Genomic DNA, 57,473 nt, shown 5'->3' with positions numbered 1-57,473 from the left:
GGAAGGCGTATTGCCGTGGCGCGTCTGAAATTCTGCCTGCTGCAAAAATCCGCAGCAGGCAGGATTTTACAGGGTTTTCAGTGGCTCACTGCGCTGCCAGAAAGCAACTGCAGACCCCAGACACAACAGATAACCCATCAGTTCGGTGCCTTCTTCGACAATATTTTTCACTGTCCGTACGTATTCGCCTTGCATCACCACTTTCCAGATCATATTCATCCCAAAGACCCGTGAGAACACCAGGATCAGTACCAGACCGCAAACCATATAGTGACAGGCCGGATGAACCAGAAAAGCTGACAATCCGCGCAGGCTGGTTTTCGGCGTGATGCAGGCCCAGGCGATACAATAGACCGCGAACAGGCTGGCGAAATACACCCATGAGCCGTAGTGGATCAGGTCAAACAGGGCATCGAGTTCGCGGATAAGCATGCAGAAGAAGAACCCGCCAATCAGGATCATACCTCCCCGCAATGCCGGATGTTTTTTGGCCTGTAAGAAAAACAACGCGCTGATGGCCAGCAGTGAAAGTTCCTGAAGGAACTCAGTGGCGGAAATTTCCTGGATACCGTCTTTAAATATGGCCACATCCAGCCAGATGACCAGCGCGGTACAAATGGCTCCCAGGGCTAATAAGATAAAATTGAGTAAGTGTTTAAAAAATGTGTGTTTCATTATTGTCCTGATTTCAATACGTTGGCGTGCATACTTCACGTGTTCTGAACATTTTTCTGCGTTGCGTGAGGTGCTGCAAGGATACGGAAGGTGATAACAGGGATATTGTGAATGCGTGCGGGAATGATAATTATTATGAATGTTATGTGCTATTTATTGGGATTTCTCGCATGATTTGAAACCCCACGTCATTTACTAATGACGAACGCGAGCAGATGGTGATAGGTTGCACGGAAACTGCCAGAGAGAGGCCATTTAGCAATCCATGAGTAATCAAACTACAACCGCCAAGCAGCTGGAAGTTCAGCGCATTGTCGATGTTCTGTCTAAAGCCATCGCGCAACAACGCCTGCGTCCGGGCACCCGGCTGGTGGAATCACAGCTTGTTGACGCGCTGGGTGCTAACCGTAACCACGTTCAGGTGGCGTTACAGCGTCTGGCGATGCAGAGAATTGTGACCATCGAACCTAACCGTGGCGCAATGGTGGCGCAGCCCACCGCCAAAGAAGCGCGTGAAGTGTTTATCGCCCGTCGTGCTATCGAACGGGCGATCGTTGAATGTATCGGGCCGGATGTGATCCGGCGTCACCGTCACCGTATTAGTGCCCATCTGCGCGGAGAGCGTGAAGCTGTGCAATCCGAGGACCGGCGCGCCATTGTGCGTGAGCTGAGTGAATTTCATCTCATTCTCGGGGAAATTTCGGGCAATGATGTTCTGAGTGAAATTCTGTCGAATCTGATGGTGCGCAGTTCCCTGATTGTGTCGTTGTACCAGCGTAACGAAGTGCCGTCGTGCCAGTGTGATGAACATCAGGCGATTATCGATGCACTTGAAGCGGGGGATAATACGCAGGCCGCTGAAATTATGCAGGAACATCTGGACGATCTGGAAGGGGTGTTGGATCTTGATGACGAGGCCGCCGGAGAGGTGAATCTGCGTCAGGCGTTGTCTGATTTATAAAGCCTGAAAAATCCTGCCCGCCGGTTTTCGACCCGCGGGCAGGATACGCATTACGATGATTTCAAATCGCGCAGCTGCGCACGGTCATTGTAGAAACGTTTGTAAGCGAGATAACCGGCAATAATCGTCGATAAGCTCGCGGTCGCCAGCAGCATAAAGGTCACCATAATCTGATATTTGATGGCTTTCACCGGATCGATACCCGCAAAAATCAGCCCGGACATCATGCCCGGCAGGCTGACAATCCCGACGGTTTTCGCTGCATCTACGGTCGGGATCATGGCGGCACGAATGCTGTCACGGATAATCCGGTCGGAAGCCATTTTTACCGGTGCGCCGAGGCTCAGCATCTCGAGGATCTTTTGCTGATTATCGAGAAAACGCTGGTTAAGGTTGCTGTAACACAGGCCTACTGCCACCATCGCATTCCCGGCAATCATCCCCGAAATCGGAATCACCTGCATGGGCAGAAATTCGATCGAACCGCTGAGGATCAGAATCATTAATGTCAGCGAGGTACCCACCGTAATGGCGATAAAAGAAATGATAAATCCGTTATCGATATTACGGCTGCGCTTTTTGGCATTCAGCGCCGCATTTACGCAGATAAACAGCACCATCAGCACGGTTAACAGGCTGTTATTGATATCAAAAATGTATTTGAGAACGTAGCCGACAATCACCAGTTGTACGATAGCGCGGGCAACGCTCCAGATGATGTCTTTTTCCAGTCCGAGCTTTTCTTTCTTGCTGACGAGCAGGGCGACGACGACCAGGATCAGCGCGAGAGCCAGAGACTGGTTGGTAATATTATGCTGATTCATGCGACGCGCTTCCTGATGAATGACGGGTCAGGGTAATGACGTTTTTGGCGTGGCGGATTTCGTTCAGGTCATGGCTCACCCATAACACGGCGATCTGCTCTTTCTCAACCAACCCGGCAATGATGTCGTTGATGTTGATTTTATTCTCTTCATCCAGCGCGCTGGTGATTTCATCAAGTAATAAAATATCCGGCATAAATTGCAGATTGCGCAGCAATGCGATGCGCTGTTTTTCCCCGCCGGAAAGCTCCTGCGTACGTTTGGTCAGCATGTCTTCGGATAAATTTACCTGTTTCAGCCAGTCGCGAAGCTGCCCGTCATCAGGTTTTTTATTGCGGATCTGATAAGGCAGGGCGAGGTTATCGTAAACCGTTTCGCCAAATAACGACGGTGTCTGGAAGCAATACGATACGCGCTGGCGGTACGCTTCAGGTTTGATCTGCGTAATATTTTCGCCTTTGAAATAAAGATTTCCACCGGTCGGATTTTGCAATGACGCAATAATCTTCAGCAACGTACTCTTTCCGCTCCCTGAAGGGCCGGTCAGTAAGGTAAATTCCCCCGGATTCAGGGCGAGGGAAACAGGTTCCAGCAGCGGGATATGGTTGAGTGTAAAAGAAACGTCTTGCAGACGAAGGAGGTCAGTGGGAGTGGTCACGCCTGAGAATCCTTTGGTAGCGGAGGTTTTACGCCTTCCCCACTCATGAGGGGAAGGTTGGGATGGGGTGTGGGTTAATGCTGGCAGAAAGTTCGGTTGTAAAACCGTCTTCCAACCTCCCCCCTGGCTGGGGGAGATGTAAAGAAGATTACTGAGCCGGGACGGGGGCAGGTGCCGGAGCCACTGGCGTTTCCTGATCAGGGGTTGCTGCCGGCGCTGCCGGCCCACCCAGAATACCGAAAAGACCGGCGAATTCCTGCAATGTCATTTTCTGGCCATTCAGGTCAACCTGATTGTCAGCGTAATGGAAGCTGCTGGTAATAGTATCGTCTTTCACCGTGGTCAGTTTAAACATCTGACCCATCGCTGCCAGACCCTGAACCTGCTGCTGTGCCAGTTTAGCGGCGTCGTCTGCGCTGTAACCTTCCAGCTGAGCCACCTGCGTGGTGACCTGAGTAGCCATCGGCAGAGGAATAGTCAGTTTGGCATCAACCTTATTTACCAACTGAGACAGCATTTGATCCTGAGTCTGTGCCGGCGTTGCGGCCGGATCTTTGAGATCCAGTTGCAGGGTGAAGTTACTTTCGCCTTTGCTATTTTTCCAGCTCAGCGGTGCAATGCTGATGCTCGGATTGCCTTTGAGCAGCAGTGGCAGGTTAGCCAGCAGTAAATCGGTAGCCTGTTGCTGATAAACAGCCGGATCAATCTGACCCTGTTGCAGCAGAAGTGCGCGGGATTGCTGGTTATAGTTGTCTGCGAACTGTTTCATCGCCGCGCCATCGAGTTTATCCAGCTTCAGTGTCAGTTTGGCTGAACCGAAATCTGCACCCTGAATTTTCAGTGCGTCGAGGGTGTAATCCTGCTGACCGGCGATGTTATTGCCATTTTCAGAGAATTTGCTCACCAGTTTGAAGTTATCCAGCGAAGCGGCATCTTTGCCGTCAACGTTCACCAGGATTTGCTTCATAGTCAGGTTTTGATCACCCACGCCGACCTGAAACTTACCTTGTTTGGTGTCGCTGTCCATGCTGAAACCGGCCAGGGTCACTTTTTCAAGCTGACCCCACTGATTTTTAGAGGTCAGAGCGATGCTGTCGGTGCTGGCGTCCAGCTTCATGGCCGTCAGATCTTTGTCGACATCGACATTGATTTTACCGCCAGAGAAGGCCAGCTGGCTTTCATCTTTCTGATACGTCACAGGAATGATGTCAGCCGCCGAGGAACTTGCGCCGCTGTAGGAAACGCGGGTGTCAATCGTGACCAGAGATTTGCCTTTGGTGACATCAAACAGACCTTTCACCGTTGGCGTGTTTTGCAGCTCTGAATGAACAGAAGCCATGCTTGGGATCAGATTGAATTTTTTCAGCTGAGCGGCAGGGAAAGGGCCGTGATCGATAGTTTCGATAAAGGCAATTTCGTCACCCGTTTTCAGTACGCTGGTGCCCGCCGTTGCGGCAGCAGGCTCCGGTTGCAGAACAATGCGCATTTTGCTGCTGAACAGCCCGCGCTGATAATCCTGATAGCTGACTTTCAGCCCGGCTTTCGGATAAGCACTTTGCAACTGGCTGTTAGCCGCCGCAACCTGTTCATCCATATGTTGTTCGATCAGCTTGCCCGTATACCACGAGACGCCTGTCCAGGCCGCGCCAAGGACTACAATGACGCTTACAGCGACTAACGACTTCTTCATATCTCTGTTTATCCTTATGAAATGTCCCGAAAATAAAAAACGCCTTCCGGCGTTATTAGTCTACAGAGTGTAGCTGAATCAGCAAAAAAATCACCAAAATGGGGCGTTTAGCCCCATTTTGTTTAATCAACTGTTCATTTCGCGAGTGTATTGAACACGCGTGCTATGCGGCCGTTGCCGCTGGCAGTCACCGGTGACTCAGTGGCTGACAGGAAACACGACTCACCCGGATTGAGAACCAGGGTTTGATTGTTCTTCACCAGAACGCTCTGACCCTCAATACAGAAGACAATCGCCGCGCTGTCCTGCTCCAGCGTTTGCGGTTCAGCAGAGAGGCTGTGAATTGAAAAAGCAAAATCTTCGACCGGGATCGGGAAGTTGAGTTCCGCACCTTTGACAACCGGCGTGGTCAGCAATTCAGAAGCGGGTCTGGCGTTGAATTTCAAATTCGCCAGCAGCTCAGGAATATCAATGTATTTCGGCGTCAGACCTGCGCGCAGCACGTTATCGGAGTTCGCCATCACTTCCAGCGAGACGCCTTTCAGGTAGGCATGCGGCGTTTCGGCATACAGGAACATGCCTTCGCCGGGTTGCAGGGTGATTACGTTGAGCAGCAGCGGGGAGAACAGGCCGCTGTCATCAGGATAAAATTCAGAAATACTGCGGATGGTGTCCCACGGCTCACCCTGTTGTTCATCCAGAACGGATTTCAGCACGTCCAGCGCCCGGGATTTATCTTCACCTTCCAGACTCAGCAGGCCCGCAAACAGCGTGCGCAGGTGATCAACATCCGGATACGTCAGGAAGCTGGCAATTAACGGATGCGCACCGGCCACGGGTTGCAGCAATGAAACAATTTCGCGCAATTCGCGGAAACCGTTCATGGCCTGGAAAGGGGTCAGGGCATAAACCAGTTCAGGTTTGTGGTTCGGATCTTTGTAGTTACGCTCGGCGGCATCCAGTGGAATACCGGCAGCATTTTCTTTGGCATAACCGATTTCAGCCGCACTTTTGCTCGGGTGCACCTGAATCGACAGCGGCTGATCGGCGCACAGCACTTTAAACAAGAAAGGTAATTCGCCAAAGCGCTTAGCCACTTTTTCGCCCAGTTGCGCAGACAGTCCGGCACTTATTTGGTCGCGCAGAGAGAGGTTCTCCCCACGGGAGTTCTCAATCTGAGAGCTACATTTCGGATGAGCCCCCATCCACAGTTCAGCCATCGGACGGCCTTCTGCATCTTTAATTCCATAGAGTTTGGTCAGCGCGTCTTTGCTGCCCCAGGCGTAATTTTGTACACCGTTATGCATCTTTTGCATTGCTTCATCCTGAATAGAAAATATTGCCGACTAGTAAACAATGACGAAGGGGGCTTTACAACTGCGAAGGCCCAAAAAGTGCGGCTGGCATGCATTTTCAGATTGGGGATCGAATCCAATTATACGCCCGGCTTATATGTCACTATAATCAACAGGCCGCCAACGGATGCGTGGGAGCGCGTGCGGCAAACAGTAACCTGCAAAAAAACTGATTTATCATCGTAATAAGCATCTAAGGAGACAGTAATGGCATCTACACGCGTTGAGAAAGACTCAATGGGGCCAATTGATGTTCCGGCAGATAAGCTTTGGGGCGCACAGACGCAACGTTCCCTCGAGCATTTTCGTATTTCCTCTGAAAAAATGCCAACGGCGCTGATTCACGCGCTGGCACTGACAAAGCGTGCGGCAGCCAGCGTCAATATGGACCTCGGGTTACTGCCTGCTGAGCGGGCAAACGCCATTATTGCCGCTGCCGATGAAGTGCTTGCCGACAAGCATTCTGCCGAATTTCCGCTGTCCATCTGGCAGACCGGTTCCGGTACCCAGACCAACATGAATATGAATGAAGTGCTGGCTAACCGGGCAAGTGAAATTCTCGGTGGCGTGCGCGGCGAAGAACGTAAAGTTCACCCGAACGATGATGTGAACAAGAGCCAAAGCTCCAACGATGTTTTCCCGACGGCCATGCACGTTGCGGCAGTGATTGAACTGCGCGAAACCCTGATCCCGCAGTTGAAAGTGTTGCACAAAACGCTGTCCGATAAAGCCACGGCATATCGTGACATTGTGAAAATAGGGCGTACGCATTTGCAGGATGCCACACCGCTGACACTGGGACAGGAAATTTCCGGCTGGGTAGCCATGTTGGGACACAGCCTGACGCACATTGAAAACAGCATCCCGCATATTGCCGAACTGGCGCTGGGCGGAACTGCAGTCGGTACCGGGTTGAATACGCACCCGGAATACGCCGTGCGTGTGGCGAAAGCACTGGCAGAACTGACCGGACAACCGTTTGTGACATCCCCGAATAAATTTGAAGCGCTGGCGACCTGTGACGCACTGGTTCATGGCCATGGCGCGCTGAAAGGGCTGGCCGCTTCACTGATGAAAATCGCCAACGACGTGCGCTGGTTATCTTCCGGCCCGCGTTGCGGCATCGGTGAAATCTCGATTCCGGAAAACGAACCGGGTAGCTCGATCATGCCGGGCAAAGTCAATCCGACGCAGTGCGAAGCGATGACTATGTTGTGCGCACAGGTGCTGGGAAATGACGTTGCAGTCAACATCGGCGGTGCATCCGGTAACTTTGAGCTGAACGTGTTCCGTCCGCTGGTCATCCATAACTTCCTGCAATCCGTTCGTTTGCTGGCTGATGGTATAAGCGGCTTTAACGAGCATTGTGCGGTCGGTATTGAACCTAACCGTGACCGTATTACCCAGTTGTTGAATGAATCGCTGATGCTGGTGACTGCGCTGAATACCCATATTGGCTATGACAAGGCGGCGGAAATCGCCAAGAAAGCGCATAAAGAAGGCCTGACCCTGAAAGCGTCGGCGCTGAAACTCGGTTATCTGAGCGAAGAACAGTTTGACGAGTGGGTGCGGCCTGAAGCCATGGTCGGTAGCATGAAAGCGTAAACAGCCTGCTATTTACATGTGAAATGAGGTCCGGGCAACCGGACCTTTTCACGTTCTGAGCGGCTTACAGCGGATGGTCCGTATAAAGATGCAGACGTTTGATCAGCAGGCTCAGTGGCTGCGACTGCGGTTTATATTTATGCTTCACGGATGACACATCGTAATCATGCAGTTCCCCTAACTTAGGAAGTTGCATCATGGGCGAACGCAAACATAACGCAATCAGCGGCAGCGGGCAGGGGTGTTGCACCTGTTTCTGGTTGTTGCGATACCACACGCGGGCTATGGGCTGAACTTTCACCGGGCGTTTGAATTTGAGCGCCGCGTGTTCCGGCAAACGCTTCACGTCTATCATCTCGCGGTTAATATTTTCCATCCATTGCTCACGGGTATAAGGCGAGACAGCGCGTCCGGCATGCAGACTCTTTTCCAGTTGTGCCAGAACTTCATCGCGGGTCACGTTCTTAATAATATGTTTGTTCGCCCAACCAAAGCGCACGGAGTCCGGGTCATTGAGATACGTCACCGAACGGTAAGCGTTCAGCGTTATCAGGCCGCGAAGGTGGGTATGTACAAACTCAAAACGCTGTTCACGGGCGAGACCGGACTCGACGGTCACGATATGTTCCAGTTCAGCTTTCAGCTTATTCACTTCTTCAATCAACAGCAGGGCAGACTGATGCTCCGCTGCGTCCACGGCATAACACAACACACCGGGTAAACGGACGGCGGATTTACTGCTGACATTCTCGTTATTATGATGAATAAACAACCGCTGAAAATGCTGTAATGCCAGTTGCTGTGCGGTTTCGCCGGTGTGAGGCGTGACAGTGATTTTGTCCGCCGGATTATGCTCTTCGCCTTTCACTACTTCAGGCAAGGTAAATATCCGCGCCTGCAATAATTCCAGTTGCCCCAGGAAATTCCCCAAATCTTGCAATGCCATTTCCAGTTCGTTAAAACAGCCGTTCATCCGGGCAATTAAATCATAATCCGCCATAAACCCTCCGGTTAGTTACAACATACAGTTTAGGGCAAAATGGGAAAATGTACATACCTGAATAATAGGGAAATCATAAACTTCCCCTATAAACAATTTAACCAGACAGAAACTCAATGCTTAGGATATTTCAATGAGCAACCGTCCGGAAAGTTTTAGATAATCACACTAAGGTGGTGGCAATATGTTTTATTCGCTGGGTTGAAATTGGCGCTTCAATTTGAATTTCATCAACGCTGTTAAAGTCGCGAATGAGAGCACTGTGCGCCAGGGCACGAGCCTCACTAACTGGCATGCTCGCCACTAATTCAGCCGGTAAGGAAGCTAACATCGCCTCTATTAATGCATTTTGATCACGTTTGTAGTTTTCAACAAATGAAAAGCTACGCTTTCCTAATATATTGATCTCATAGAGGTATTGAAAATTTTGTTTCCCCATGAAAGTTCTCGTTTTCAGGAAAGCCTTTGCCCCTTTTTTCGTCCTGGAGGCAAAGACAGTGTTATCTCCAAATACCCGAAACTCTGTGTTATCCCGGCTGATTGTTCCAAAAAATCCCTGAGCTTCTATTATTTCCGGCCCGCGCGAATCGTATCTATAAGCACAAGAATTACCTTTGGAAATAAAGGATTGCGGAAAGGTTTGGTTCTTCTCAACTTCTTTACCGTGAGGGGGTGTTGCGGGGCTAAATATACGACCTAAACGACTAAACATGGTTCCATCCTGTTTATAAAGAAGCGTAATATAATTCCTATGCCCAAAAAGGATGATGACGTAAATCAATCTCTGCCACCGAAAAGACCGGGGGATAGAATTTCATTTATGCAAAATCATGGCTAATAAATTAGTTACAACATTCGGCGATACCCATAACCAATAAATGTGCACACATAAACATCTGTGAAATCATTAAATTCAGTGTGATACTCGCTCAGCAGGGTGAAGAAGAAGTTTACCCCTTCCATGCACGGGTCAGGTTAGAATAAAGAACTTTCTGCTTTCAGGAGTTCGCGATGACAGATCTGATCCGTTGCCCGTGGGGCACGAGTGACCCGATGATGATTGACTATCATGATGATGAATGGGGCAAGCCGGTACGTGACAGCCGTGCACTGTGGGAAAAGCTGATGCTTGATGGCTTTCAGGCCGGATTATCCTGGCGGATCGTGCTGAAAAAAAGGGATGCCTTGCGCCTGGCCTTCTGCGATTTTATACCCGAGAAAGTCGCAGAATTTACCGAAGAAGACATCGAAAGGCTGGTGAATAACGCCGATATTATCCGCTCCCGCAGCAAAATCACGGCGGTTGTCAGCAACGCCCGGGCCTATCTGTCCATGCAGCAAGCGGGTGAAGATTTTGGTGAGTGGATTTGGGCGCAAATCGGCGGGAAGGCGATTCAGCATACCGGGCCGGTTCCGACTAAAGATGCGCTGTCTGATCAGATTTCAAAAGATCTCAAAAAGCGTGGATTCAAGTTTGTCGGCCCGACAATAGTCTATGCCTGGCTGGAAGCTACCGGCCTGATTAATACCCATCATCCGGATTGTTTCCGGCGTGCTCAGGTAGCAAAAGAAGCCTGATTTCTCGAAGGTTTTTTCAACGGGAATACTGCTTTTGATATTGTGACGGTGTCACGGATAATTGTCTGACGAACGCACGTCGCAAGATATCAACGCTGGAAAATCCGCACTGTGCCGCAACCTGCTTCACCGCCATTTCCCCCGTTTCCAGCAGTTGCCGCGCGTGAAATATCCGTTGCTGTTCCAGCCATTCTGCCGGTGATTGCCGCAGCGCCTGATTAAACAAACGCGTCAGATGGCGGACACTGATCCCCATATGAACAGCCAGGCTTTGCACATTATGCGGTTGGTCGAGCGAATTCATCACCCACCGCTGTACGTCCTGTAATGCCGACCGGCCACTCAGCGACGCCTGACCATGGCGGCTGAACTGCAACTGCCCGCCGGGACGTTTGAAGAACATCACCAGTTGCGAAGCGACATCCAGCGCGGTTTCCCGTCCAAGATCTTCTTCCACCATATTCAGGGCTAAATCCAGCCCGGAGGTGACACCTGCTGCCGTTCTCAGCTCACCCTCGGCAATAAAAATAGCGTCAGCTTCGACATTCACCCGCGGATACTCTTCGCTTAGCTTTGCGGCGACGGACCAGTGTGTGGTCACGCGCCGGTCGTCAAGCAACCCGGCGGCGGCAAGTAATAACGCACCGCTGCACACGGAACCAAAACGCTTCGCATGGTGGCTCCAGGTACGGATCCCGTCTTTTAATTTTTCATCCCGCAGGAATGTTTCCAGCACGGGCGCACCTGCGACCAGAAAAGTATCGACGGCGGCAGGAAGTGGGGTTGCAAGAGTGAGATCCGCAAACAGACGCACACCGGAAGAGGTGCGCACAACGGGATCGTCGCCAATCGCCATCACGCTCAGGGTATAAACGTCGCGGCCGCGTTGCCGGTTGGCTTCAGCGAAAACATCCAGCGGACCGGAGACATCGAGAAGTTGCACGCCCGGCACGGCGAGAATAATGATGTGTTTTGGCATTTGAATATTTCCTGTCGCAAATGAACAATTATGTCTCATAACGTCATATTACGATGATTGATGACATTTATCTTGCCGCTTATGCTGACTCTATTCAACCCAACAGGACAAATACTATGACTCTGAACATTAAGGGTATCCGCATTCCCGACAGCAAAATGGCCCGTGAAGCAACAGAACGGGTCCGTGATATGGAATCCGATTTACTGTTTCATCATTCCAGCCGTGTATATTACTGGGCCGCGCTGGCCGGGCAACAACGTCAGCTAAAGGTTGATCATGAGCTGCTTTATATTGGCTGTATGTTCCACGATGTGGGGCTGACACACGAAAATTGCAGTTGCGATAAACGCTTTGAAGTTGACGGCGCCAATGCCGCACGCGAGTTTATGCAACAGCACGGCATCAGCACGCAGGACATCGATAAGGTCTGGACCGCCATTGCGTTGCATACCACACCGGGCATCCCTGAATTTATGGATCCGGTGATCGCACTGGTGACTTCAGGTGTGGAAATGGACGTACTCGGTATCAATTATCAGGGCTACGATGACAGCGTTCGTAATGCAGTTGTCGAAGCGCATCCGCGGACACCGGCGTTCAAGGAAGATATTATTCAGGCATTTTATGACGGAATTAAACACAAGCCGCAGACCACATTCGGCAATGTCAAAGCCGACGTCATTGCTGATAAAGAACCCGATTTTATCAAAGGAAATTTCTGTTCAGTGATCCGCAATTCCCGCTGGAATGGCTGATGAGAAGAAAAGGGCGCGTGGAGAAGGGATCCCGGCGCGCCACACGCAATTATAGAAGACGAAATTCAATCATAAACAGTGATTTCAGCCCCGGATAAATCTCGCTGATGACCTGTTTCAGTTCTTCCAGTGTCATGTTTTCCTGCACGGCGTGCTGATCGTTGAGATCGTCGAACTGTACACCAGTGACAGCGATAATTTCAATGTTGCAGAAAAACACGTCATCTTCATAACGGCTGACGCGAACCTGATCGCCTGCTGTAAAATCCGCGTCGCTGGCTTCACGCAGGGTGATCGTTTTACGGCCAGCAAGGATATCAGCCTCAAAACGACTGTAAAAAGTGATATTTTTCATGAGGTTTCCTGCGTTAAATAGAGAGAACGTCCGGTTGATGGTATAGCGTGCGCATATATCAGGCAGATATTAAAGAAGGACAGGGTGGCTAACCATCTCACCGTCATTGTATCTGTGAATCATAAATGACAAGAAGTTGTTCACGGGAGGAACAATTGCCGTGCCAAACCACAAAGGATTTTCCGGGCAGATGGAGCCGCAAATATAAGCCGGTATTCCGGCCAGTTGCCCGGCCATTGACCGGTGAACATGACCTGCTGAGATAGCGATAGGTTTTCGCGGATGCTCACTTAAAAACTCAGCCAGTTTTACCACATCGCGACACATTATCTGATCTAAAGGCGGAATGCCGCTGCGGATAACCGGATGATGCATGAAAAGAATGGAATTCGCGGAACCGTCGCTGATCAGATTATCGGCCAGCCACGGCAGATGTTCGCCAATGGCTCCTGCGGGATTTCCCTGGATGGTGGTATCAAGGCCGATAAGGCGGAGTTCACCGATGTCCGCGACAAAATGCAGCGCGTCATTTTCGCCGGAATTGCACCAGTAATGGCAATGCAAAATTGATTTCATTGCTGCACGGTCGTCTGAATTACCGGGCAATATGAATGACGGGTAAGATCTTTTATTCAGCTGAGCGGCGATAGCGGCATAACCATCACGCCAGTTGTCGTCAATCAAATCACCGGTCAGCACAAGGGCGTCAGGCGTAATGAGATCAATCCACGTCAGTGCGCGTTCAAAGCGTGCGAGGTTATCATTATTTTCTGCGGCATGAATGTCAGACACCTGAGCGATAATCACCAAAACCTCCGGGAGGATTTCCCGTTATCAGAATAAGAACAATGTAGAGGATATAGAACGGATAATCAAAGTGCGCATAATGTATATTATGTTAAATACAATATCAACTTACGCACCAGGCGCCATCATTTTCCTCATTCTGCCTCACCTGCTTCGTTCAACGTTTTTTCACCGTAATGAATGGCCAGCCAGATGGTCGTTCCATTCTGTTCAGTCCATTCGACGCGGTGTCTGCACAGCGACGGGATATTCACAAAGTCGCCTGCTTTCAGAATGCGCACGTCGGTTTCAGTATCAAACCTCAAACCAGCCGAACCTTGCAAGATCAGTATCCATTCGTCATGCGTCTGGCAATACCAGAATCCCGTCGGGCTGGCTTGTCCTGTGGAAATAATCCGCTCAATACGAATACCGGGTCGTGTCAGCAACTCTTCAAAGGTCTCGCCTTCACCATTGCGTGCAGCTTCAGGAATATCTGTGAATATGTTATCTGGCATTCACCACCTCCGTCCGGACTTTCAGGGTTTCAAATTGATCGCGCTACGTGAATTCTGAGAATTGAACAGCATAGTTGTACTGCAGATTTCACGTAGCACGTCCATTTTTCAGTGCTCTAAACACTATAAACCGGCATAGGCTTTTTCGACTTTGGCCATATATCTGGGTGCCTGCGGCGCCGGATGATACTGACGAACATGCCAGTTAAAGGCTTCCGGCGTCAGTTGATTAATCATCTGGATTGCCGTCTGCCGGTTACTGGAAAACGTTCTAAGTAACGCTCCCGCACCGTTGGCATACGCGACTTCTGTGGCATAACGGCGCGTCAGCGGATCGTTAATCCAGTTAAGTTGCTGACGTTGCAATGCACTGATGTATGCCGTTCCCAGATCAATGTTGGTTTCCGGATCCAGCAAATCATCGTCGTCCGGGCAACCGCGTTTACCTTTATAACGATACGCGTCGCAACCGCTGGTCGATGCTTTCAGCTGCATCAGACCAATAGCATTAGATGGACTGACTGCTTTGGGATTAAATCCGGATTCGACCTGAATGATTGCCTTCACCAGTTTACGGTCAACTTTGTATTCATCGGCAGCATCTTCAATCTCATCATCAAAGGCATGCGTGTCGTATTTCTTATAATGAGGTTTGCCCGAGCAGCCAGCCAAAATCATCAGCATAACCAACATGCTGAATTGTGAAGTTTTTTTGAATAATGAAATCATAATCTTCCAGGATCTAAATGAACGTTTCTCCGGTTGATAAGATACCGTTATCGTCACTCAGGGTCATGTATTTATGAGGGATTTTCTGACATTCAACGGTATCAAAAGTGCGAAATCCGGTCCCTGCGCCCTGCTTTCACGTTAATTTACTGGCTGAGTGATTCAATAACAGCATTCGCAGATTTGACTTATTTAATACACATTGTATTTTTAATGCCATGAACACATTCCTGATTATCGTCCCCGACGGGGGCATGTTATTCGAAGCAGCAGGCATTGCTGATATCCTCATGCAGGCGAATCGTCTGTTGCCTCTCCACGCCACGTCTGATTCCAAAATTGCGCCTTATCAGGTGACTGTGGCGACCACACAACCGCACCGTGTGATTCACGGTGTCTCAGGGCTTAACCTTCTCGCGGATCACCGGTTATGCGATCTTGACCCCACATTGACCCGCGACACTATCTTAGTCACCGGTAAAGGCTTATCTGAAGAAGAAGGCTCAAACGTTGTCCGCTGGTTACAACAGGCTGCGTCGCATGCCCGCCGCGTGGTATCTGTTTGTGGCGGCGCGGTGTTGCTCGCCCAGGCGGGATTACTCAACGGCCGACACGCCACCACACACTGGCGTCTGATCGACACCCTGCAGGCCCAATACCCGCAGGTGACCGTGGAACGCGGCCCGATGTATGTTCAGGACGGTCCGGTCTGGACGTCAGGTGGCGTCAGCTCCGGCTTTGACCTCACTCTTGCATTGGTCGAAGAAGATCATGGTTTCAGCATCGCTAAAAATGTTGCTCAGGATTTAGTAATGTTTCTCCGGCGTCCGGGTGGACAGTCGCAATTTAGCCGCTATCTTTTGAATCAGGCCAGCAATGGCTCTATCCGCGAACTTCAGGCCTGGTTACCTGAGAATCTCAACAGCGATTTATCTGTCGAAAACCTTGCTGAACGTGTCGCGATGAGTCCGCGAAACTTCACGCGCGTTTTCACACGCGAAACCGGCATAACCCCGGCAAAATATGTTGAGGAAGTCAGGCTGAGTGCCGCGCGACAGCTTCTGGAACAAACAACACAAAACATAGATCGTATCGCCCTCACGACCGGCTTCGGCGGCGGGCTGAACCTGCGCCGCGTTTTTGAACGAAATTTACAACTGACACCGACAGAATACAGAGAACGCTTTTGCTCCAGATATTTGGCGTAAATTGATCTTTTATTGTCATTTACGCCAACCCTCCTGCGTACTAGATTAACTGTAAAGCAGATAACTAAGGAGTTCATCATGGTCAAAGTAGGTATCAATGGTTTTGGCAGGATTGGACGGAATGTTTTGCGCGCCGCACTCGGGCGGGATGACTTCCAGGTGGTGGCAATTAATGATCTAACGGACAGTAAGACTCTCACTCATCTTCTGAAATATGACTCACTCTCAGGCACGTTAAAAGCTGACGTCGAAGCGGGTGAAGGCGAATTACGGGTTGATGGAAAACCGGTACGCGTTTTCTCAGAAAGGGATCCCGCTGCAATTCCGTGGAGCTCTGTGGGCGTTGATATCGTTATTGAAGCTACCGGCTTCTTTACTGAAAAAGCTAAAGCGGAAGTTCACATCACCCGGGGCGGAGCAAAACGCGTCATTATTTCCGCACCGGCCAAAAATGATGACATCACTATTGTGATGGGCGTTAATGACAGCGATTACGACCCGGCAAAACACAAAGTGGTCAGCAACGGCAGTTGTACCACCAACGGTCTGGCCCCTGCCGCTCAGGTTTTGCATCAGACCTTCGGCATTGAACACGGCCTGATGAACACCACTCACGCCTACACCAACAGCCAGGCGTTGCATGATCAACCTGAAAAAGATTTACGGGGTGCGCGTGCGGCCGCGGTTTCCATTGTTCCGTATTCCAGCGGCGCAGCGAAAGCGATCGGGAAAGTTATCCCGGAACTGGACGGACGCATGACCGGTTATTCACTACGAGTTCCGGTGCCGGTGGTTTCCATCGTCGATTTAACCGTTAACCTTAAACGCGAAGCGACTGTTGAAGAAATTAACGCCGCGTTTCGTAAGGCGGCTGAATCCGGTCCGCTTAAAGGCATTCTGGGTTACAGCGAGGAGCCGCTGGTGTCGAGCGATTATCGCGGTGATCCGCGTTCATCCATTATTGACGGGCTTTCAACATTGGTGATTGGCGGCAAGCTGGTGAAAATTCTCGCCTGGTATGATAACGAATGGGGCTTTTCAAACCGCCTGGTCGATCTGGCCCTGTTAATGGAAAAACGCGGTTTATAACCTCCTCTTTTCCTGCCAGAATAATGACAGACACCGCTTTATGCGGTGTCTTTTTATATGTCAAAGACGATCACCATTTTTAATAAAACACACTGTATGTTGTAACTAATTAATTATTTCTTGCTCCAGGAATGAACGTCATTTCTCCTGCGGCCCGATGGTCATAAACGGGTTATAGGCGATTTCCCACAGATGTCCGTCCGGATCGGCGAAATAACCCGAATATCCACCCCAGAACACTTTCTGTCCCGGTTTAATCATTTTACCTCCCGCACTGACTGCCTGAGCCAGAATGGCATCCACTTTAGCTTCACTGGCCACCGTTTGCGCCAGCGCCATACCGCGAAAACCATTCCCTGCCGGGCTGACTTGCGCATCTTTTGCCAGTTCGTCCCACGGAAACAGAGAAAGCCAGGCACCTGCCAGTTCAAAAAAACTGACACCTTCAGAATCGATAACCACTTTTGGAAAGCCCAGTCCGTGCTGATAAAATTCGGTAGAAGCGGCCAGGTCTTTAACACCCAGCGTGATCATGTTGATGACAGGTTGCATTGTATTTTCTCCGTCAGAGGGATAAAGCAAACAGGTAAAATGGCTTTCCGGATAGCATAAATAGTTTCCGGAAACTTTACTTAGATAACCCTTCCACTTGTCTCAAAATGTTAATGGCACCCGTCCTTTTCTGATAAATGTTGCTTATTGTGCTAATCTGACGTCTCAGAACCTGCTAATCCCCGACGTTGAGGATCTCCTGTGACCATATTACGCCGCCGCCCGGAAGCCACCTCTCCTGCCGTCCGTTTCCTGCCTGAAACCATTCATATCGGCCGTCAGTTGCGGACTTATTGTGATGCCCGTTTCAAAACTATTGGCCTGACACTGGCTCGCGGGCAAGTGTTATTACATCTGGAAGCCGCCAGCGGACGCCTGCCTCAGGGTGAACTGACCGCGTTGCTGGAAGTGGAACACCCTACCGCCATTCGCCTGTTTGACAGCCTCGCCGAGCTGGGCCTGCTGGAACGCTGCCCCGGAGAAACCGATCGTCGATCGAAAGATATCAGACTGACAGAAACCGGAACTGAGCTGGCAAATCAGGTACGCATCATGACGGATGACATTCTGATCCGCGTCATGGAAGGTATTCCGCAAAATGATGTGGATATCGCCCGGGGTGTTCTCGCCAGTATTACTGCCAATATCGCCGCGCTTTAATTGGCGATTTTTCACGTTTTATAGCTTTTCCCGCCTGCAATAGTCACTTCCGTTACTGATTTGTTACTCGTTATTATTCGTGGCAACGTTACCCTGCTCAGCCCCCAGGTGTCAGGCTATATCACCGACGTTAAATAACGCGACGGGTAACTTCACCAAAATCTCACAACGTATCGCGGTGCGCATTGAACTGGAACCGGGACAGCAGCAAAGTAACCGTCTGCGTCCGGGCATGTCCACCATGGTCAGCGTAGATACTGCACAGGCCCCGGTCAGCCAGCAGTATTAGCCCCGGGAAAATCGGAATAATAGCGCTGTGCCACGTCAGGATGTGAGCGCAGCCGCCCTTTCAGATAATTGAAACCCACATCGCGGAATAACGGATTCAGCGGATCGCTTGCCTCTCCCCGCGCTTCCTGCGCCAGTTCTGCGGGCAACGGGAATAATGGCACAACAGCATCAAGCTGAGCGCCAAGGAAAAATGCCAGCGACAAGCGTTCGCCGCCTTCCGGTGGCGAGACAACCCGATGTACCGTAGCGCGCAGATAGCCGTTGGTGGCAAGTTCCAGTAACTCGCCGATATTTACCACCAGCGTATCAGGGACCGGAAACGCGTCGATCCACTGGTTTTCTTCCACTTCCACCTGTAAACCGCGCTGTTCATCCTGCAAGAGAAAACTGAGGAATCCTGAATCCTTGTGCGCACCGACCCCCTGATTTCCGGCGCCCACCGTGCGCCCCGGATAACGGATCAGTTTGATATGTTCATTAGGCTTTTCGCCATACAGCGGATCAAACGCGTCTTCCGGCAGTTTCAGCGCCAGGGCAAAAGCCCGCAGCAGACGCAGCGACATGGCCGTCATCTCCCGTTGCCAGCGCAGTAACAGCGGGCGCAATTCCGGCAATGCTTCCGGCCATTGATTCGGCCCCTGCAATCTTGCCCATGCAGGCGTACTCTCTGTCACCGGCAGTTTTGGCCGCTCGGCACCGAGATCAAACTGTTCGCGCCAGTCCGGCTGCCCCCGGGTAATCTCCGAGGCGGCCCGGTTATAGCCGCGAAAGTGTGGCGAGTTGATCATCGCCACAGCCAGTTTGTCTTCCTCTGGTAGGGCAAAGAATTGTCGGGCAACCCGCTGAACATCCTTCAGTAACTGCGCATCAACGCCATGATTTTTCAGGTAGAAAAAACCAATCTCACGCGCCGCATAACGCAGTTGCGCAAGGAACGCTTCCCGCTGTCCGGGCGTTGCAGAAAACTGACTGAAATCGATCAGAGGGATAGAGGGGGATGTCTGGCTCATCGCGTAGTCCGCCGTGATGTTATTAATAATTATCAACGCTATCACGGTTGCCGGATGACAGACCAATAGCCAGATGGTCTGGTTTATACTTCAGGGTTATGAATGAGAGGCAGAAAACAGCCAGCCCTTCCATGGACAGGCCGCTGATTTATTCACAAATTTTTAATGACTTAAGACTTATTGCCAAGATAGTGATATACCACCGCCAGATCCTTCCCACCATAACCGCCATCGACCGCACCCTGCCAGGTCTGACTGATACGTTTCATCACCGGCAGTTCAAGATTGCTGCCCGCTTCCAGCGCCAGATTGATATCTTTCAGGGCCCAGGTCAGCTGCATCTGCGGGGTGTAATCACCGCTTTTGAACATCTCCATTTTGCCCCTGATATACGGCGCAGCAAGCGGACCGCCTTCCAGCACATTCCACAGATCGTCGGGGGTGAAACCCAGCGCTTCGGCAAGTTGCGTAGTTTCTGCGATACCTTCCATCATGGCAATCAGCCAGGCATTGACCACCAGTTTCATTTTGGATGCACGCCCGGCTTCGCCCAGCCATTTTGTCGCTTTGGAAATGGCGGCAAATACCGGCTCAATAGCCGCGCCCGCTTCGCGATCCCCGCTGGCCAGCACCACAATTTGCGCCTGTTCGGCCGGTGCTTTCGTCCCGGAAACCGGTGCATCAAAGAACACCACATCAGGACGCAGTGTTTTAATCAGCGCCATCAACGATTCCGTCGCGTCTACGCCGAGCGTTCCCATTTGAGCGATAATGCCGCCCTGTTTCAGGCCGGCAAGCAAACCGTTGTCACCCTGATAAACGTCAAGGGACGTTTTGCCATCGGACAGCATTGTAATCACCACATCCGCCCCTTCAGCGGTTTCACGCGGTGTCCGGCCGCGTGTCGCACCGGCTTTCACCAAATCATCACCCCGTGAAGCCGTCCGGTTCCAGATGCGGGTATTGAACCCTTTTTTGATCAGGTTAGCGGCGAACGCGTGCCCCATTGCGCCCAGCCCCAGTACGGCGACCGTGGGTTGTTGCTGACTCATGCCTGACTCCTTACGTAAACAATGTATGTTGTGAAAAGGCTAACACCCCGGCGCGCTGTCCGGGGTATTGGCTTCTGTAAGCGAATGCAACAGAAAGGCTGATATTACTTAACCTCTGCTGAGTAAGTGGCGTAACATACGCGCTTTCGCGCCTGGCGTTTAATATTGATTTATTCAGGCAGCTTATGATTTGACTGATAATTTTCAGGAGTGGCAAGCATTATGAGTAAAGTTGTTTTGATCGGGATTGTTTCAGTCATTTTCGTTTTGATGGTGCTGATGTTGGGCTCAGTGTATATCTACCCGTGGTGGATGCAGCGCTCCACAGAAGGCGCGTGTGCCGATATCAGCAAGGACAATGCCATCGATACGGTCACCCGTGATTACATGGAAAACCGTATCCCTAACTGGGGCAATGATAAAGACAACATGGGCACGTCGGTGCCGGTTCTGAATTTCATCAGCGATGACGCTAAAGAAGACAAAGGGACCTATAACATCCCGTTCAGCGCGAAAGGCCCGAACGGCACCCTGAGTTATGTCGCGCACTTTAACTGTTCCAATCACTACGTGAAATATTCGACGGTGGAATAAATCCAGACGAACACCCTGGGCTTGCGGCTGTCACCCCGCTCGCTGGAACATAAACGCCGGCAACAGCGCGCAGTGAGAAAAACGCAGGATTCCTGGGGGTTCGTTTCAAATTCTTTGGGCCACTGTGGGCGGCAACCCACAACCTTGACCTGGATTCTAAATTTAAAAGCGCCCGGAGTGCCCGCTCAGGCATCAGCTAAGCCGATTCCCTCTCCACCAGCCCCGGTGGCACAATAATATTCTGCGCTTCCAGATTCTGCCCGCCAATCCTCAGCAACAAGCGCCTGGCCGTTGCGTGGCCGATTTCCCGTGCGGAGTTCGCAATGGAGGTCAGCGGAGGCTCGGTCAGCTCCGATTCCGGTGCATCTTCCATGCCTATCAGGGCAATTTTTTGCTGGAAGAAACTGTCTACTGCCCCACCGCCGACTTGTGCGCCGGTGCGCAGAACGCCGAAATAGGCACCCAGCGCGACGGAAGATTTATGGCAGACAATCGCGCTGATTTTCGGATAGCGGGATAATAAGATTTCGGCAGCATCGGCGGCGCATTTTTGCTGATAGTCACATTCGATAATCCATTCAGTGCGAAATGGCAGACCGTATTGCAGCAGTGTGGCGCAGAAGCCGCCGAGGCGTTCGGCGCGGGTTAACGAATTGCTCAATCCGCCAAGATAGGCGATTTGTTTGTGGCCCTGTTTGATCAGATATTCCGTGGCCATTTTCGCCGCGAGCATGTTATCGGGACGGACAACGTCAACCCCCTCAATACCCCCGGAGCGCGCGGCACAAATCAGCGGGACGCCATGTTCTTCCGCCTTTTCTCTCAACCCACCGAGGGTATTCACGCCACCGGCGATCACAATGCCGTCCACGCCGTGGGTCAGCAACGTATCGAAACAACGCATCAGCCCTTTACCGGACGGGCCGCTTTGCAGCAGAAATAACACTTTGCCCTGCGCTTCAAACATCTCACTGAGACCGGCGGTCATTTCGGCATAAAACGGTTCACAGATATCGCGGACTATCAGCCCGACCACGCCGGATTCTCCGCCGCGCAGCGTACTCGCCTGCCGGTTGCGCACAAAACCCAGCGCATCAACCGCCCGGTTAACCCGTTCTGCGGTTGTCTGGGAAATCCGTCCCTTGCCGCTGAGCACCAGTGAAACCGTGGTCACGGACACTCCCGCGTGCTGCGCCACATCTACGATCGTGATTTTTTTAGGGTTCATCGGGTGTTGCCGTTGATTTGAAATGCCATGAAACAGGATCCCTGCCCGCCCGCTTTACTCGAAGGCTGGAATAATTAGCGTGGTCAGACAGTTATACCTAATTCCACCCTTTGAGTAAAACGTTTAACCTTCCTTTAACCAGCTTGGTGCAAGCATCATTAAATATTGTGAGGTACGACACGTATTATTTAGGTAAAACGTTTTATCTTAGCCGCCATCAAAAGCAGCTTAATAAAACAACTCATGGAGCGGGTATGCCTGCAAATAAAAAACAACGTGTCACACTTTGGGAATTCTTCCAAAGCCTGGGGAAAACTTTCATGCTTCCGGTCGCCCTGCTGTCGTTCTGCGGCATCATGCTGGGCATCGGCAGTTCGTTAAGCAGTCATGATGTGGTGACGCTGATCCCCGCATTAGGGAATCCGATCCTGCAACTGGTTTTCGTCTGGATGAGCAAAGTCGGATCGTTTGCCTTCAGCTTCCTGCCGGTAATGTTTGCGGTCGCTATCCCGCTGGGCATGGCGCGTGAAAACAAAGGTGTGGCGGCTTTCTCCGGCTTCGTCGGTTTCGCCGTGCTGAATCTGGCGATTAACTTTTTCCTGACCGCCAACGGCACATTGCCGACCGTCGACCCGATGGTGCTGAAAGCCAATAATATCCAGATGATCCTCGGCATTCAGTCTATCGACACCGGTATTCTGGGCGCAGTGATTGTCGGTATCATCGTGTACATCCTGCACGAACGCTACAACACGATCCGTTTGCCGGATGCGCTGGCCTTCTTCGGCGGCACGCGTTTTGTCCCGATTGTCACCACGGTGGTGCTCGGTCTGGTCGGTTTGCTTATCCCGCTGATCTGGCCTTTCTTCGCCGCTGGCATTAACGGTCTGGGCCGTCTGATTCAGGGCGCAGGGGTATTTGGTCCGATGATTTTCGGTTCCGGCGAGCGTCTGCTGTTACCTTTTGGTCTGCATCACATTCTGGTTGCACTGATCCGCTTCACCGAAGCTGGCGGTACGCTGGATGTCTGTGGTCGCGAAGTCAGCGGCGCGCTGACCATCTTCCAGGCGCAGCTTTCCTGCCCGACCACGCACGGTTTTTCTGAAAGCGCGACACAGTTCCTTTCTCAGGGCAAAATGCCTGCGTTCCTCGGCGGCTTGCCGGGTGCTGCACTGGCGATGTACCACTGCGCGAAACCTGAAAACCGTCATAAAATTAAAGGTCTGCTGATTTCCGGCGTGGTTGCCTGTGTGGTTGGCGGCACCACTGAACCGATCGAATTCCTGTTCCTGTTTGTTGCGCCGGTTCTGTACGTGATCCACGCCATTCTGACCGGCCTGGGCTTCACCATCATGTCGGTTCTGGGTGTAACCATCGGCAATACTGACGGCAACATCATCGATTTTGTGGTCTTCGGTATCCTGCACGGCACTGCCACCAAGTGGTATCTGGTGCCGGTTGTGGCGGCTATCTGGTTCGCGGCTTATTACGCCATCTTCCGCTTCTCCATCACCCGCTTTAACATTAAAACCCCGGGCCGGGAATCTGAGAACATGCCTGCTGCCGCAGCGGTGCCGTCTTCCAGTAAATCTGGCTACAACGTGCCGGTTATTCTGAGCGCGCTGGGCGGTGCCGGTAATATCGTTTCTCTGGATAACTGCATCACCCGCCTGCGTCTTTCCGTGGCAGATATGTCGCTGGTCGACGATGCCACGCTGAAAGCCAACCGCGCCATCGGTGTTGTGCATCTTAACGAACACAATCTGCAAGTGGTGATTGGTCCGCAGGTGCAATCAGTGAAAGATGAACTTGATTACCTGATCCGCACCGCGGCGAGTCAGCCCGCGCCGGAACCGGCTATCGCGTAACTATGATTAACAGGGCGACTCCGGTCGCCCTTTTCTGCTTTATTCAGGGAGTGAAAAGAATGACTTTTGATTTCTCCACCGTTACCGACCGTCATGGCACCTGGTGCACCCAGTGGGATTACGTTGCTGACCGTTTCGGCAGTGCAGACTTACTGCCATTTACCATCTCCGACATGGATTTCCCCGCCGCGCCCTGCATTCTCGATGCGCTGCAAAAACGTCTGCAACACGGCGTGCTCGGTTACAGCCGCTGGCATCACGATGATTTTCTCGGCGCGGTGGCGCACTGGTATCAGCAACGTTTTAACAGCCAGATTGACCGCGAAATGGTGGTTTACGGCCCGTCAGTGATTTACATGGTTGCGCAACTGATCCGCCAGTGGAGCCAGCCGGGCGACGGCGTGGTGACATTTACGCCCGCCTATGACGCCTTCTTCAAAGTTGTGGATGGCAATCAGCGCCAGATGCTGGCCTGTCCGCTGATTAAAAACGCTAACGACTGGGCGCTGGACGCAGAACATCTGGAAAGTCTGCTGGCGCAACCGGCCTGCACTTTGCTGTTGCTGTGCAGCCCGCATAACCCGACCGGTAAAGTCTGGACGCGTACAGAACTGGCGCTCATCTCAGAACTTTGCGAACGCCACCACGTGCGGGTGATCAGTGATGAAATCCACATGGATATGGTCTGGGGCGAAAACCGCCATACGCCGTGGAATGAAGTCGCACGCGGTGAATGGGCGTTACTGACGTCCGGCTCGAAAAGTTTCAACATCCCGGCGCTGACCGGCGCTTACGGCCTGATCAGCCATCAGGCCCCGCGCGAGGCGTATCTGCATCAGCTGAAATCCTGTGATGGCTTATCGTCTCCGGCAGTGCTGGCCATTCATGCGCACGTTGCCGCGTATCATCACGGTGAACCCTGGCTTGACGCGCTGCGGGAATATTTACAGGGCAATCTGCAATACGTTGCGGAACAACTGAACGCTGCCTTCCCGCAGCTCAACTGGCAGCCGCCGCAATCCACCTATCTGGCCTGGATTGATTTGCGCCCGCTCGGGCTTGACGATAATCAACTGCAAAATGAGCTGATCGAACATCAAAAAGTCGCCATCATGCCGGGTTATACCTACGGCGAAGAAGGCAACGGCTTCCTGCGCCTGAATGTTGGCTGTCCGAGATCGAAGGTGGAAGCGGGTGTTGAAAAATTAATCAATGCCATCAGGGAGTTGGTCTAAGCTCCTCCCCCTGCGAAGGGGGAGGACGGGAGGGGGTTTTAAGGGCAAACACCTGGTCGATTCACACTTCAACCTCCTGATATTTCTTTAATACCCCACCCCAACCCTCCCCTTCGCAGGGGAGGGAGCAAATTCAAAACCCTTCTTGTTGCGCAACTAAATACAGTTATAATGCCCCGCACATTTCAATAATAATGAGTGCACACCATGATCGACACACGCCTTCCCCTGACCGACATTCACCGCCACCTTGATGGCAACATCCGCGCTCAAACCATTCTCGATTTAGGCCGTCAGTTTAACCTGACCTTGCCTGCCAATGAACTTGAAGCCCTGCGCCCGCATGTCCAGGTGATGCATACCGAACCGGATCTGGTGAGTTTTCTGCAGAAACTCGACTGGGGCGTAAAAGTGCTGGGCGATCTTGATGCCTGCCGCCGTATCGCCAAAGAAAACGTTGAAGATGCGGCGCGTGCCGGTCTGCATTATACCGAGCTGCGTTTCTCCCCGTATTACATGGCGATGAACCACAAACTGCCGGTCGCTGGCGTGGTGGAAGCGGTGATTGAAGGGATCCGCGAAGGTCAGCAACATCATAATATCGATGTGCGTCTGATTGGCATTCTGAGCCGTACCTTTGGTGAAGATGCCTGCCAGCAAGAGCTTGAGGGTTTGCTGGCGCACCGCGACGGCATTACCGCACTGGATCTGGCCGGTGATGAACTGGGTTTCCCCGGCAGTCTGTTCCTCAGCCACTTTAACCGTGCGCGTGACGCAGGCTGGCGCATTACCGTGCACGCCGGTGAAGCCGCAGGGCCGGAAAGCATCTGGCAGGCGATCCGCGAGCTGGGCGCAGAGCGTATCGGTCACGGCGTGAAAGCCGCACAGGATCCGCAACTGATGGATTTCCTGGCGAAGCATCAGATTGGTATCGAATCCTGCCTGACTTCCAACATACAGACCAGCACCGTTGCCTCTTTTGAACAGCATCCGCTGGCGATTTTCCTGCGTCACGGCGTGCTGGCTTCAATCAATACCGATGACCCGGCGGTTCAGGGCATTGAGATTGCTAACGAATATAACGTCGCCGCACCGGCTGCCGGGCTGACGCCAGACGAGATCCGCAAGGCACAGGAAAACGGCCTGACCATGGCGTTCCTGACCGACGCTGAAAAGCAGGCCATTCGCGACAAAGTATCGGCGTAACGCTTTCTGTGACAATAAAAAAGGGCGGGAATAATCTCCGCCCTTTTCTTTTCGATTCAACCTGTCAAACCGTTTTTACTTCTTCTTTCTTCAGCAGTGCCGCGGCTTCTTCACGTGCCACACGTTTGGCATAGCGTGAGGCCAGTACCGCGCACACCATCAACTGAATCTGGTGGAAAATCATCAGCGGCAGCACCATCGCCCCTACTGCAGCAGCCGGGAACAGCACGTTCGCCATCGGAATACCGTTCGCCAGACTCTTCTTCGACCCGCAGAACACAATGGTGATTTCATCTTTGGTGTTAAAACCAAACAGACGCGCCACGTAAGTATTGATGATCAGCACAATAGTGAGCAGAACAACAGAACAGCCGAGGATCGCCAGCAGCGACCAGCCGTTGATCTGATGCCAGATCCCCTGCACCACCGCTTCACTGAACGCCACATATACCACCAGCAGAATCGATGAACGGTCAGTGACGTTGACGATTTTCTTGTGACGCTGTACCCAGCCGCCAATCAGCGGACGACAAAGATGCCCGATGATAAACGGCACCATCAGTTGCAGCACAATAGAACCGATGGCGTGCAGGGTGTCAGTGGTGCCGCCCTGTGTATGCATCAGCAGGCCGACCAGCACCGGCGAGAGGAACACGCCAAGAATACTGGATGCCGACGCGCTGCAAATAGCCGCCGGAATGTTACCACCCGCCACCGAAGTATAAGCAATCGCAGACTGCACGGTCGCAGGTAGTGCGCAGAGATACAGGAAACCGTAGTACAACGTCGGCGTCAGGATCCCCACCGGCACCAGCCATTTCATCCCCAGACCGAGCAGCGGGAACAACGCGAAGGTGCTGAGAAACACCACTACGTGCAGACGCCAGTGGCTGATACCCGCCATGATCGCTTCACGGGAAAGCTTCGCACCGTGCATAAAGAACAGCAGCGCGATAGCGGCCGTGGTCAGGTAACCGAAGAAGGTTTTATAAATGCCTTCACACGGGAAAAATGAGGCGACCACGACAACACAAACCAGGATCAGCAAAAACTTGTCGATTTTCAGACGTTGTAACCAGGACATGAACCTTCCTTGCAAAGTGAATAACAAATGAAAAATAAAAGTGCCACCAAAGTGACACTTAAGAAGCGTAGACGACGTGTTAGTTCTTGATGACTTTCAGGGTCGCCTGTTGTTCTGAGGACTGCATCCCCAGTTCGAGCATTTCCATCACACGGATAGCATCCGCCGCCGGAACCGGATTGTCGCCCTGTCCGTTAATGGCATCCCGCACCCCGGCATAATAAGCCGGGTAATTGCCCGGAATGGTCAGCAGCGATTTTTCCGCCAGTACGCCGTCGTGGCTCAGCGTAATCACACCATCGCGCTTGTCGAATCCCCAGTCAGGCTGTGGCAGACGTTCACCGGCTTTCAGGCGGTCCTCCTGCGGATCCAGCCCGAATTTCACGTAGCTGCCCTTCTCGCCCTGCACGATAAAACGCGCAGTTTCGGCAACCGCATACACCGTACTGTGCAGCACCACGCGACGGCGCGGATAGGTCAGCACCGCGTTGAAATAGTCCACGGCTTTACCGCCGGGGCGCAGTACAGCCAGATCCGCCTGCAACGTTTCCGGCAGTCCGAACAATTGCAGCGCCTGATCCAGAAGATGCGAACCCAAATCGAACCAGATGCCGCTGCCCGGCGCATCACTTTCACGCCAGCGCTGCTGAACCTGCGGTTTGTAACGGTCGTAATGGGATTCGAAATAGACGATATCGCCGAGCGCACCTTCTTCAATCAGCGTTTTAACCGTGAGGAAATCCGAATCCCAGCGACGGTTATGAAATACTGACAGCACCTTGCCTTTTTCACGCGCCAGCGCGTCAAGCTCGCGGGCTTCCTCAAGTGTTACGGTAAAGGGTTTATCCACGATAACGTGCTTACCCGCTTCCAGCGCCAGTTTCGCCAGCGGGAAATGGGTGGTATTGGGCGTCGGGATCACCACCAGATCAATGGACGCATCGGCAAACAGCTTTTCCGGCGAATCTACCACCTCCACATTGGGCCAGTCCGCATGGACTTTGCCCGCATCGCTGCTGGAAACCACCGCCAGCTCGAGGCCGGGCGTGCCATCAATCAGGGGTGAATGAAAGGTTTTACTGGCGAAGCCGTAGCCGACGAGGCCGGTACGCAGGGTCTGAGTCATAGGATTTCCTTTATTTAACGGTCTTACCCGCTGGAGGCTAATCATCTGATTTGACACCAGCCACGCAGGATGAACAAGTGAAAAATTTGCCCTGTCTCTTTGCACCGCCCCCTGCGAAGGGGGAAGGAGTTACCGCCCGATGAACGCATTAATATCTCGCGCCAGATCCAGCCGCATCCCCTGCTCCCATATCCTCTCTGCCCCTTCCTCCGACATCACCCGTGTCGCCAGCGAGATAAACTTCTGTTTAAGTTGCTCATCAGAAACCGGATTACCCGGCGCACCTAGCGCGACATCAACCCGCAGGGTTTGCGACTGGCCAGAACGGGTGAAGAGCGTGACATCCGGCTCGCCGTCGGCGCTCAGGGTGTCGTCTTCCCGCAAATCAATCCGGCGGATCATCTCCAGCAAGGCCGGATCCTGACGTTTATCAGCGTCATACGCCGCCAGCCCTGCGTGTCCAAAGACCACGCGGGCGGCGATAGCGTAGCGGATACTCATCTGCGCGGCGGCCAGCGTGGCGATTTCGTTGTCGCCGCACATGCCGTTGAGGAACGGACACAAGCGCACAACGATTTTTTCGATATCCTCCGCACTGGCATTCAGTCTTTCCAGCAAAATGCCGGTGGCGTCAATGGCTGAATGCGTGCCACGACAGGAGGCGTAAGGCTTGATGGAACAACGTTCCAGCTTCCAGATTTCCCCCAGTTGCGCGGTCAGCGCTTCCGGCGTTGCACTGGCAGGAGCCAGCGTGGAAAGGAATCCTCCCCATTTATCCCCGAATAACTGCGATGGGCCGCTGATGCCCTGCCTGGCACTCAGCGCGGCCAGCACACCGCCTTCGGCAGCACGTCCGGCGTGCAGTTTTTTACTCTGCGAACCGTCGTGGATAAACGCCCACAAGCCGCCGCTGAAACTGCCGGAGATGCCTAACGCCGAACTGATTTGCGCCGCATTCAGCCCCATTAATTTTCCGGCTGCCGCCGCCGCACCAAACACGCCGCAGGTGGATGTCGAATGCCAGCCTGCGCCGTTATGTGGTGAATATCCGCCACAGGCTTCCAGCACGCGGCGCGCCACGTCATAACCGATCACGACCGCAGTGATAAACGCTTTTCCGCTGACCGGTTGCGGGCATAACGGCAGTACTGCCAGCAAAGCCGGAATCACCACCGCGCCGGAATGATCGCAACCGCCGGTATCATCAAGTTCCAGCGCATGCGCCGCCACGCCGTTAAGCAGCGCGGCGTTGCGCGGCGACGTCAGTTCGCGACAGCCCCACACCGGCGAAAGCGGCAATGCGCCTTCACCGAGGATCATCGCCGCCACCTGTTTTGCAACATCGCTGGCGGATCCCACCAGCCCCGCGCCGAGCGTGTCGAGGATATGCCGTTTGGCGCGTTCAACAAGCCGTGGCGGCAAATCCTCAAAACGGGTATTCACCACGAATCCGGCCAGAACCTGCTGTTGTGAAACATTACTCATAGCTGACTCCCGGCGCGGTGTGTTGCATCCAGATTTGCGCCGGATGCGACGCCTCGTTTTGCGGCTGATTCTGCGACCACCAGTCCGCGACTTCGCCGGCCGTCGCCACCCAGACGTCCGGGTGCGAAGTGATGTAATCCAGCAGTTCCGCCAGCATACCAATGCGCCCTGCCGTGCCGATCACTTCCGGATGCAGGCGCAGCACGTAACACAGGCCAAAACGGTGGAAGCCGTCGAAATCCATCTTCATATTGCCGAGGGTATGGCGGTAAGAGGCAATCCGCGACTGCGCCGGAGGCACCGCCGGGCTGAGGTTAAAGGCAAAATACGGCTCGTCTTCCATTTCATAATGCAGCGGCAGTTCCACCAGCCGCGACGCCAGACCATCCTGCATCGGCTGGAAATAGGGTAAATCATCACCGCGCCAGCCGGATGTCCAGCTGAATCCTTCATCCGCCAGCACATCCGCAAAGCCCGGCGCCCAGTTACCGGCGGGCAAACGAAAGCCGCGTGGCACTTTACCCGTCAGCGCTTTCAGCGCCGCTTTACCCCGTTGCAGGCTGTCAGTTTGCTGATGCAACGACAGGCCGTCAAAATGGACGAATTCATAGCCACAGCTCGCCAGTTCGTGACCGGCACGGTCTATATCACGGATCTTCTGCGGGTTTTCATCCGCCACCATGCCCGGCACACACCACGAGCTGCGCAGGTTTTTCTCCTCCAGCAAACCCAGCAGCCTGTCGATGCCGCGCAGCGTGCCATAACGCCAGACGGACAGCGTTTTTTCGCGTCCGGCCACCGCAGGCACCTGACTGAGAATGCCGTGAATATCATTGAAATCAACAGTAATCACCACCGCAGAGCGGTAACCTGCGGGCCAGTTTTGTTCAGTCATTGGCATGCTCCTGCATCCACCAGTGCGCGACGTCCCGGCAACGTGCAAACCACACGTCATCCCGCGCTTTCAGGTGAGCAAAAAATGCGTCAAGTAGCATAATGCGTCCGGGTTTTCCGCTGATTTTTGGATGGAACAACGTGGTCAGGCTCAGCCCTTCATCCATTGCGCCATCGAATTCACGACACCAGTTATCCAGCGTCAGTTCATAGCTGGCGGTACGGTCTAAGCCTGAGGGGAAATTCGGCTCGCGGGTATAGGCAATAGAAGCGTAATCGTCCATTTCCCAGCGGCCCGGGATTTCCACCAGCGTGCGATCATGCCCCGCAACGCTGATGAGATAAGGCCGGTCGTCGCCGCGCATACTGCTGGAATAGGTCACGCCCGCCTCCAGTAACATGGCGGGGGTTTCTGCATGCCAGTCACCGGAAGGCGTGCGAAAACCCTCAGCACGGATGCCCAGAAACTGCCAGAAAATCTCGCGGGATTTCTGCATCACCCACAACTGCTTCTCCACGCTGATGGCGTAAAAAGACTCATGACGGTAACCGTGATACGCCACTTCATGGCCGCGTCCGACAATCGCCTGACACTGTTTCGGCCAGTTCTCCACGACCCACGCGGGGATGAAAAATGTCGCCGGAAGCTGGTGATCATCAAGCAAATCAAGAATGCGCTCCAGCGCGCGGTAGGGTCCGTAAGCGCCGAAGGTAAAGTAATCCGCTTTCTGCCAGAGGGTGCCGTTAAGCATCGCATCACCGGTCGGGCCGTCGAGGTCAAACGCCAGCGCCATGCAGCCGCGTTTGTTTTGCGGCCATAAACTGGCCGCCTGTTGTGAAATCGTCATGAGTCAGTCCGTCACCTGAGGTTATTTGCCTTTATTGATGGTCACTTCCTGGATTGCACCATCCTGCAAACCCCATTTGGTGAGGATTTTCAGATAGGTACCGTCGGCGATCATGTCGGTCAGCGCGCCTTTTACCGCGTCAATCAGCGGCTGATCGTCCTTGCTGATCCCCATACCGGTCACCTGATAGGCAAAAGCTTTGCCCAGCGGTTTATAGGTGTCTTTCTCCAGATTCATGATGTACGGCAGGGTTTCGCTGCCCTGCACCACGCCTTCAATACGCCCCTGACGCAACTGGGTGCGCGCATCCGCCGTGCCTTCCGCGCCAATCACCACGATGGCGGGCTTACCTGCCGGAACACAGTTAGCTTCACTCCAGGCCGCAATTTCAGCCGGGAATGTGGTACGGCGGCTGGTGCCGACTTTCTTGCCGCACAAATCCAGCATGGTATTGATTTCTTTGTGCGCGACGGTGGTATAGAACTGCGGTCCGCTGTTGTAGTAATCGACGAACGTGGCGATGTCCTGACGCGGTTTGGTGTCGGTCATACCGGATAAAATCATATCGACACGATGGGTGGCGACGGCGTTAACCATCTGTTCAAAGCCGATTTCCTGCCAGCTGATTTTGCGGTTCAGGCGTTTGCCGAGTTCCATGCCCAGATCGTAATCCATGCCGGTCAGATTACCGGTGGCCGGATCTTTGAATTCCAGCGGCGGATAGTTCGGCATCATCGCCACTTTAATTTCGTCTTTTTGCTTCAGCTCCGCCGCGCTGGCGACAGAAACAGCGCCGTTCAGCAGCACGCCAGCGGTAATGAGGGACAACAATGTTTTTTTCATGAAGGCATTCCCATAGTCAAAAGTTAACGTCAAAAGGGTCAGATCAGGACGGCAGAAATAAAGTTCTGCGTCCGTGGATTTTGCGGGTTGAGCAAAATGTCTTCCGGATTACCACTTTCTATAATTCCGCCCTCGTCCATGAAGACCACGCGGTTTGCCACTTCCCGCGCGAAACCTAATTCATGCGTAACCACAATCATGGTCATGCCTTCTGCCGCCAGGCCGCGCATCACCGCCAGCACTTCGCCCACCATCTCCGGGTCGAGCGCCGAGGTGGGTTCATCAAACAGCATCACTTTGGGTTTCATCGCCAGCGCCCTGGCAATCGCCACGCGCTGTTGCTGGCCGCCGGAAAGTTCCAGCGGATAAGCATCACGCTTATGCGCCAGCCCGACGCGTTCAAGCAGCGCCATCGCTTCCTGCGTCGCCTCTTTCACCGGACGCAGCAGCACCTGACATGGCCCTTCGATGATGTTTTCCAGCGCGGTTTTATCCGGGAACAGATTGAAACGCTGGAATACCATGCCGGTTTTCAGCCGCTGACGGGCAATCTGCCGGTCATTAAGCGGATACAGTTTTTTGCCGTCCATGCGGTAACCGACCAGTTCGTCATCGACCCAGACGCCCCCGCTGTCGATGCGCTCAAGTTGATTGATGCAGCGCAGAAATGTGCTTTTCCCTGAGCCGGAAGGCCCGATGATGCACATCACTTCGCCGTGTTTAACCTCAAGATTGACGTTTTTCAGCGCCTGAAACTGATCAAAGTACTTATTAACGTTGACGGCTTTGATAATACTTTTCATGGTCAGGCTCCTGTCAGTGGCTGGTGCGGCGGCGGGTGCCACGGCCAAAATATCGTTCCAGACGGTTCTGCCCGAGCGACAGCACGGTCACCACCACCAGATACCAGATGCCCGCCACAAACAGCAGTTCCATTACCCGCGCATTGGCGAAGTAAATGGTCTGCGCGTTATAGAGCACTTCGGAGTACTGGATCATGCTGGCAAGGCTGGTGGTTTTCACCATGCTGATGAATTCGTTACCGATGGGCGGGATAATCACCCGCATTGCCTGGGGCAAAATAATCCGCCGCAGCGCGTGCAGACGGGTCATGCCGATGGATTTCGCGGCTTCGTACTGCCCGAGATCGACCGAGATCAGCCCGGCACGCACCACTTCCGAGGTGTACGCGCCCTGATTAATGCTCAGGCCGAGCAGCGCGGCGGTGAACGGCGTCATGATATCGACGGTCTGAATGCTGAATACGCCGGGAATGGCGATGACCGGGAAAATCAGCGCCAGGTTAAACCACAGCAACAGTTGTAAAATCAGCGGGGTGCCGCGAAAAATCCACGTGTACCCCATCGCCACGCTGCGCAGGACCGGGTTTTGCGACATGCGCATCACGGCGATAATCACCCCGAACACGATCCCCAGCGCCATCGCCAGCACCGACATCACAATGGTATTGCCCAGCCCGAACAGAATGGCTTTGGCGGTCAGGAACTGCGCCACGTACTGCCATTCGATTTTGCCGTGCGCAAAGGCATTCACCAGCAACGCCAGCAGCAGCAGGATCACCACCGAGGCAAAAATCCGGCCGTAATAACGTTGCGGCACGTAGTGATATTCGCTGAGATCAATCTCTGCGCTTTTCGCACTTTCCGACATTTTCTGATAAGGGGTCATAAGCCTTCTCCCGCCCGGTTATAAAGACAAGCCAGCGTAGCCTGTAGCCCAGTGCGCCTGCGCCTGCAGACGAATTTTCAGCCGCGCAATTTGCTCCGCCACCCGCACCGGCGCCGTGCCGCCTTTGCCGCTGCGGGCGTTGATCGCCGCTTCCAGCGTCAGGCATTCACGCACGTCGGCGCTCAGGCGGGCGTCTACTTCCAGTAACTGCGCGTCGCTGACTTCGTGCAGCGCCAGATTATGTTGCTCACACACCTGCACCAGTTTGCCGGTGATTTCGTGGGCTTCCTTGAACGGCACGCCACGGCGCGACAGCCAGTCGGCCACTTCAGTCGCCAGCGTAAAGCCTTCCGGTGCCTGTTCGCGTAAACGCTCAACATTGACGGTCATGGTATCGATCATGCCCGCCATCGCAGGCAGCACTAACAGCAACTGTTCGACGGTATCCAGCGCATTACGTTTGTCTTCGATAAGGTCACGGTTATAGGAAAGCGGCAGGCCTTTCATGGTGGTCAGCATGGCGGTGACGTTGCCAATCAGCCGTCCGCTTTTGCCGCGCGTCAGTTCAGCGATATCCGGGTTTTTCTTTTGCGGCATGATGGAACTGCCGGTGGCGTAGCCGTCGTCCAGTTCAACCCAGCGGAACTGGCGCGATGCCCACAGACACACTTCTTCACTGATGCGGGAAAGATTGACGCTCAGCATACTGCCCGCAAACAGGAATTCTGCGACGTGATCCCGGCTGGCTACGGCATCAATCGAGTTCTCACAGGCACCGTCATAACCGAGATCTTTGGCGGAGAGTTCCGGGTGCAGGGCAATCGCAGAACCCGCCATCGCCGCCGCGCCCAGAGGCGACAGTGCGCAACGCTTATCCCAGTCCTGAAAGCGTTCAATGTCACGGCAAAAGGACTGCGCATGCGCCATCAGCTGATGCCCGAACACAATCGGCTGCGCCTGCTGAAGATGGGTAAAACCCGGTGCCAGCGTATGAATATGCTGTTCCGCCTGCTTCACCAGTGCAGTCTGAAGTTCGAGCAATGCCGCCACAATCTTGCGGGCGTGGTCGCGCAGGTAGAGGCGTAAATCGTTAGCGGTCTGATCATTACGTGAACGCCCTGCCCGCAGCTTGCCGCCGAGTTCCCCCAGCCGCTCGGTCAGGCTGCGTTCGATAAACGTGTGAACGTCTTCATCCCCCTGAACCGGCTGAATAACGCCGGCACGGAAATCCTTCGCCAGTTGTTTAATGGCCTCCACCATCAGGACGGTTTCATTTTCGTCGAGTAAACCGGCGCGGCTTAATTCATACGCATGGGCGCGGCACCCTTCCAGATCATATTCGGCAAGGGAAAAATAATATTCCGGGCTGCGCGATAATGCGCTTAATGCGGCGGCTGGCCCGTGTTTGAAGCGTGCTCCCCACAGTAATTCTGGCTGTTGCGACATAATTTTTTCCTTGTATGGCATAAATGTTGCAAACCTGGATCCGGTGGCATGTCTGACGGTAAGAGAAAATAAAACCCTTCCGGCAACATGACGAATGACACTGAACAATCTGAGGCTTGCAAGGTAATAACGAGTGAGGCTACGTGAATTTGATGGTGTAGATTTTAAAGGCGGGGGTAAATATTAATTATGGAAAGTCCACTTTCCAAATCAGGAAACACATCACCCGCAAAAAGTGATATTAACCAGCACAGCCTTGGTGTCGCCGATTTAAAACTTTTGCGCGTCTTTAAAACCGTGGTGGAAGCCGGTGGTTTTACCGCCGCATGCAATGAACTGAATATTGGTCTGGCAGCGATCAGTAAACAAATTTCTGATCTCGAAATCCGTTTTGGCATGAAACTTTGCACCCGAGGACGCGAAGGATTTTATTTAACCGAACACGGTAAAGTGGCTTATCAGGCCTGCCTTGATTTATTTTCATCCATCAATCAGTTTCGCGACAAACTCAATCACGCCCGTCATGAACTGTTTGGCGAGCTGAATATTGGCATCATCGATAACACCATCACTGACCCGCAATCGCCCGTAGTCAGTGCGTTGGGTGAGATTTACCGTCAGGCACCGAAGGTCAGTATTCGCCTGCACGCCACTCAGCTGGACGAGATTGAACGCGGGATTATCGACGGACGTTTTACCTGTGGCATCATGCCGGTGTATCAGGAAAAACCGGAGTTTGATTACTATTTCCTCTATCATGAAATGGCTTATCTTTATTGCGGCGACAAACATCCGCTGTTCAGCGTCCCTGCCGCTGAAATAAAAGAATCACAGATCAAATCGTCGCACATGGTGAATCATTTTTACGCCAATCACAGTAAAAAAAATATCTTTTCGGATGTCACTTCCACGCACGCCATTGCGGTACAAGTCGAAGCCGTCACCATGCTGCTGATGACGGGAAATTATCTCGGATTTCTGCCTGAACATTACGCCAGTGCATTTATGGGCGGAAATAAACTCCGCGCACTGATGCCGGAGAATATTGAAATTGCCACACCGTTCAGCCTTGTACTGAAAAAAGGCGCACCGTTTAATTCGGTGATGACGTTATTTTACAACGCCCTTAAACAGGCATTAATCCCCGTTCCTGAAGCCAGAGCCAGCTGACCGGCTTATGCACCCTTTGCATATCACTGTTTTTCTGCACCCTGAAGGTGCAAAGAAAGTCATGTTGTGGTGCGGATTATCACTTTTAATTATAAGTTCATTTACCTTCTTCTCATTAATTATCTAAAAATGTATAACATCAAAGCCCTGCATGATTTCCTTCTGCGATTTCAACTGTGGCGCAGTAATTGCTTCACCCACTTGTCTATACAGGGTTGCACATTAGGATTTTTATTGGCCGTCTTTTTCTCTTCCCACACCAAGCGAGGAAATTATGTCACCTTCTCAGACCTTTACGGGTTTCTTCAAAAACAAACTGGCTCTGGCCTGTTGTCTTGGCGCACTCAGCACATTCAGCCTGAGCACCTCCGCCGCTGCACCCGAAGCGGGCACGTTCAAAATGGGCATTGAACCCTGGCTGGGTTACGGCCAGTGGCACGTCGCACAAAGTCAGGGCATTTTTAAACAACAGGGGCTGGAGAAGGTCGATATCATTAACTTCGCCGAAGATAAAGACATCAACGCCGCCTTAGCCAGCGGCCAGATCGACGGCGCAAACATTGCCACACATACCGCGATGGCGATGGTCTCTGCCGGTTTGCCGATCAAAGTGGTGCTGTTACTGGATCAAAGTGAAACCGCTGACGCCCTGCTGGTGGGCAAAGACATCACCACGCTGAAAGATTTGAAAGGCAAGCAGGTGGCCTTTGAAGAAGGCACCACCAGCGACATTCTGTTGCACAGCGCCGTTAATTCTGCAGGTCTGAAATGGAGTGATATCACACCGGTGCCGATGCCAGCCGATTCTGCGGGCAGCGCGCTGATTGCCAAACGCGTCACTGCTGCCGTCACTTATGAACCCTATATTTCTGCCGCGAAAAAACAGGACCCGTCGCTGAAAATGCTCTACAGCGGCTCTTCCGATCCCGGCCTGATTGGCGATGTGCTGGTGGTCCGTGATTCCGTACTGAAAGAAAAACCGGGGCAAATCGCTGCGTTGATTAAAAGCTGGGACGCCGCCCTGACCCACTACCAGGCCAATACCACAGCGGATCGCGCCATCATTGCCAAAGCGGTTGGCGCAACGCCTGCAGATCTGGAAACCGCGTTTGACGGCGTGAAATATTACTCGCTGGCGGAAAACAAACAGGTGCTCAGCCATTCCTTCTCCGACCAGACCTTCGCCCACGTGCTCAAAGCAGCCACCGCCGCCGGGCTTATTCCTAAACCGGTAACCGCCGCCGGGGTGATTGACGCCAGCTTCGTGAACAGCCTGCCATGAGTTCGCGTCGTAAACCGCTCAATCTGATGGTGATTGGCCGCCTGCCGTCGCGCAAAGTGTTCGTCGGCATTGCGGTCACGCTGTTCGTGATCCTGTTTCTTGCCTGGGGGCTGGCAACCCGCAGCGGCGCGATCCCGCCGATTTTCCTGCCCAAACTGACCGATGTCTGGCTGAAAATGGTCAGTCTGGCGCAGGACGGCACGCTATGGAGCGACATTAAAAGCAGCCTGTACCGCATCAGTATCGCCTTCGCGATTTCCTCAGTGATGTCGATTGTGATTGGCGTGCTGGCAGGCTGTTACGGTTTCTTCAAAGCGCTGACCGAACCGCTGGTGGACTTTATCCGTTACATGCCGGTGGTGGCGTTCGTGCCGCTGACCATTCTGTGGACCGGCACCGACGATGTGCAGAAATTCCTGATTATCTGGATCGGTACATTCTTCCAGCAGGTTCTGATGGTGATCGACGCCGTGAAACGGGTGCCCGGCGATTTTGTCGGTTTAGGCCGCACGTTAGGCATGCCGGATCGCAAAATCTTGTTCCGCATCGTTTTACCCGGTGCACTGCCGGGTATCTGGGACGCACTGCGCATCAGTCTCGGCTGGGCGTGGACGTGGCTGGTGCTGGCCGAACTGGTGGCATCCACGTCCGGGCTCGGTTACCGCATCGTGGTGTCGCAACGTTTCTTCCAGACTGACACCATCATCGGCTACATCCTGCTGCTGGGTATTCTGGGTTTAATCAGCGATCAGATCATGCGTGCACTTGAGCGCGTGCTGTTCCGCTACAACAAGAGGCGCGCCTGATGTCGGTGTTAACCATTTCCCATCTGCACAAAAGTTTTCAGGTTGGCAAACAAACGCGCGAAGTGCTGCACGACATCAGCCTGACACTGGCGGACAATGAATTTGTTTCGGTGGTTGGCACATCCGGCTGTGGCAAAAGCACCTTATTGTCGATTGCTGCCGGGCTTGAGGATTACGACAGCGGCGACGTTCAGGTGGATGGCAAAACCATTCGCGGCGCGGGCATTGACCGTGGCGTGGTATTTCAGTCTTACACCCTGTTGCCCTGGCTGACAGCGCGTCAGAACATTGAGTTTGCGCTGAAAGCCGCCGGATTCAGCCGCGCGGAATGCCGTGAAAAAGCCAGTCAGCATCTCGAACTGGTGCAACTGACGCAGTTTGCTGATGCCTGGCCCGCGGAGCTTTCCGGTGGCATGAAACAGCGTGTCGCCATCGCCCGTGCGCTGTCTTACCGCCCTAAAATCCTGCTGATGGATGAACCCTTTGGCGCGCTGGATGCCATGACCCGCCATCAGATGCAGGAATTACTGACCGGCATCTGGGAGCAACACCGGCTGACCGTCATGTTCGTCACCCACGATATTGAAGAAGCGGTATACCTTTCTGACCGCATTGTGGTGATGGGTCCCGGCACGATTGCGGCGACTTACGACGTGCCGTTACCGCGTCCGCGCCGTGAGGAACTGACCGCCAGCCCTGAATTCACTGATCTGCAACGCCAGGTCCTGCACACTATCCGCAGCGGCCATCCCCGCGCTGCGCTGGCCTGATAACCGGAGATTGACCATGTCTGCACCTTTTCAAGCCGTAACTTTTCATGATTTGAGTGATTCGTCTGAACTGCCAGCGGAGCTGTTCAAACGCACGGAAGCCGATTTGTCGTTTTTCACTGAGCGCGTTGCGCCGATCATTGAAGCGGTGCGTACCGAAGGCGATGCCGCCCTGCGCCGTTTTGCCCGCGATTTCGACGGCGTTACCGCGCCGCATATGAGCATTCTGGCGGAAGATACGGAATTCGAAACGGCGTTTGAACGCCTCGATCCGCAGGTGGTGGAATCGATCCGTTTCGCCGTCGAAAACGTCCGCGCCTTCCATGAAGCACAAAAACCGGAAGACATGTGGATGAAAGAAATCCGCCCCGGCGCCTTTGCCGGTGACCGCCATGTGCCCATCGATTCCGTAGCCTGTTACGTGCCACGCGGCAAAGGCTCATTCCCAAGCGTGTTACTGATGACCACCATTCCGGCGGTGGTCGCAGGTGTAAAACGTGCCATTGTCATCACCCCGCCTGGCCCCGACGGCAAAGTCGATGACGCCACGCTGGTGGCCGCTCGTCTGGTTGGCATTACCGAAGTGTACAAATGCGGCGGCGCACAGGGTGTCGCTGCCGTGGCATTTGGCACTGAAACCGTGCCGAAGTGCCTGAAGACAGTCGGCCCCGGCAGCCCGTGGGTGGTGGCCGCCAAGCGTCAACTCTCGAATCTGATCGACCCCGGCATTCCTGCCGGTCCAAGCGAAAGCCTGATCCTCGCCGATGACACCGTGGACGGTGCGCTGGCAGCGCTGGATCTGATCATCGAATCAGAACATGGCCCGGATTCTTCGGCGTATCTGGTCACCAGCAGCCGTCGGGTCGCTGAACAGGCCATCGCCGCACTGCCCGGTTACTGGGCGCAGCTCGATGAAAAACGGGCCGGATTCTCACAGGCCGTATTATGCGGAACCCACGGCGGCGTGGTGCTGACAGCAGATTTCACCGCAGCCGTTGAATTTGTTAATCAGTACGCGCCGGAACATCTGGAAATTCTGGCCGAAGAGCCGATGGCCGTGATGGGCAAAATCCGCAATGCCGGTGAAATCCTGCTGGGCAATTACACACCGATCACGCTGGGGAATTTCGTCCTCGGACCGAACGCAGTTCTGCCGACCAATGGCGCAGCGAAAACCGTCGGGCCGCTGTCTGTGTTCGATTACATGAAACGGATCTCCGTAGGCTATGTCACCCGCGAAGGCTATCAGCCGCTGGCCGATAAAGCACACGCCTTTGCATTGTATGAAGGATTCCCCGGCCACGCGCTGGCGGTATCGGCTTTACGCACTGAGATCATCAACAAAAAAGGCCAGTAACGATGAGCAATATGACGGGCAGTGAACCGCTGGCCGCGCAGGCGCGTCAGTTAGTGCAGGCGGGAGAATGGCAGCAGGCGGCAGACGTTTTGCGCCAGCTTATCGGCGAAGTCACCGGCGTGGCTGCCGGTCAGCTCACCATCAACCGCGATCAGTACAGCCTCAACTCTCTCAACGGCACCGTGACCCTTGAGGATGGCCGCGCCCTGTTCTTCAAATATCACAATGAAGAAGGCGAAGATAAAACCATCGAGGAGTATTACAACGCAGAATTGCTGCGTGAAAGCGGCTTTCGCGTGGATGTTCCTGTCTATGCCTGCGGCGAGCCGGGGCGTCAGATTCTGATGTACACCCTGCGCCATGACCGGCGCATGGCGGACATCTGCCGCGATATCGAACAGCAGCAGGCGTGGGACCAGGAAGCGGAAATCGAAGAGGCACAGCGCCGCGCTGACCGCGATATTCTGACCCATACCCTGCCGACGCTGAAACCCGGCTCAGTCAGTGCGGTGGCGGCCGAACCTGTCCATCAGTTGTTCTATCACCGGCTAATTTCTCCGGAAAACCCGGAAATCACCGCGGGTTTTGGTGGTCGCGTGGCCCGTTTTTACGTCGGTAAAACCTTCCGGCTGGAAGATGAGGAACTGGAATGGCAGACGCTGAGCAACCTGCGATGGGTAATCAACGGCGTGGCTTATCAGCACAGTTTACGCCAACTATTCAGTGAAGCAGGCGTCCGCCTGGCACCGGCGGCACTGGCCGATCACGGGGTGATTACCGCGCACGGTGACGCGCATAATGCCAACGTCTGGTACGACACCACGGAGGAAATCCCGCAACTGGTCAGCTTCGACCCGGCGTTTGCCGGTCGTAATATTCCGGCGCTACTGGCGGAAATCAAAGCCACATTCCACAACATTTTTGCCCATCCGCTGTGGCTGTATGAACCTTCACGCTGCGGCGAACTTTACAAAGTGACCGTGATGCGTCGCGGCGACACGTTATATGTCGATCATAACTGGCAGTTAACCCCGCTGCGCGCAGCGTTTTTACGCGACAAAGGCGAGGAATACTGGCAGCCGTTACTGACGCAACTCGCCCGCCACGGCTGGCTGCCACCCCACTGGCAGCGGATCTTCCGGCTCGCCATGTTCTGCTGCCCGACGCTGGTACTGGATTTACGCGCCGGAGGTTTCAGCGGCCATACGCCAACCAGTTCCGCCCTCGGGCTGGCAATGGCCGTCATGCTCGGCAGCGAACCGGTCGAAGATACCGATGAGTTCAGCGACTGGCTGGCGCGGATAAGCCCTGTGGGGAGACCCTGATGGCCTCTCCTTTCTCCCTGCAACGTTTCTCGCTGCAAGGCAGGCGGGTACTGATCACCGGCAGTTCACGCGGCATTGGTCAGGCCCTGGCTTCAGGTATGGCACAAGCCGGAGCCAGCGTCATTGTCTGCGGGCGTGATATCACCACGCTGAATGCCGTTTGCGAACAAATCCGCCAGCAAGGCGGTGACGCCACGCCGCTGGTACTGGACGTCACGCAGCCCGCCACTTTTGCCGACGCTTTCGCCTCCCTGCCCGCACCGCCGGATGTGCTGGTTAACAATGCCGGTACTGAACAGTTATGCCCGTCGATGGATGTCGACGAAGTGCTGTGGGACCGCATTCTGACCACCAATCTTAAAGGCGCATTTTTCTGCGCCCAGGCCGCAGCACGGCTGATGGCTGAAAATGGCGGTGGCAGCATCCTGAATCTGTGCTCCCTGACCAGCCAGGTCGGCGTGCCCGGCGCTGCTGCTTACGGCGCATCTAAATCGGCGATGGTCGGCCTGACACATACTCTGGCGACGGAATGGGCCGGTAAAAACATCCGGGTGAACGGCATCGGACCGGGATATTTCAAAACAGACCTGACCGCTGAGTTTTATGACAACGCCGCCTGGTGTCGGCAGATGCAGACAAAGATCCCGCTGGGAAGATTTGGCGAACTGGAAGATCTGATCGGCGCAGCGGTATTTCTGAGCAGCCCGGCCGCAGCGTATATCACCGGGCAGGTGCTCTATGTGGACGGGGGATATCTGGCGGGGATCTGATGTCAGACACGGGTTGGCTCAGGCCCCGTGCAAGCTCGGCGTTCAACCGGAGTGTGCATAAGTTACTGTTTTGTCTGTAATACCCCACCCCAACCCTCCCCTTCGCAGGGGAGGGAGCCGACCGGGTTGCTTGTGGGATTGGCTTTTGCTCCTCCCCCTGCGAAGGGGGAGGCCGGGAGGGGGTATTAATGAAAAACCAATAAGTTAAAGCTTGCACGACACACCTGAAACTCTAAAAATCCTTAAATTCTCGCCCCCATTTCCTCCACCCTTGCAATTGCCGCATACAGCGCCTCCGCCGTCACCTGTCCCGGCATATTCGCCATATCCGGCGCATGCAGTGATGCCTGCACAATACTTTCCAGCTCATCCTCATTAAGATCGGCTATCTCACTCAGACGCAGCGGCACAGCGCAGGCTTGCGCAAGTCTGACGGCTTCCAGCAGTTCCTCATCACTGCGGTTCTCCAGCGCCAGCAGGCACAGGTTGCCGAAGCCGACCAGCAGACCGTGGCCGAATTCACGGGTTTTATCACAGACCGTGAAACCTTCATAAATAGCGTGGGAAGCAGCGGCATGTGCCCCGCTGCTCATCAGCGATGTCAGGCCCGCAAACATGAAAATAGCATCGAGTACCTGATCCAGCCCGGCGTTCGGTTTACCGGCGCGGACGGCGTCGCAGGCCGCCGGGCCGTAAGATTCGATCAGGTCATAGCAGATCCGGCTGTTGGCGCTGGAAGAACGTGCGACGCCGCTCAGCTGGCCGTGATGACCGCTGATGGCACGGAATTCATACCATTTTGCCAGCGTGTCGCCAAGGCCTGCAGCCAGCCAGCGCAACGGGGCAACAGCCAGAATTTCGCTGTCGATGATCACCGAAGCCGGTGCCTGTGGCAGCGGGAATAAATCCCGGAAATGACCGTCGTCGTGGTAACGGATGGTCAGCGGCGTGACGGCGGCGCAGGTCGCGGCAATCGTCGGAATCGTCACAACCGGCACACTGGTTTCCACGCCAACGGCTTTGCAGGTATCAAGAGATTTGCCGCCACCCACACCAATCACGATATCGGCTTTTTTATCTTTAACGATTTTAGCCAGGCGGCTGATATTGCCCTCACTGCTTTCCCCGCCGAACCATTCGCTGCCGACCAGTTCCACGGCGGAACCCTCAAGCTGGTGGCGGATTTTATCCCCCACGGCGGCCAGTGCCTTATGGCCACCAATCACCAGCGCACGCGTACCCAGCAGTGCGCAAATGTCACCAAGCTGAGAGATAACGCCGGGTCCGCGCAGGATTTGCGCCGGGAAGATAATATTCTGTGCCTGCATAACTGCCTCTCCGTGATTTTTGTATTTGACGGGTCTGATGGAAATTCTCTGAAGATGCTTTTGTTATTACTTCAAATCAATAGGGTTGTTGACGCAACAAATGCGGCCCAAGCTGGCGAACCGACGTGCAGCCAAGCTGCGCCATCGTGCGGTCAACTTCCTGCAAAATAATCTCCAGCGCCCGTTGCGCGCCCGCCTCACCGGCTGCGGCGACACCATATAACATCGGTCTGCCGAGCAGCACCGCATCCGCGCCCAGCGCCAGGGCTTTCACCACGTCAGTGCCACGGCGAAAACCGCTGTCGATGAGGATCGTCGCCTGCGAACCGCACAGCTTGCGGATTTCCGGCAGCACTTCCAGTGCACTTACCGAACCGTCGAGCTGACGCCCGCCGTGATTTGACAGCACAATGCCATCGGCTCCGCTCGCAAAAGCGAGCTGTGCATCTTCCGGCGCAAGGATCCCTTTGATCAACAATGCGCCCTGCCACTGGCTGCGGATCCAGCGCAGGGTTTCCCAGTTCAGACGGGTATCCATCTGCGCTGAAAAGTAGCTCGCCCCGCCCGCTCCTCGTTGTTTATCTGCCGGAACGTAGGGTTTCAGATTGCCGAAACCAGGCATTCCTGCCGGTTTTAAGGTTCGCCAGACCCAGCCCGGATGCAGCGCGACATCAATCATGCTCAGCACCGATAGCTTCATCGGCCGCCGGTAATTACGCTTATCTTTTTCGCGGTTACCGAAATGCACCGCATCAACCGAGACCACCAGCGTGGTGCAACCGGCTGCTCTGGCCCGCTCCAGCAGGCTGGTGGTGACGGTCCGGTCTTTGAGCACATACAACTGAAACCAGTGCTGGGGCAGATTTTGTGCCGCGATTTCTTCAAGCGAAGCGGTTGAAACCGTGCTCTGGATATAGGCGATACCCGCGCGTTTCGCTGTACGGGCCAGCATGGTATCCGCGCCGAAACGCAACATGCCGTTATAGCCTGTCGGTGCAATCAGTAACGGTGCAGAAAGCCGCTGCCCGCACACCGTGACGGACAAATCGCGCTGGCTTGAATCGTTCAGTACCGGCGGAATAAAGCGCCAGCGGCCAAAAACCTCACGGTTATCCTGCAGCGTTTGCTCATCATCCGCCCCGCCTTCAACATAGCTAAACGCAAAACGGGGCAAGGCGCATTTCGCCTGCCGGCGCAGATCGTCAATGTTCAGCGCAGCACGTTTCACTCCGCCTCCTCCGTCAGGATACGTTTCAGGCTGTCGATAAACTGCCGGTTATCCTGTTCATTACCGATGGACACGCGGATCCAGTTTTCATAACCGGTTTCACGCCAGGGTTTGATAATCACGCCATAAGTAAGCAAGCGTTGTGCCAGTTCCGTAGCCGGGCGGCCGCAATCGAAGAACAGGAAGTTGGCATAGGATGAGGCGACGTTAAAACCGAGCGCGGTAAGTTCGGCCGCCATGTCCTCACGCAGTGCGGTGACCAGCGCAATGCTGTCGCGGACATGCTGTTTATCCTGCAATGCCGCCACGGCAGCCACCTGCGCCGAACGGTTGATGTTGAAAGGTGTCCGCACCCTGTCCAGCAAATTCACCAGTTCAGGGTGACTGGCTAAACCATACCCCACCCGCAGCCCGGCCAGCCCGTACGCTTTCGAGAAAGTCCGCAACACAATCCACGGTCGTGGCTGCTCAGCCAGCACCAGCAGACTGTCAGGATAGGCAGCGTCGGTTTCACAATATTCGAAATAGGCTTCGTCAATCACCAGGACGCAATCCGCTGGCGCAGCATTAATAATACGGGTGAATCCTTCCCGGTTAAGCATGCAGCCCACCGGATTGGACGGGTTGCTGAAAATCAACATTTTGGCCGGTGTGCGCAGTGCGGTTTCCCAGGCTTCAACATCAAATTCCTGCTGTGCATTCACGCCGACCATCGTGACATCCGCCCCCATCATGCGCGGGAAGATTTCGTGTAAACCAAACGAGGGGATCAGCGTCACAACACGGTCGCCGGGGTTAAGAAACGCCAGCGCCAGCATATGCAGAATGTCTTCGGAACCGTTGCCGATAACAATATTTTCGGCTGCCACGCCGGTATCCGCTGCCAGCGCGTCACGCAGCACCGCACTCGATGCATCAGAATAAATCGCACTGAAACGGGCATCCGCTTCTAACGCCACCACCACCTGCGGGCTGGCACCAAGCGGGTTTTCATTACTGGCCAGTTTGGCAATATGAGTCACGCCGTATTTTTTTTGCACCGCATCAGCCGAAAGCCCGGCGTTATAAACGCTCAGTGACCGCGCCCCGGGCCTTGCCAGATTTTTCAGAAGCTGTTGCTGCTTTTTAAATGCCGAATCAAGAACTGCCAGATCTGAAGCCATTACTTACCTCACACTAGTAGATATGCTCCCGAGTATGCCGTAAATCAGCGGATTTTTACGCCACTTTTTGCAGCATTTTCCGAATGTTTTTGAAACAAAACGGGCAACGGCCTGCGCCACTGCCCGTGAGGTTTGTTCAATTTAATGTCTCAATGAATTAATCACTTACCATTATTACTTTGCGAGCATTGGCAAATTCAGGTGATGACGTTCAGCACAGTCTTTTGCCTGTTCATAGCCAGCGTCTGCGTGACGCATCACACCGGTTGCCGGGTCGTTCCACAGCACGCGGTCAAGGCGAGCATCGGCTTCCCGGGTACCGTCAGCCACAATCACCATTCCGGCGTGTTGCGAGAAGCCCATCCCGACGCCACCACCATGATGCAGACTGACCCACGTTGCGCCGCCCGCAGTATTGAGCAAAGCGTTCAGCAGCGGCCAGTCGGAAACTGCATCAGAACCGTCTTTCATGGCTTCCGTTTCACGGTTTGGTGAGGCAACAGAACCGGTGTCGAGATGGTCGCGGCCGATTACCACCGGCGCTTTCAGCTCGCCGTTACGTACCATTTCATTGAATGCCAGACCGGCAATATGGCGCTCTCCCAGCCCCAGCCAGCAAATACGCGCCGGTAACCCCTGGAAAGCAATACGTTCGCGCGCCATGTCCAGCCAGTTAATGAGGTTTGCGTTGTCGGGGAACAGTTCTTTCAGTTTGGCGTCGGTTTTGTAGATATCTTCCGGGTCCCCGGAAAGCGCCACCCAGCGGAACGGGCCTTTGCCTTCACAGAACAGCGGACGGATATAGGCAGGCACAAAACCCGGGAAATCAAAGGCATTCTCCACGCCTTCGTCTTTGGCAACCTGACGGATGTTATTGCCATAATCGACCGTCGGAATGCCCATCACATGAAAATCGAGCATTGCCTGAACGTGTTTGGCCATCGACGCACGGGCAGCTTTCACCACCGCTTGCGGATCTGACAGTCGCGCATCCTGCCATTTTTCCAGGCTCCAGCCTTCCGGCAGATAGCCGTTCAGCGGGTCATGTGCCGAGGTCTGATCAGTGACGATATCCGGGCGCAGACCGCCTTCTTTTGCGCGGGCAACCAGTTGTGGCATCACCTCTGCGGCATTGCCCAGCAGCCCCACGGAAATGGCTTTTTTCTCGGCGCAGGCTTTTTCAATCATGGCCAGCGCTTCATCAATGCTGTGTGCTTTGTAATCGAGATAACGGGTGCGCAGACGGAAATCGATGCGCGATTCCTGACATTCAATTGCCAGTACGCAGGCTCCGGCCAGCACGCCCGCCAGTGGCTGGGCGCCGCCCATGCCGCCCAGACCGGCAGTCAGGATCCATTTGCCGCGCAGGTCGCTGTTGTAATGCTGGCGTCCCGCTTCCGCGAAGGTTTCATAAGTACCCTGCACGATGCCCTGCGCACCGATGTAAATCCAGGAACCGGCGGTCATCTGGCCGTACATCATCAGGCCAGCTTTATCCAGTTCGTGAAAGTGATCCCAGTTTGCCCAGTGCGGCACAATGTTGGAATTGGCAATCAGCACGCGGGGCGCATCGGTATGGGTGCGGAAAACGCCAACCGGCTTGCCGGATTGTACCAGCAGCGTTTCGTCTTCACGCAGCTTGCGTAAACTGTCAAGAATGCCTTCAAACGCCGGCCAGTTGCGCGCGGCTTTACCAATGCCGCCGTAAACCACCAGATCTTCCGGGCGCTCAGCGACATCCGGATCGAGGTTGTTCTGGATCATGCGGTATGCCGCTTCAATCAGCCAGTTCTGGCAGCTCAGTTCCGTGCCCTGTGGCGCACGAACAACGCGGGCAATGGCCGTTTTTTGTGGAGCGTTCATCATCGTTTCCTTCTCTGAAATAGGGTGTTTGAATCAATCTTTACAGGACAAAAGTCATCAGGCAAAGCTTGGCAGCAGCGCTTCAATCGCCGCAGGCCAATGCTCGCGGGAAGCCCACAGACGCATCATTTCAACGTCCGGTGCCATCAGGCGGTCTTTTTCAAGAAACGCCACGTTTTCACGGATAGCTTTCATTTCATTTTCCAGCGTCGCTGAACTTTGCAGCGGACGAAGGAAATCAATACCCTGTGCGGCGGCCATCGCTTCAATGCCCACGACCACGCTGGTGTTAAAGCACATGTCACCCAGACGGCGGGCGGCGTAGGTTGCCATGGATACATGATCTTCCTGATTCGCCGAGGTCGGCAGGCTGTCAACGCTGCCCGGATGCGCCAGCGATTTGTTTTCCGACGCCAGTGCCGCTGCGGTTACCTGCGCAATCATAAAGCCGGAGTTCACACCGCCGTCATTGACCAGAAACGCCGGTAAACCGGAAAGCCCGGTATCGAGCAGTAACGCCATACGACGCTCGGAAATCGCGCCGATCTCAGCGACGGCCAGCGCGATGATATCGGCAGCAAAAGCCACCGGTTCGGCATGGAAGTTACCGCCGGAAATCACGTCACCGTTTTCGGAAAACACCAGCGGATTATCAGAAGCGGCATTGGCTTCAATGCGCAGGATACGGGCAGCGTGGTGCAGGTTATCCAGACAAGCCCCCATCACCTGCGGTACACAGCGGATGGAATACGGATCCTGTACGCGGCCGCAATCTGCATGAGACGTGACAATGTCACTCCCGGACAGGATCTCGCTCAGTGCCGCCGCCACCCCAATCTGACCCTGCTGGCCGCGGGCTTCATGAATGCGTGCATCCAGCGGTTTTACGGAACCTTTGATGGCTTCCAGCGACAATGCGCCCGCCACCAGTCCGGCAGAAAATACGCGTTCGGCTTCAAACAGACCGGACAACGCCAGCGAGGTGGAAACCTGTGTGCCGTTAAGCAGGGCCAGCCCTTCTTTCGGCCCAAGTTCAAATGGCTTCAGGCCTGCCATCGCCAGACCTTCAGTCGCCGACATTTTTTCGCCTTGCACCGTGACCTGCCCCTCACCAATCAGCATCAGGGAGAGATGCGCCAGCGGCGCTAAGTCACCGGATGCTCCCACGGAGCCTTTCTCAGGAATACACGGATAAACACCGGCATTGAACAAGGTAATCAGTGCGTCGATCACCTCAATGCGGATGCCGGAATGGCCGCGAGACAGGCTCAGCACTTTGGTCGCCATCACCAGACGCACCACGTTATCCGCCAGATCCTTGCCGATACCGACGCTGTGCGACAACACCAGATTGCGTTGCAGTTCCGCCAGACGCTCCGCCGGAATACGCGTCTGTGCCAGCTTGCCGAAACCGGTATTGATGCCGTAGACCACTTTCCCCGACTCAACAATGCGGGTGACCGTTTCCTGCGACGCCAGCACGCCTGCGCGCGCCTCCTCAGCCAGTTCAAGGCGGACATTGCCCTGATAAATCTTGCGCAGCATCGGCAGATCAACATGACCTGGTTGCAGGCGGCAAAGGGTTAACGCATTGGATGAAGAAGCCATAATCTATTCCTGTATAGACAAGTGAAACCGGAAGTAAACCCGGCTAAGGACGCAGCCCGCCGGGTATTTACGCATTACATAACGAATCTACAATCTATTCTGTACAGATGCGGGGCGGTGAAATCAGTGGTCCATTGCCTGCATCGTTTCGGTACGAATTTCTTCGGTAACCCGCGCTTTCAGCGCCATAAATTCCGGCGACGTTTTCAGGGTGTAGTCCCGCGGATGCGGGAAATTAACCGCCACTTCGGTTTTGATCCGCCCCGGCCGGGCACTGAAAATCGCCACCTTATTAGCCATGAAAATCGCTTCGTCGATATCATGTGTCACGAACAACACGGTTTTGCGCGAGGATTCCCAAATCGATAACAGCAGTTCCTGCATCATCACGCGGGTCTGATTATCCAGGGCGCCAAAAGGCTCATCCATCAGCAAAATTTTCGGGTCATTCGCCAGTGCGCGGGCGATGGCGGTGCGTTGCTGCATCCCGCCGGAAAGTTGACGCGGGAAGTGCTGCTCAAAACCCCGCAGCCCGACCTTATTAATAAAGTAGTCGCTGCGCTCTTTTTGCGCTGCCTTACTCACGCCACGCTCCTGCAAACCGAAACGGATGTTCTGTTCAACGGTCAGCCACGGAAACAAGGTATAACTCTGAAACACCATGCCGCGATCGGCACCGGGGCCGTCTACCTGTTCACCATCGAGCCACACTTCGCCACGCGTTGGCTGATCCAGCCCGGCGACAATGCGCAGCAGCGTGGATTTACCACAGCCGGAAGGCCCGAGAATGGTGATGAAGTCGTTTTCATCAACCCGATAATCCACCGGCAACAGCGCCTGCGTTTTCTCGCCCTTCGGGCCGGTAAAAATACGTTCCACCTGACGGACACTCAGTTTCGGATGGCTCATCACAATGAACTCCATACAAACAGCCGACGGTTGGCCGCTTTGAACAACAGATCGGAGAGCAAACCAATGCAACCAATCACAATAATGCCGAAGATCATTTGCCCGGTATTGAGCAGTGCCTGACTGTTAACAATCATGTGTCCGATACCGCTCGAGGATCCGATAAGCTCCGCCACAATGACATAAGTCCATGCCCAGCCGAGCACAAGGCGCAGCAACTCAGCAATTTCCGGTGCCGCACCGGGAATGATCACCCTGCGCACCACACTCTGGTTGGTGGCACCCAGCGTATACGCGGCTTCCACCAGGTCACGCCGCGCTGCCCCCACGGTTACCGCCACCATCAGGGTGATCTGGAAGAAAGAGCCGATGAAAATCACCAGAACTTTCTGCATTTCACCAATACCCGCCCACAGGATCAGCAACGGCACAAACGCTGACGCAGGCAGATACCGGCAAAAGGACACAAACGGTTCGAAAAAAGCTTCGATCAGTTTGTAAGACCCCATGAGGATGCCGAGCGGAACGGCAATGGCGCAGGCCAGAATAAAGCCGCCCAGCACGCGCATCACCGTCATGCCTATATCAGTCGTAAAATCAAAATCGGTAAAGAGTAAAATCCCTTCCTGCAACATGCTCGCCGGGCTGGCGAGGAATGTCGGGGAAACAAGGCCGGTAAACGTCACCAGCGCCCACACAGCAAAAAACAGCACAAAGAAACAGAACCCGAGAAACCAGCGACGCCGCGACGCGACCGGACGCAAAGGCACCATCATCGGGTTATGCCAGACTTTTTTGCTTGCCGGCAACGGTGCCGGCTCGCGTAAGGCTGACTGCGAAGTCATATGTTGTTCTGCTGTCTGGCTGACAGGGCTGTTCATATCGCGGTCCTTCATGGCTATTTCACGTACTTCGCGTCATATAACGTATTGATATCCGGCGTTTTACGCAGAATTTTCATCTCAGTCAGCAGGCGCGCAGCTTCGTTAGTGAAGGTCACAATTTCACCGCTGAAGAATTTCTGATTGGCCTCACGATCCTGCCAGCGCAGATAACTGGATTCTTCTGCAAACTGTTTGCCGGTCTCTTTCACTGCTGCGCCCATGATCTCGTTGGATTTCTCCGGTTCTTTCCTGATCATATCCAGCGCTTCAAAGTAGCTGTTCACCAGCGCCTGAGCGGCTTTAGGATTTTTATCCAGCCAGTCTGGCGTACAGCCCAGCGTGTCCATCACCATCGGATATTCCAGCGTGGTTGCCAGAATCTTCCCTTTATCCGGGCTCTGGCGGATGTTGGAAAGATAGGGTTCATAGGTCACTGCCGCATCATTCTGTCCGGCAATAAAGGCATGCGCAGCGGCATCCGGCCCGAGCGTGGCGAGTTTGACGTCTTTCATCGTCATGCCGTTTTTATCGAGGATCCACGCCAGCAGGAAGTAAGAAGACGTACCCGGTGCATCCACGCTGATGGTTTTGCCTTTCAGATCGGTAATCTTGTTGATACCGCTACGCACCGCGATACCATCTGCGCCGTAAGATTTATCCAGCTGTACGATTTGTTTGATCGGCACCCCGCTGGCGTTCCAGGTTAAATAGGTTTCCACGGTGGTCGCCGCACATTGCAGGGAACCGGAAGCGATGGCCAGATGACGCGACTGCTGCGGCACCATTTTCAGCGTGACATCCAGACCGTTCTTTTTAAAGATGCCCGCTTTGTCTGCCAGGGTCAGTGGTGCGAAACCGGTCCAGCCAGAAATACCAATAGCAACCGGCGTGTTCGCCGCTTGCGCCACGCTGACTGTCACACTACCCAGCGCCACTGCCAGCCCTAACAAAGACAACGAACGCTTCAGTACAGCCCTGGAAATCATGTTGCTCATCTGCCACTCCTGCCAAAGTATCTGTCTCGGGGGAAATGCCTGTGGCAGTGAAAGCCACAGGCAAATTACGCTACTGTATATTCTTGTCTATACAAGTCAGTCGACAATATTTAAGCAAGCTTTATGCCAGTTTCTGCACATGCACTTTTACAACATTCAGCGCCGGTTATGGGACGTTTTGCGCGGGCTGATGAATCAATTAGGTGCGCGCCATGCTCCCTTTTAGCGCAATCCTGTAAGGTATTTATCAGGTGATCGCCGCCCACAACAGCAGGCATCTCTGTTGCTGAGCAACTGGGGTCAGACTCACGGAACCCTGTTGCGATTGTGCCGCTGTCTCAGACCAGCAATATCCCTCGCCCGCCCTCAGCAGCGGGCCATCCGCCAGTTGCCACATCCCGCTGATGACATAAATCACGCCACCTTTTTCCCGCGTCACCGTCAGGTGCTCGCGTGCGGCAATCACCCGTGCGGCACATTCAGTACGTCGCGTCATGATGTTAAAATCAGTTGTCACTCCTCCCATCAGGCGGGCATGGAGCGCAGTATCACCGCTGAAGGCAAAAGGCTCACCAGCGACAACGAGTAAGTGATCGACATCAGGCTGTGCCTGCAAATGCACACCTTCCCCGCTCAGCAAGGTGATGGAACGGTCAATACCGGGAAATGCCGAGAACGGGCCATCCTGTGCGATGGTGGCAATACTGGCGCGCCAGTCAAAATCATGGCCACCGGCAGGGAAACTGAAGATTTCGCGGGTTTCGCCACCGCCGTTACGCCACGGGCTGACCGGCAGGTCATCGAAGGTGAAATGTTGCCAGGCAATCATGCAACGTCCCCCGCCAGCTGACGGAGAAGCGCGAGGAAATCCGCCGCCGCAGCCTGTTGTTGTTCATGCTGGCCGTTCACAATGCGCGCAATACCGCCGACATACACATCACGGATCTGCCCGGTATTACCGGCGAACAGCCAGCGGTTGAGCAGTTCACTGTTTTTTGCGGCGGCAAGATAGGGATCCTGCCCGTCGAGCACCAGCCAGTCGGCACGATACCCCGCAGAAAGCTGCCCGATAGCCGCGCCGCAAGCCTGTGCACCGCCCTGTAATGCCTGCGTATACAGCACATCGCCTACAGAATTTTGCGCAGAGGTCGTCAGCCGGTTACGTCGTTGGTCACGCAGGCGTTGCCCGTATTCAAACCAGCGCAGTTCTTCAACCACGTTCAGGGAGACATGGCTGTCGGAACCGATCCCCCATCGACCTGACTGCGCCAGATAATCGACGCCGGGGAAAATGCCATCGCCCAGATTAGCCTCGGTGGTCAGACACAACCCCGCGACCGCCCCGCTGTTTGCCATGCTCGCCAGCTCGAAACGGTCAGCGTGCGTGGCGTGGATCAGACACCAGCGGGAATCAATATCCAGATTGTCATACAGCCAGGAAATCGGGCGCTGCCCGCTCCAGCCCAGACAATCGTTCACTTCTTTCTGTTGTTCGGCGATATGAATATGCACCGGCAGGTTTTTATCTGCGGACTGCAACACCTGCTGCATTTGTTCCAGCGTGACTGCGCGCAGGGAATGGAAGCACAATCCCTGATTTTGCAGGCTTTTACCGCTGAGTTGTTTGCGGATAATTTCCTGTTGTTTGAGGTAACTGTCCGTATCCTGAATAAACCGTTTCTGTCCGGCCTGTGCCGGTTGCGCGCCAAATCCGGCGTAACTGTAAAGCACCGGCAGCATGGTCAGTCCGATGCCGGTTTGTGACGCGGCTTCACTCAGATGGGCAGTCATTTCACCGTGGTCGGCATAAGTCTGACCGCTGATGTCGTTATGCAGATAGTGGAATTCAGCCACCTGCGTGTAACCCCCTTTGAGCATTTCGATATACAACTGACGGGCAATGACACCCACCTGCTCAGGTGTGAGGCGCTGCACCATGCGATACATCAGGTCACGCCAGGTCCAGAAGCTGTCCTGCGGATCACCGGCGACTTCCGCCAGCCCGGCCATCACCCGCTGAAAGGCGTGCGAATGGAGGTTCGGCATGCCCGGAACCACCGGACCGGAAAGGGGAAGACACCCCTGCGCATCGTTGTCCGGGGTCACCGCAGTCAGCATTCCGGCTGCATCGACGTCCAGCCGCACGTTATGCGCCCAGCCATCTGAAAGTAAGGCGCGTGAAGCAAAATAAGCAGGCATAACAGCATCATTCCTGAACAGTAAGAAGAAACATAAATGCAATTTTACGGAAACAATTGCAAAACTTTTAACCGACTTGTCTATACATATACATATGCCTGATTGCGCTGTAAACTTGCAACAACCCTTTTTTTTATAAATTTAGTTTTCCGTCACGCCCTTTCCGTTTACTTTCCACTGATGGAAAATGCCGGGCGAACAGGCAAGCTTTCCCAATATTTCTGGAATTTCATTGAGTGAGGTAAGAGACATGTCGGAGCCCACACCACTTTCTCAAAATGGTGCCGCGCCACATCAGGTCACACAACAACAGGGCGTGTCGCAGCAGACATTGTCCGAACTGGCGGCCGCGATGAGCGATACACCCGCACCGATTTATCAGCGGGTGAAACAGGCGATCATCAGCCAGATCCGCGCCGGCGTCTGGAAACCGCATCAGCGGGTACCTTCTGAAAGTGAGCTGGTCAATGAAATTGGCGTCAGCCGTATGACCATCAACCGTGCTTTGCGTGAACTGACCAGCGAAGGTTTTTTGATCCGCATGCAGGGAGTCGGCACGTTTGTGGCCGAAGCCAAGGCCTACACGCCGATGCTGGAAGTGCACAACATTGCCGATGAAATTGCCCAGCGCGGTCATCGCCATGACAGCAAGATTCTGGTGTGTGAAGCGCGGCTGGCGGATGCCGATCAGGCGCTGCAACTGGGTATCGCCACTGGCACGATGATGTTTTATTCGCAAATTGTTCATTACGAAAACAACGTCGCGGTGCAGATTGAAGACCGTTTTGTGAACCCGGAAACCGCACCCGATTATCTGCAACAGGTGCTGAACAAGCAGACGCCCTATACGTACCTGATGGAAATCGCGCCGCTGACGGCGGGTGAACATCGCGTTGAAGCCATCAGCGCCAGCGATGAGCAACGCGAGCTGTTGCAACTGAATGAACATGAGCCTTGTCTCCTGATCCACCGCCGGACCTGGAGCGGCAGCCGCGTAGTGACTTCCGCGCGCCTGATTTACCCGGGTTCCCGCTATCAATTATTTGGACGTTTCACCAGCCACGGCTGATTCCGGCACACCTTAATGGCGGCTTTGTACGGCCGCTATCTCTTCGTTCAAATTTTGGAAGACGTCTCGTAATAAGAAAAAACTATCGCCGGGTGCCTTGCCGGTTTAACGGTTATGCGTTAGGTTGACTTTAGTTGTCTATACAAGATGAATTCAGCCTGGAGCCTGTCATGCCGGTAGCGATATCCCCTTCTTTTTCTTCCGAACCCCCTTCCCGTTGTGACAGCGTATGGCGCGGTGCCACGCTGGTCACCATGCAGGACGGCCATTACAACCTGATTGAAAACGGGGCGATTGCTGTCGCAGGCGGGAAAATCGTCTGGACCGGCCCTGCCGCAGATTGTCCGGTTTTCGCAGGCGCCACACAGCATGAATTCAGCGGCGGGATCATCACGCCGGGCTTTGTTGACTGCCATACGCATCTGGTATTTGGCGGCGACCGCAGCGCAGAATTTGAACAGCGGCTGAACGGCGTCAGCTACGCAGAAATCGCCGCAGCCGGTGGGGGAATTCTTTCCACCGTCAATGCCACGCGCGAGGCCACCGAAGATGAACTTCTGGCTCAGGCGTTGTTCCGCTTACACCCCCTGCTGGCCGAAGGCGTAACCTGTGTTGAGATTAAATCGGGTTACGGGCTGAGTGTAGAGAGCGAGCTGAAGATGCTGCGGGTGATCCGCCGGTTAGGTGTCATGCTGCCAGTCGAGGTGAAATCCACCTGCCTTGCCGCTCATGCCCTGCCGCCGGAATTCAAAGGACGCGCTGATGACTATATTGACCTCATCTGCGACACATTATTACCGGTGGTTGCCAGTGAAAATCTGGCCGACGCCGTCGATGCCTTTTGTGAACATCTGGCATTCTCACCGGC

The 57,473-nt window shown here is 54.1% G+C and carries 56 protein-coding genes and 1 pseudogene (2 of these 57 cut by a window edge); 22 read left to right on the top strand and 35 right to left on the bottom strand.

The annotated features are described in order from the left end of the window. A protein-coding gene (locus tag LC431_RS16200) for an iron ABC transporter permease (RefSeq protein WP_126124887.1) crosses the window boundary here: on the top strand, nt 1–28 show its 3' portion. It extends 1,703 nt beyond the left edge of the window; only the last 28 of its 1,731 coding nucleotides appear in the window; its start codon lies off the left edge, out of view; it ends in the stop codon at nt 26–28. A 38-nt stretch (nt 29–66) separates the two neighbouring features. On the opposite strand, the gene LC431_RS16195 is transcribed toward LC431_RS16200, so the two are convergent. Further along, nucleotides 67–675 carry a hypothetical protein gene (locus tag LC431_RS16195; protein WP_112152262.1) on the bottom strand — a complete coding sequence of 203 codons (609 nt, stop codon included), beginning with the start codon at nt 673–675 and terminating at the stop codon, nt 67–69. Nucleotides 676–940: 265 nt separating this feature from the next. Between LC431_RS16195 and LC431_RS16190 the strand changes: the two genes are divergently transcribed. Further along, nucleotides 941–1,636 carry a GntR family transcriptional regulator gene (locus LC431_RS16190; RefSeq protein ID WP_013575521.1) on the top strand — a complete coding sequence of 232 codons (696 nt, stop codon included), beginning with the start codon at nt 941–943 and terminating at the stop codon, nt 1,634–1,636. Nucleotides 1,637–1,686: 50 nt separating this feature from the next. Here the strand turns inward: LC431_RS16190 and fetB are convergent, their stop codons facing one another. The 4 genes from fetB to manA all read right to left on the bottom strand — a co-directional run bounded on the left by fetB (nt 1,687) and on the right by manA (nt 6,124). After that, a complete protein-coding gene (fetB, locus tag LC431_RS16185) occupies nt 1,687–2,460 on the bottom strand; it encodes an iron export ABC transporter permease subunit FetB (protein WP_013575520.1) in 774 nt (257 codons plus the stop codon). After that, complete coding sequence (gene fetA, locus LC431_RS16180) at nt 2,447–3,118, bottom strand: iron ABC transporter ATP-binding protein FetA (RefSeq protein WP_166860321.1); 672 nt, start codon at nt 3,116–3,118, stop codon at nt 2,447–2,449. Before fetA ends, fetB begins: the two co-directional genes overlap by 14 nt. A 148-nt stretch (nt 3,119–3,266) precedes the next feature. After that, nucleotides 3,267–4,808 carry a YdgA family protein gene (locus LC431_RS16175; protein WP_013575518.1) on the bottom strand — a complete coding sequence of 514 codons (1,542 nt, stop codon included), beginning with the start codon at nt 4,806–4,808 and terminating at the stop codon, nt 3,267–3,269. A gap of 134 nt (nt 4,809–4,942) precedes the next feature. Further along, nucleotides 4,943–6,124 (bottom strand): mannose-6-phosphate isomerase, encoded by a 1,182-nt coding sequence (manA, locus tag LC431_RS16170; RefSeq protein WP_013575517.1) that lies wholly within the window; start codon nt 6,122–6,124, stop codon nt 4,943–4,945. A 246-nt stretch (nt 6,125–6,370) separates the two neighbouring features. Here manA and fumC point away from each other — a divergent pair, with 246 nt between their 5' ends. Beyond that, nucleotides 6,371–7,768, top strand: coding sequence for a class II fumarate hydratase (gene fumC / locus LC431_RS16165; protein WP_013575516.1), 1,398 nt, complete (start codon nt 6,371–6,373; stop codon nt 7,766–7,768). A 64-nt stretch (nt 7,769–7,832) separates the two neighbouring features. On the opposite strand, the gene tus is transcribed toward fumC, so the two are convergent. Both tus and LC431_RS16155 read right to left on the bottom strand, forming a co-directional pair. Further along, a complete protein-coding gene (gene tus / locus LC431_RS16160) occupies nt 7,833–8,768 on the bottom strand; it encodes a DNA replication terminus site-binding protein (RefSeq protein ID WP_223510082.1) in 936 nt (311 codons plus the stop codon). A gap of 163 nt (nt 8,769–8,931) precedes the next feature. Next, entirely contained in the window at nt 8,932–9,480 is a 549-nt protein-coding gene (locus LC431_RS16155) for a hypothetical protein (RefSeq protein ID WP_112152258.1), read from the bottom strand. Between the two features lie 299 nt (nt 9,481–9,779). Here LC431_RS16155 and LC431_RS16150 point away from each other — a divergent pair, with 299 nt between their 5' ends. Further along, nucleotides 9,780–10,346 carry a DNA-3-methyladenine glycosylase I gene (locus LC431_RS16150; RefSeq protein ID WP_013575513.1) on the top strand — a complete coding sequence of 189 codons (567 nt, stop codon included), beginning with the start codon at nt 9,780–9,782 and terminating at the stop codon, nt 10,344–10,346. A gap of 16 nt (nt 10,347–10,362) precedes the next feature. Here the strand turns inward: LC431_RS16150 and LC431_RS16145 are convergent, their stop codons facing one another. Continuing rightward, the gene (locus LC431_RS16145; protein ID WP_013575512.1) at nt 10,363–11,325 is read right to left on the bottom strand and encodes a GlxA family transcriptional regulator; all 963 of its coding nucleotides are present in this window, start codon (nt 11,323–11,325) and stop codon (nt 10,363–10,365) included. A gap of 116 nt (nt 11,326–11,441) precedes the next feature. Here LC431_RS16145 and LC431_RS16140 point away from each other — a divergent pair, with 116 nt between their 5' ends. Then, a complete protein-coding gene (locus LC431_RS16140; RefSeq protein WP_013575511.1) occupies nt 11,442–12,083 on the top strand; it encodes an HD domain-containing protein in 642 nt (213 codons plus the stop codon). Between the two features lie 49 nt (nt 12,084–12,132). On the opposite strand, the gene yqfB is transcribed toward LC431_RS16140, so the two are convergent. The 4 genes from yqfB to LC431_RS16120 all read right to left on the bottom strand — a co-directional run bounded on the left by yqfB (nt 12,133) and on the right by LC431_RS16120 (nt 14,471). Beyond that, nucleotides 12,133–12,438 (bottom strand): N(4)-acetylcytidine aminohydrolase, encoded by a 306-nt coding sequence (gene yqfB, locus LC431_RS16135; RefSeq protein ID WP_013575510.1) that lies wholly within the window; start codon nt 12,436–12,438, stop codon nt 12,133–12,135. 69 nt (nt 12,439–12,507) lie between these two features. Beyond that, a complete protein-coding gene (locus LC431_RS16130) occupies nt 12,508–13,245 on the bottom strand; it encodes a metallophosphoesterase (RefSeq protein WP_013575509.1) in 738 nt (245 codons plus the stop codon). A 134-nt stretch (nt 13,246–13,379) separates the two neighbouring features. Beyond that, a complete protein-coding gene (locus LC431_RS16125; RefSeq protein ID WP_013575508.1) occupies nt 13,380–13,742 on the bottom strand; it encodes a cupin domain-containing protein in 363 nt (120 codons plus the stop codon). Between the two features lie 123 nt (nt 13,743–13,865). After that, nucleotides 13,866–14,471 (bottom strand): transglycosylase SLT domain-containing protein, encoded by a 606-nt coding sequence (locus tag LC431_RS16120; RefSeq protein WP_013575507.1) that lies wholly within the window; start codon nt 14,469–14,471, stop codon nt 13,866–13,868. Nucleotides 14,472–14,689: 218 nt separating this feature from the next. Here LC431_RS16120 and LC431_RS16115 point away from each other — a divergent pair, with 218 nt between their 5' ends. Together LC431_RS16115 and gap are read left to right on the top strand one after the other, a co-directional pair. Continuing rightward, nucleotides 14,690–15,679 carry a GlxA family transcriptional regulator gene (locus tag LC431_RS16115; protein WP_112198083.1) on the top strand — a complete coding sequence of 330 codons (990 nt, stop codon included), beginning with the start codon at nt 14,690–14,692 and terminating at the stop codon, nt 15,677–15,679. 78 nt (nt 15,680–15,757) lie between these two features. After that, on the top strand, nt 15,758–16,768 hold the full coding sequence (gene gap / locus LC431_RS16110) for a type I glyceraldehyde-3-phosphate dehydrogenase (RefSeq protein ID WP_223510081.1): 1,011 nt from the start codon (nt 15,758–15,760) through the stop codon (nt 16,766–16,768). Nucleotides 16,769–16,906: 138 nt separating this feature from the next. On the opposite strand, the gene LC431_RS16105 is transcribed toward gap, so the two are convergent. Continuing rightward, nucleotides 16,907–17,320, bottom strand: coding sequence for a VOC family protein (locus tag LC431_RS16105; protein WP_112152252.1), 414 nt, complete (start codon nt 17,318–17,320; stop codon nt 16,907–16,909). Between the two features lie 201 nt (nt 17,321–17,521). Here LC431_RS16105 and LC431_RS16100 point away from each other — a divergent pair, with 201 nt between their 5' ends. Together LC431_RS16100 and LC431_RS16095 are read left to right on the top strand one after the other, a co-directional pair. Then, nucleotides 17,522–17,980 carry a MarR family winged helix-turn-helix transcriptional regulator gene (locus tag LC431_RS16100; RefSeq protein ID WP_112152251.1) on the top strand — a complete coding sequence of 153 codons (459 nt, stop codon included), beginning with the start codon at nt 17,522–17,524 and terminating at the stop codon, nt 17,978–17,980. A 112-nt stretch (nt 17,981–18,092) separates the two neighbouring features. Further along, a pseudogene (locus tag LC431_RS16095) lies at nt 18,093–18,269 on the top strand (hypothetical protein); the annotation flags it as partial. On the opposite strand, the gene LC431_RS16090 reads toward LC431_RS16095, so the two are convergent. Together LC431_RS16090 and LC431_RS16085 are read right to left on the bottom strand one after the other, a co-directional pair. Next, nucleotides 18,253–19,281 (bottom strand): isopenicillin N synthase family oxygenase, encoded by a 1,029-nt coding sequence (locus LC431_RS16090; protein WP_112198085.1) that lies wholly within the window; start codon nt 19,279–19,281, stop codon nt 18,253–18,255. The pseudogene LC431_RS16095 and the gene LC431_RS16090 sit on opposite strands and share 17 nt — an antisense overlap. Nucleotides 19,282–19,451: 170 nt before the next feature. Beyond that, on the bottom strand, nt 19,452–20,333 hold the full coding sequence (locus LC431_RS16085; protein ID WP_013575501.1) for an NAD(P)-dependent oxidoreductase: 882 nt from the start codon (nt 20,331–20,333) through the stop codon (nt 19,452–19,454). 222 nt (nt 20,334–20,555) lie between these two features. Here LC431_RS16085 and LC431_RS16080 point away from each other — a divergent pair, with 222 nt between their 5' ends. After that, entirely contained in the window at nt 20,556–20,927 is a 372-nt protein-coding gene (locus LC431_RS16080; RefSeq protein ID WP_013575500.1) for a protein YebF, read from the top strand. A 196-nt stretch (nt 20,928–21,123) separates the two neighbouring features. Here LC431_RS16080 and malI read toward each other — a convergent pair whose 3' ends face one another. Continuing rightward, on the bottom strand, nt 21,124–22,155 hold the full coding sequence (gene malI / locus LC431_RS16075; protein WP_013575499.1) for a Mal regulon transcriptional regulator MalI: 1,032 nt from the start codon (nt 22,153–22,155) through the stop codon (nt 21,124–21,126). 254 nt (nt 22,156–22,409) lie between these two features. Between malI and malX the strand changes: the two genes are divergently transcribed. The 3 genes from malX to add all read left to right on the top strand — a co-directional run bounded on the left by malX (nt 22,410) and on the right by add (nt 26,464). Beyond that, nucleotides 22,410–24,023: a maltose/glucose-specific PTS transporter subunit IIBC gene (malX, locus tag LC431_RS16070; RefSeq protein ID WP_013575498.1), complete on the top strand. Its 1,614-nt coding sequence runs from the start codon at nt 22,410–22,412 to the stop codon at nt 24,021–24,023. A gap of 59 nt (nt 24,024–24,082) precedes the next feature. Continuing rightward, entirely contained in the window at nt 24,083–25,258 is a 1,176-nt protein-coding gene (locus LC431_RS16065) for a MalY/PatB family protein (protein WP_013575497.1), read from the top strand. Between the two features lie 207 nt (nt 25,259–25,465). Continuing rightward, on the top strand, nt 25,466–26,464 hold the full coding sequence (gene add / locus LC431_RS16060) for an adenosine deaminase (RefSeq protein WP_013575496.1): 999 nt from the start codon (nt 25,466–25,468) through the stop codon (nt 26,462–26,464). Between the two features lie 64 nt (nt 26,465–26,528). On the opposite strand, the gene LC431_RS16055 is transcribed toward add, so the two are convergent. The 9 genes from LC431_RS16055 to argH form a co-directional block, all read right to left on the bottom strand. After that, entirely contained in the window at nt 26,529–27,548 is a 1,020-nt protein-coding gene (locus tag LC431_RS16055; RefSeq protein WP_013575495.1) for a bile acid:sodium symporter family protein, read from the bottom strand. Between the two features lie 79 nt (nt 27,549–27,627). Beyond that, nucleotides 27,628–28,674: an oxidoreductase gene (locus LC431_RS16050; RefSeq protein ID WP_013575494.1), complete on the bottom strand. Its 1,047-nt coding sequence runs from the start codon at nt 28,672–28,674 to the stop codon at nt 27,628–27,630. 129 nt (nt 28,675–28,803) lie between these two features. Beyond that, nucleotides 28,804–30,159: an MmgE/PrpD family protein gene (locus LC431_RS16045; RefSeq protein WP_112198762.1), complete on the bottom strand. Its 1,356-nt coding sequence runs from the start codon at nt 30,157–30,159 to the stop codon at nt 28,804–28,806. Continuing rightward, on the bottom strand, nt 30,152–31,054 hold the full coding sequence (locus LC431_RS16040) for a polysaccharide deacetylase (protein WP_166860311.1): 903 nt from the start codon (nt 31,052–31,054) through the stop codon (nt 30,152–30,154). The genes LC431_RS16045 and LC431_RS16040 overlap by 8 nt, the downstream gene beginning before the upstream one ends. Continuing rightward, nucleotides 31,047–31,901, bottom strand: a complete 855-nt coding sequence (locus LC431_RS16035; RefSeq protein ID WP_223510080.1) for a polysaccharide deacetylase — start codon at nt 31,899–31,901, stop codon at nt 31,047–31,049. Before LC431_RS16035 ends, LC431_RS16040 begins: the two co-directional genes overlap by 8 nt. 21 nt (nt 31,902–31,922) lie before the next feature. Then, entirely contained in the window at nt 31,923–32,744 is an 822-nt protein-coding gene (locus tag LC431_RS16030) for an ABC transporter substrate-binding protein (RefSeq protein ID WP_013575490.1), read from the bottom strand. A 38-nt stretch (nt 32,745–32,782) separates the two neighbouring features. Beyond that, a complete protein-coding gene (locus tag LC431_RS16025) occupies nt 32,783–33,547 on the bottom strand; it encodes an amino acid ABC transporter ATP-binding protein (RefSeq protein ID WP_013575489.1) in 765 nt (254 codons plus the stop codon). 13 nt (nt 33,548–33,560) lie between these two features. Then, the gene (locus LC431_RS16020; RefSeq protein ID WP_013575488.1) at nt 33,561–34,433 is read right to left on the bottom strand and encodes an amino acid ABC transporter permease; all 873 of its coding nucleotides are present in this window, start codon (nt 34,431–34,433) and stop codon (nt 33,561–33,563) included. 18 nt (nt 34,434–34,451) lie between these two features. Beyond that, entirely contained in the window at nt 34,452–35,879 is a 1,428-nt protein-coding gene (gene argH / locus LC431_RS16015; protein WP_223510079.1) for an argininosuccinate lyase, read from the bottom strand. Nucleotides 35,880–36,068: 189 nt separating this feature from the next. Here argH and LC431_RS16010 point away from each other — a divergent pair, with 189 nt between their 5' ends. The 7 genes from LC431_RS16010 to LC431_RS15980 all read left to right on the top strand — a co-directional run bounded on the left by LC431_RS16010 (nt 36,069) and on the right by LC431_RS15980 (nt 43,359). Further along, nucleotides 36,069–37,049: a LysR family transcriptional regulator gene (locus tag LC431_RS16010; protein ID WP_013575486.1), complete on the top strand. Its 981-nt coding sequence runs from the start codon at nt 36,069–36,071 to the stop codon at nt 37,047–37,049. A gap of 274 nt (nt 37,050–37,323) precedes the next feature. Beyond that, nucleotides 37,324–38,331, top strand: coding sequence for an ABC transporter substrate-binding protein (locus tag LC431_RS16005; RefSeq protein WP_013575485.1), 1,008 nt, complete (start codon nt 37,324–37,326; stop codon nt 38,329–38,331). Continuing rightward, the gene (locus LC431_RS16000; RefSeq protein WP_013575484.1) at nt 38,328–39,137 is read left to right on the top strand and encodes an ABC transporter permease; all 810 of its coding nucleotides are present in this window, start codon (nt 38,328–38,330) and stop codon (nt 39,135–39,137) included. Before LC431_RS16005 ends, LC431_RS16000 begins: the two co-directional genes overlap by 4 nt. After that, the gene (locus LC431_RS15995) at nt 39,137–39,907 is read left to right on the top strand and encodes an ABC transporter ATP-binding protein (protein WP_013575483.1); all 771 of its coding nucleotides are present in this window, start codon (nt 39,137–39,139) and stop codon (nt 39,905–39,907) included. Before LC431_RS16000 ends, LC431_RS15995 begins: the two co-directional genes overlap by 1 nt. Nucleotides 39,908–39,923: 16 nt before the next feature. Next, the gene (hisD, locus tag LC431_RS15990; RefSeq protein WP_223510078.1) at nt 39,924–41,264 is read left to right on the top strand and encodes a histidinol dehydrogenase; all 1,341 of its coding nucleotides are present in this window, start codon (nt 39,924–39,926) and stop codon (nt 41,262–41,264) included. 2 nt (nt 41,265–41,266) lie between these two features. Next, nucleotides 41,267–42,589, top strand: coding sequence for a hypothetical protein (locus LC431_RS15985; protein WP_013575481.1), 1,323 nt, complete (start codon nt 41,267–41,269; stop codon nt 42,587–42,589). Beyond that, nucleotides 42,589–43,359: an SDR family NAD(P)-dependent oxidoreductase gene (locus LC431_RS15980; protein WP_013575480.1), complete on the top strand. Its 771-nt coding sequence runs from the start codon at nt 42,589–42,591 to the stop codon at nt 43,357–43,359. The genes LC431_RS15985 and LC431_RS15980 overlap by 1 nt, the downstream gene beginning before the upstream one ends. 242 nt (nt 43,360–43,601) lie before the next feature. Here LC431_RS15980 and LC431_RS15975 read toward each other — a convergent pair whose 3' ends face one another. From LC431_RS15975 to LC431_RS15930, 10 genes are all read right to left on the bottom strand, one after another. Beyond that, on the bottom strand, nt 43,602–44,687 hold the full coding sequence (locus LC431_RS15975; protein WP_013575479.1) for an iron-containing alcohol dehydrogenase family protein: 1,086 nt from the start codon (nt 44,685–44,687) through the stop codon (nt 43,602–43,604). 76 nt (nt 44,688–44,763) lie between these two features. Continuing rightward, a complete protein-coding gene (locus LC431_RS15970) occupies nt 44,764–45,915 on the bottom strand; it encodes an alpha-hydroxy acid oxidase (protein WP_013575478.1) in 1,152 nt (383 codons plus the stop codon). After that, entirely contained in the window at nt 45,912–47,078 is a 1,167-nt protein-coding gene (hisC, locus tag LC431_RS15965; protein WP_013575477.1) for a histidinol-phosphate transaminase, read from the bottom strand. Before hisC ends, LC431_RS15970 begins: the two co-directional genes overlap by 4 nt. A 174-nt stretch (nt 47,079–47,252) precedes the next feature. Continuing rightward, nucleotides 47,253–48,941: a urocanate hydratase gene (gene hutU, locus LC431_RS15960; protein ID WP_223510098.1), complete on the bottom strand. Its 1,689-nt coding sequence runs from the start codon at nt 48,939–48,941 to the stop codon at nt 47,253–47,255. A gap of 57 nt (nt 48,942–48,998) precedes the next feature. Next, nucleotides 48,999–50,549, bottom strand: a complete 1,551-nt coding sequence (gene hutH, locus LC431_RS15955; protein ID WP_223510077.1) for a histidine ammonia-lyase — start codon at nt 50,547–50,549, stop codon at nt 48,999–49,001. Between the two features lie 123 nt (nt 50,550–50,672). Continuing rightward, complete coding sequence (locus LC431_RS15950; RefSeq protein WP_013575474.1) at nt 50,673–51,458, bottom strand: ABC transporter ATP-binding protein; 786 nt, start codon at nt 51,456–51,458, stop codon at nt 50,673–50,675. Then, nucleotides 51,458–52,339, bottom strand: coding sequence for an ABC transporter permease (locus LC431_RS15945; protein WP_013575473.1), 882 nt, complete (start codon nt 52,337–52,339; stop codon nt 51,458–51,460). Before LC431_RS15945 ends, LC431_RS15950 begins: the two co-directional genes overlap by 1 nt. Nucleotides 52,340–52,356: 17 nt before the next feature. Beyond that, on the bottom strand, nt 52,357–53,337 hold the full coding sequence (locus tag LC431_RS15940; RefSeq protein WP_013575472.1) for an ABC transporter substrate-binding protein: 981 nt from the start codon (nt 53,335–53,337) through the stop codon (nt 52,357–52,359). 247 nt (nt 53,338–53,584) lie between these two features. Then, complete coding sequence (locus LC431_RS15935; protein ID WP_217192439.1) at nt 53,585–54,166, bottom strand: HutD family protein; 582 nt, start codon at nt 54,164–54,166, stop codon at nt 53,585–53,587. After that, nucleotides 54,163–55,536, bottom strand: a complete 1,374-nt coding sequence (locus tag LC431_RS15930) for a formimidoylglutamate deiminase (protein ID WP_013575470.1) — start codon at nt 55,534–55,536, stop codon at nt 54,163–54,165. Before LC431_RS15930 ends, LC431_RS15935 begins: the two co-directional genes overlap by 4 nt. Nucleotides 55,537–55,786: 250 nt before the next feature. Between LC431_RS15930 and hutC the strand changes: the two genes are divergently transcribed. Together hutC and hutI are read left to right on the top strand one after the other, a co-directional pair. After that, the gene (gene hutC / locus LC431_RS15925) at nt 55,787–56,605 is read left to right on the top strand and encodes a histidine utilization repressor (protein WP_013575469.1); all 819 of its coding nucleotides are present in this window, start codon (nt 55,787–55,789) and stop codon (nt 56,603–56,605) included. A 170-nt stretch (nt 56,606–56,775) separates the two neighbouring features. Beyond that, on the top strand, nt 56,776–57,473 hold the 5' portion of the coding sequence (hutI, locus tag LC431_RS15920; RefSeq protein ID WP_223510076.1) for an imidazolonepropionase. 565 nt of this gene lie beyond the right edge of the window; only the first 698 of its 1,263 coding nucleotides appear in the window; the start codon lies at nt 56,776–56,778; its stop codon lies beyond the right edge, outside the window.

Source organism: Rahnella sp. GSA61A (genome assembly GCF_019969905.1).
Lineage (GTDB): Bacteria > Pseudomonadota > Gammaproteobacteria > Enterobacterales > Enterobacteriaceae > Rahnella > Rahnella aceris.
The sequence above is the reverse complement of the archived record's forward strand: the minus strand, read 5'-3'. Positions and strand labels throughout refer to the sequence as shown.

Coding starts and splice junctions, on each gene's coding strand:
- LC431_RS16080 (WP_013575500.1), top strand. CDS start 20,556: ATGAGTAAAGTTGTTTTGATCGGGATTGTTTCAGTCATTTTCGTTTTG.
- hutH (WP_223510077.1), bottom strand. CDS start 50,549: ATGGCTTCTTCATCCAATGCGTTAACCCTTTGCCGCCTGCAACCAGGT.
- malI (WP_013575499.1), bottom strand. CDS start 22,155: ATGAACCCTAAAAAAATCACGATCGTAGATGTGGCGCAGCACGCGGGA.
- LC431_RS15935 (WP_217192439.1), bottom strand. CDS start 54,166: ATGATTGCCTGGCAACATTTCACCTTCGATGACCTGCCGGTCAGCCCG.
- LC431_RS16115 (WP_112198083.1), top strand. CDS start 14,690: ATGAACACATTCCTGATTATCGTCCCCGACGGGGGCATGTTATTCGAA.
- manA (WP_013575517.1), bottom strand. CDS start 6,124: ATGCAAAAGATGCATAACGGTGTACAAAATTACGCCTGGGGCAGCAAA.
- hisC (WP_013575477.1), bottom strand. CDS start 47,078: ATGGCTTCAGATCTGGCAGTTCTTGATTCGGCATTTAAAAAGCAGCAA.
- LC431_RS16030 (WP_013575490.1), bottom strand. CDS start 32,744: ATGAAAAAAACATTGTTGTCCCTCATTACCGCTGGCGTGCTGCTGAAC.
- LC431_RS16105 (WP_112152252.1), bottom strand. CDS start 17,320: ATGCAACCTGTCATCAACATGATCACGCTGGGTGTTAAAGACCTGGCC.
- yqfB (WP_013575510.1), bottom strand. CDS start 12,438: ATGAAAAATATCACTTTTTACAGTCGTTTTGAGGCTGATATCCTTGCT.
- LC431_RS16150 (WP_013575513.1), top strand. CDS start 9,780: ATGACAGATCTGATCCGTTGCCCGTGGGGCACGAGTGACCCGATGATG.
- hisD (WP_223510078.1), top strand. CDS start 39,924: ATGTCTGCACCTTTTCAAGCCGTAACTTTTCATGATTTGAGTGATTCG.
- hutU (WP_223510098.1), bottom strand. CDS start 48,941: ATGAACGCTCCACAAAAAACGGCCATTGCCCGCGTTGTTCGTGCGCCA.
- LC431_RS16025 (WP_013575489.1), bottom strand. CDS start 33,547: ATGAAAAGTATTATCAAAGCCGTCAACGTTAATAAGTACTTTGATCAG.
- add (WP_013575496.1), top strand. CDS start 25,466: ATGATCGACACACGCCTTCCCCTGACCGACATTCACCGCCACCTTGAT.
- LC431_RS16145 (WP_013575512.1), bottom strand. CDS start 11,325: ATGCCAAAACACATCATTATTCTCGCCGTGCCGGGCGTGCAACTTCTC.
- LC431_RS16065 (WP_013575497.1), top strand. CDS start 24,083: ATGACTTTTGATTTCTCCACCGTTACCGACCGTCATGGCACCTGGTGC.
- LC431_RS16140 (WP_013575511.1), top strand. CDS start 11,442: ATGACTCTGAACATTAAGGGTATCCGCATTCCCGACAGCAAAATGGCC.
- LC431_RS16035 (WP_223510080.1), bottom strand. CDS start 31,901: ATGACGATTTCACAACAGGCGGCCAGTTTATGGCCGCAAAACAAACGC.
- LC431_RS16175 (WP_013575518.1), bottom strand. CDS start 4,808: ATGAAGAAGTCGTTAGTCGCTGTAAGCGTCATTGTAGTCCTTGGCGCG.
- LC431_RS16155 (WP_112152258.1), bottom strand. CDS start 9,480: ATGTTTAGTCGTTTAGGTCGTATATTTAGCCCCGCAACACCCCCTCAC.
- LC431_RS16195 (WP_112152262.1), bottom strand. CDS start 675: ATGAAACACACATTTTTTAAACACTTACTCAATTTTATCTTATTAGCC.
- fetB (WP_013575520.1), bottom strand. CDS start 2,460: ATGAATCAGCATAATATTACCAACCAGTCTCTGGCTCTCGCGCTGATC.
- LC431_RS16005 (WP_013575485.1), top strand. CDS start 37,324: ATGTCACCTTCTCAGACCTTTACGGGTTTCTTCAAAAACAAACTGGCT.
- LC431_RS16120 (WP_013575507.1), bottom strand. CDS start 14,471: ATGATTTCATTATTCAAAAAAACTTCACAATTCAGCATGTTGGTTATG.
- LC431_RS15975 (WP_013575479.1), bottom strand. CDS start 44,687: ATGCAGGCACAGAATATTATCTTCCCGGCGCAAATCCTGCGCGGACCC.
- LC431_RS16040 (WP_166860311.1), bottom strand. CDS start 31,054: ATGACTGAACAAAACTGGCCCGCAGGTTACCGCTCTGCGGTGGTGATT.
- LC431_RS16050 (WP_013575494.1), bottom strand. CDS start 28,674: ATGACTCAGACCCTGCGTACCGGCCTCGTCGGCTACGGCTTCGCCAGT.
- LC431_RS16125 (WP_013575508.1), bottom strand. CDS start 13,742: ATGCCAGATAACATATTCACAGATATTCCTGAAGCTGCACGCAATGGT.
- LC431_RS15950 (WP_013575474.1), bottom strand. CDS start 51,458: ATGAGCCATCCGAAACTGAGTGTCCGTCAGGTGGAACGTATTTTTACC.
- argH (WP_223510079.1), bottom strand. CDS start 35,879: ATGTCGCAACAGCCAGAATTACTGTGGGGAGCACGCTTCAAACACGGG.
- LC431_RS15980 (WP_013575480.1), top strand. CDS start 42,589: ATGGCCTCTCCTTTCTCCCTGCAACGTTTCTCGCTGCAAGGCAGGCGG.
- LC431_RS16010 (WP_013575486.1), top strand. CDS start 36,069: ATGGAAAGTCCACTTTCCAAATCAGGAAACACATCACCCGCAAAAAGT.
- gap (WP_223510081.1), top strand. CDS start 15,758: ATGGTCAAAGTAGGTATCAATGGTTTTGGCAGGATTGGACGGAATGTT.
- LC431_RS16085 (WP_013575501.1), bottom strand. CDS start 20,333: ATGAGTCAGCAACAACCCACGGTCGCCGTACTGGGGCTGGGCGCAATG.
- LC431_RS16190 (WP_013575521.1), top strand. CDS start 941: ATGAGTAATCAAACTACAACCGCCAAGCAGCTGGAAGTTCAGCGCATT.
- tus (WP_223510082.1), bottom strand. CDS start 8,768: ATGGCGGATTATGATTTAATTGCCCGGATGAACGGCTGTTTTAACGAA.
- LC431_RS15985 (WP_013575481.1), top strand. CDS start 41,267: ATGAGCAATATGACGGGCAGTGAACCGCTGGCCGCGCAGGCGCGTCAG.
- LC431_RS16020 (WP_013575488.1), bottom strand. CDS start 34,433: ATGACCCCTTATCAGAAAATGTCGGAAAGTGCGAAAAGCGCAGAGATT.
- malX (WP_013575498.1), top strand. CDS start 22,410: ATGCCTGCAAATAAAAAACAACGTGTCACACTTTGGGAATTCTTCCAA.
- LC431_RS15940 (WP_013575472.1), bottom strand. CDS start 53,337: ATGAGCAACATGATTTCCAGGGCTGTACTGAAGCGTTCGTTGTCTTTG.
- LC431_RS16045 (WP_112198762.1), bottom strand. CDS start 30,159: ATGAGTAATGTTTCACAACAGCAGGTTCTGGCCGGATTCGTGGTGAAT.
- LC431_RS16090 (WP_112198085.1), bottom strand. CDS start 19,281: ATGAGCCAGACATCCCCCTCTATCCCTCTGATCGATTTCAGTCAGTTT.
- LC431_RS15930 (WP_013575470.1), bottom strand. CDS start 55,536: ATGCCTGCTTATTTTGCTTCACGCGCCTTACTTTCAGATGGCTGGGCG.
- fumC (WP_013575516.1), top strand. CDS start 6,371: ATGGCATCTACACGCGTTGAGAAAGACTCAATGGGGCCAATTGATGTT.
- LC431_RS15945 (WP_013575473.1), bottom strand. CDS start 52,339: ATGAACAGCCCTGTCAGCCAGACAGCAGAACAACATATGACTTCGCAG.
- LC431_RS16055 (WP_013575495.1), bottom strand. CDS start 27,548: ATGTCCTGGTTACAACGTCTGAAAATCGACAAGTTTTTGCTGATCCTG.
- hutC (WP_013575469.1), top strand. CDS start 55,787: ATGTCGGAGCCCACACCACTTTCTCAAAATGGTGCCGCGCCACATCAG.
- LC431_RS16000 (WP_013575484.1), top strand. CDS start 38,328: ATGAGTTCGCGTCGTAAACCGCTCAATCTGATGGTGATTGGCCGCCTG.
- LC431_RS15995 (WP_013575483.1), top strand. CDS start 39,137: ATGTCGGTGTTAACCATTTCCCATCTGCACAAAAGTTTTCAGGTTGGC.